Consider the following 57,100-nt stretch of genomic DNA (forward strand, 5'->3'; position numbering starts at 1 on the left):
AACCTCGACGGCCTTGTCGACGTCGCCCTCGGACTCCTCCAGGGCCTTCTTGCAGTCCATCATGCCGGCGCCGGTGAGCTCACGGAGCTTCTTGACGTCGGCGGCGGTGTAGTTCGCCATGCTTGGTTTCCTTCTGTGACCAGGCTCCGCCTCACGTCCGCACTTCGCAGCGCGGGGGCGGAACTCGTGTCCTTCTTGAGGTCTCTTCGCGGCCGGTCCGGGGCGTCGCCGGTCACCGTCGTGCGGTGCGGCGGAGCCGCGCGTGAGTCTGCGTCGCTTCCCGGGCGGCCGTGGCAATCGTCACGGGGCGCGGCGGACGGCGGCGAAAAAGCCGCCCGCCGCACCCAATGGGACGTCAGGCGTTCTCGGCGGTCTTCGGCTCGGAGTCGTCGGCCGGCTTGTCCTCGGCCGGCTTCTCCTCGGCCTTGGCCTCGGCGGCCTTCTCCTCTTCCTTCGCCTCGGTCTTGCCCGCGGCGCCCTCGCTCTTCTCGCCCTCCAGGAGCTCACGCTCCCACTCGGCGAGCGGCTCGGCGGACTTGTCGCCGCTCTTGGCGGCCTCTGCGGCGCCGGAGCGGGCGATGAGGCCCTCGGCCGCGGCGTCGGCGATCACGCGGGTGAGGAGCGTGACGGAGCGGATGGCGTCGTCGTTGCCCGGGATCTTGTAGTCGACCTCGTCGGGGTCGCAGTTAGTGTCCAGGATGGCGACGACGGGGATGTTTAGCTTCCGCGCCTCGCCCACCGCGATGTGCTCCTTCTTGGTGTCCACGATCCAGACGGCACTGGGCACCTTCTGCATCTCGCGGATACCGCCGAGGGTCTTCTCCAGCTTCGCCTTCTCGCGGGAGAGGACCAGCAGCTCCTTCTTGGTGAGGCCGGAGGCGGCCACGTCCTCGAAGTCGATCTGCTCCAGCTCCTTGAGCCGCTGCAGACGCTTGTAGACGGTCGAGAAGTTGGTCAGCATGCCGCCGAGCCAGCGCTGGTTCACGTAGGGCATGCCCACGCGCGTGGCCTGCTCGGCGATGGCCTCCTGGGCCTGCTTCTTCGTGCCGACGAACATGATGGAGCCGCCGTGCGCGACGGTCTCCTTGACGAACTCGTAGGCGCGGTCGATGTACGACAGCGACTGGAGCAGGTCGATGATGTAAATGCCGTTGCGCTCCGTGAAGATGAAGCGCTTCATCTTCGGGTTCCAGCGGCGGGTCTGGTGCCCGAAGTGGACGCCGCTCTCCAGCAGCTCCCGCATCGTGACGACGGCCATGGCCGTATCTCCTTGTATTGCTCGGTTGTCGTCAGCGCTGGCCGGGACGGCCATCGCTTGCCTGACGCCTCTGGCGCGCTGCCCGCGGGGCCTGTGGAGGGGCCCGTCGTGGGACCGAGATGCGCGGCCACCGGGTGAGGGTGGCGAGGCGTGCGAAGTCAGCCCGGTGGCCCGGGCCGCACCAGCAGTGTACGGGACCAGGGAGGGGCACGGCTCCCTGGCAGAGGGAATCCGGATTGCCGGACATGCGCCGCGGCCGTGCGCAGACTGCGGCATGTGCCGGGGCGCGCGACGGACGGTACGCCCAGGGCAGGCACCTGGAGCAGACACCTCCGGCAGGTCCCTCCCGGGAGCACGGCGTGAGCACGCTGTCATGCCCGTGGGCGCACCGGTCACGGAGGCGCCGATGCCCCTCGCACGGGTGATCGCGCTGTCCACCAGGAGCCGGTTGTCCACGGAAGTTCAGCAAGATCCCCGCGCCCGGCCCCGGAACGGGACCGTGCATGTACGGCGACCGATCAGGGGGTGCTGTCCGTGGTCCGGGGTGAGCGGGCCGGCCGGAGTGCGCGAGGTGTCACAGGCGTGCGAGCCGGCCGAGGTTTTGGAGTTTTGCTCCGCGGGGTGGTGCGTGTGCCGGCCCGCGCGGTGCTTTGCACCGCGATCGTGCTGGTGCCGGCCGGCCCCATGAGTGCGCCGGCGCACGCGGAGGAACGGCATGTGCCGCCGTCGGGGACGGCCCGGCGGGATGCGGTCCCGCGGGATCACGGCGGCGGCGACGGGAGGGTGTGGCCAGTGGCGGGGCACGCCGGGCTGCCTCGGGTCGCCCGCGGCTGGAAGCCGCCGCCGAAGCCCTGGGCCGCCGGTCACCGCGGGGTGGATCTCGCAGCTCCCCCGGGCAGCGCGGTGCGTGCGGTCGCATCGGGGCGGGTCTCGTTCGCGGGCAGGGTCGCCGGACGCTGGGTGGTGTCGGTGGAGCTGGCGGGCACGGGACACCCTCCGCTGCGCATGACGTACGAACCGGTCAGGCCGTCCGTCCACAGGGGCGACCGCGTGCGGGCCGGCCAGACCGTCGGCAAGGTGGCAGGCGGGCCCTTCCATTGCGACAGCGGCTGCCTGCACTGGGGCGCATTGCGGGGACGGCGCTATCTCGACCCTCTGTCGCTGCTGCGCGGCGGACCGTCGAGGCTGCTGCCGGTCTTCGGGGTGCCGGTGCCCGGTCACGCTCGCAACGTCGGCCCAGGAGGCACCGCCGGTGCGGGGTCCGGGCCGGGCGCCGGCGCGGGGACCGCTGCCGCCAGGAGGGCGGACGCCGAGCGACACCCGGTGGTGAACCGCGCCGCGGTGACGGACCCGGCCGTGACCGGTCAGACGCTTCCGGATCTGGGCCGGCTGTCACTTGCCGCGGGGCTGGGGTGTGCCGCCTGCTGGGCGCGACGGCGGCTGTCCTGCGCACTCCGTTGTCCTCGAGCCGGACGGCGACGGCGGGGGTGCCGCACCATGACGGGACGTGGCGCCCCGCAGGAGGGCGGGGCGCAGCCCGGGAGCCGGTCGCGTCCGCCGCCCCGTGTCAGCTGCGGACGCCGCTGAGGGCCATGGAAACCGCCGCTTCTGTGATCTCTTCGGGGCTCTCCGCGGCGCCGAGTTCGATGCGCCGTACCGCCGCGTCGACGACACCTTGGAGGAGCATCGCCGCCAGGCGCGGCTGGTCGTGCCCCAGCGCCGCGAGGGCCTCGACGACCATGGCGACGAGCCCTCCGTGGGCCGCGCGGATCTTCTCGCGTGCTCCGGCGTCCAGCTCACCTGCGGAGATCGCCACGACCGCCCGGTGCCGCCCGTCTCCGACGAGCGCCAACTGCCGGCGGACGTAGGCTTCGATCTTCTCTTCCGGTGATTCGGCCTCGGCCATGGCCACCTCGACCTCGGCAGCCCACACGGGGAAGTCGACGGCGCAGAGTTCCTCGACGACCGCGCCGCGGGAACGGAAGTACTCATAGACCGATGAGCGCGCGAGGCCGGTGCGCTGTGCGAGGGCGGGGAAGGTCAGGGCGTCGGTGCCGCCTTCGGACAGCAGTGCACGGGCAGCGTCGAGAAGCGCGGAGCGCTGCATGGTCCGGTGCTCGGCCACAGAGGCCGCTCGAATCCTTGGCACGCCCCCACCATACGGACGGAGGTACCGGTTCAGCGACCGACGTCGGCGAGCTTTGCCCGAAGCTGAAGGACGGACTTGGTGTGGATCTGGCTCACGCGGCTCTCGGTCACTCCGAGGACCTGGCCGATCTCCGCCAGTGTCAGGCCCTCGTAGTAGTAGAGGGTCACCACGGTCTTCTCCCTGTCAGGGAGGGTGTTGATCGCGCGGGCGAGCAGGCGTCTCAGCTCGCGGTCCTCGGCGACCTCGACGGGATTGTCCGCGGCGGTGTCTTCCAAGGTGTCCATGAGGCTGAGGCGGTCTCCGCTCTCGCCGCCCACGTGCAGCAGTTCCTCCAGGGCCACGACGTTGGCGAGGGACAACTGGCTGAAGACACCGTGCAGTTCCTCCAGTGGGATGCCCATCTCCGCCGCGACCTCCGCCTCGGAGGGGCTGCGCCGCAGCGTCGATTCCAGGGTGGCGTAGGCACGTTCGACTGCCCGTGCCTTCTGGCGCACGGACCGGGGGATCCAGTCGAGGGCTCGCAGTTCGTCGATCATGGCTCCGCGGATGCGTGTGATCGCGTACGTCTCGAACTTGATGGAGCGCTCCGGGTCGAACTTCTCGATGGCGTCGATGAGTCCGAATACCCCTGAGGAGACGAAGTCGGCCTGTTCCACGTTGGGGGGCAGCCCGACGCTGACGCGCCCGGCGACGTACTTCACCAGGGGCGAGTAGTGCAGGATCAGCTGTTCCCGCAGCTGCTCGTCGCCCGTGGCCTTGTACGACCGCCACAGCTCGTCCAGCGCACTGTGACCGGCACCGAGTCCGGTGTACTCGGTGCCGGCGGGTGCCTCGGTGGCGGTGCCGGCGCGTTCAGGCCCGGGAGTGTGCTGGGGCATGCGTCGCCTTGAGCCGTTCTGCTGAGTAGTCGTCACGCGGCGGAAGCGTGTGCGTGACCGGGTGCCTCTTCCTTGGGAGGTGTGAGCGTAGCGTGACCTCACGGTCGCAATATGCGATGAGCTCCCGCGTCAGCATGCGCAGATACGTTCCGCTGCCCGCACCCGGGAGTTACTGCCGTGGTAGCGCCCGGAACCGGCCTTCGGGGGTGGGCGGGACGCAACCAGAGCATGCGGATCACCCTTTCATTCGATAGCCGCAGGTCAAGGACCGGCTCATCACTCGATGGGGTGCCCGGCAGCGCTCCGGGACGCCGCGGACCGGTTCAACTGCCAACCGGCGCCCAGGCGTTCGACGAAGCCCAGCGCGCACAGCTCCTGCAGTCTCGCCAGGGCCGCATCAGCAGTGATGCCGACGGCCTGCGCGAGCTGCGCGGACCGGGCGGCCCCGCGCGCGGGCAACGCGTCGAGCACCATTGCGGCCTCGCCAGGCAGCACGTCACGCGGCACTGCCGCGCCTCGTCTCCGCGGGGCCAGCTCACCGATGCTGCCCACCATTTCGATCACTTCGGCTGCGTCCGTGACGAGGCTCCCCTCCTCCCTGAGCAGTTCGTGCACCCCGGCGGAGAGCCCCGAGGTGACCGGCCCGGGCACACCCATGACGAACCGGCCCAGCCGTCGCGCGTGCCGTGCCGTCGACAACGAACCGCTGCGCAGCGCCGCTTCGACGACGACCGTGCCCCGTGTGAGTGCGGCGATCACCCGGTTGCGGAGTACGAAGCGGCTCGGCGTCGGGTGATCCTTCGGAGGCAACTCGGCCAGCACCAGACCCTGTTCGGCGATGCGCGCGATCAACTCGGCGTGGCCCGGCGGATAGGCCACGTCCACCCCGCACGCCAGAACCCCGACGGTGGCGCCGCCCGCCGCGAGGGCGCCCCTGTGCGCGGCCCCGTCGATGCCGTACGCCGCACCGGAGATCACGGTCCAGCCGCGTTCGGCCAGTCCCGCCCCGAGCAACGCCGCCACATGCACGCCGTACTCGGTGCAGGCGCGGGCGCCGACGATCGCGACCGAACGAAGCGCCCACAGCCGAAGACTGGGGGCACCGCGCACCCACAGCCCGATGGGCCTCGTCACGCCCAGGGCGTCGAGCTGACCGGGCCATTCGTGGTCTCCCGGGCAGACGAAGCGCCCACCGAGGGCCTCGACTGCCGCCAAGTCGGCCTCGGGACGGGCTCGTTCCGCGCGGGAGCGCAGTCCGGCCCAGCGGCTCTCGTCGGCCCCCGGCATCGCACCGGAGTCGTCGCGAAGCGCACGCACCACCTCCTGCGCGCCGTAAGTCCTCAGCCAGCGCCCCGCCTTCTCGTCACCGGGCTCCACGATCCTGGTCAGGGCGGCGCGGGCGAGACGCTCCTCCGGGCACGGCTCGCACTGCTCGGGATCCTCGGGAACCTTCCCTGTGGCGGGGCGGCCGTGCGCGTCGGTGGTCATGGCCGCCCCCGGAGCGAGACCCCAGCCGGGGAAGGAGATGTGCCCCGTCGGATCCCTGTGCGGAGCTCGAGGGCCCAGTCGACGTCCTGGGCCGTCGGGCGGTCGTGCCCCGCCAGGTCGGCGACCGTCCAGGCGACACGGAGCACTCTGTCCATCCCGCGGGCGGTGAGCAGCCCGTGCTCCATGTCCTCCTCCGCCCTGCTCAACGCTCCCGGCTCGGCGGGCCAGCGCGTACGCAGCTCGTGTCCGGGGACATCGCTGTTCGCCGACCACGGCGTCCCCATGTAGCGCGCGGCAGCGCGCTCCCGCGCGGCCAGCACGCGCTCCGCCACCGCCGCCGTGCTCTCCGACTTCCCGTGCAGGCCCGCCAGTTCGGAACGGGTGAGCGGCTTGACGTGGACCCTGAGGTCGACCCGGTCCATCAGCGGCCCCGAGAGCCTCGCCCGGTACCGCCTGACCGAGGCGGGGCGGCATTCGCACTCCCCGCCCTTCATGCCGTGACGACCGCACGGACAGGGGTTCGCGGCGAGAGCGAGCAGGAACCGGGCGGGCATCCGCATCATCCCGGAGGCCCGTGCGACCACGACCTGCCCCGACTCCAGCGGCTGCCGCATCGCGTCGAGGACGCGTCCGCTGCACTCGGCCGCCTCGTCCAGGAACAAGACCCCGTGATGCGCCATGGACACCGCTCCCGGACGCGGGAGGCCCGATCCGCCGCCGACCAGGGAGGCCATCGTCGCCGAGTGGTGAGGGGCGCAGTAGGGCGGGCGCGTGACCAGCGGCTGCCCCGGGGGCAGCACACCGGCCACCGAGTGGACGGCGGTCACCTCCAGCGACTGCTGCGACGTCAGCGGCGGCAGCAGCCCCGGGAGGCGCTCGGCCAGCATGGTCTTGCCGGCCCCGGGCGGGCCTTTGAAGAAGATGTGGTGACGGCCGGCCGCCGCCACCTCCAGCGCTCGGCGCGCGGTGTGCTGGCCGGCGACGTCGGCCATGTCGAGGGGGCGCTCCGCTCTGCGGGCGGCCCCGGGTGCCGCCCACCCCTGGCCGGGCAGCGACAGCACTGACAGGCCACGGTCGCCGGCCGGCTCGTCCACGGGCAGCCCTTCGGGCGGCTCTTCCTCCGGAACGGGCTCGTCGTTGAGCAGCGCGATCAGCTGCCGGAGGCTGCGGACGCCCAGGACGCTCACATCCGGCACCAGGGACGCCTCGGGCACCGCCTCCTCCGGGACGACGACCTGCCGGTGTCCCGCGTCGGCCGCGGCCAGAACCGCCGGAAGCACTCCCCGCACGGGACGCACGCGCCCGTCGAGGCCCAGTTCGCCCAGCATCAGCAAGCCGGCGACGCTGCGCGGATCGATCCGCTCGGCCGCTCCCAGCACCGCACAGGCGACGCCCAGGTCGAACCCGCTGCCGCTCTTGGGCACGGAGGCCGGACTCAGCCCGACGGTGAGCTTTTTCTGGGGCCACTCGGCACCCGCGTTGACCACCGCAGCCCGTACACGGTCGCGGCTCTCGGTCAGGCTCTTGTCGGGCAGACCCACCAGCGTGAACGTCGCGACGCCCGGCTCCAGATCGGCCTGGATCTCGACGACGACGCCCTCCACGCCCACCAGCGCCACCGAGCACGTCCGGGCGAACCCCATCAGGCCACCCCGCGTGCGTGCTGGACCAGTGGCGCGCCCCGGTCCGGCAGCAGCACTCCGACGAGGTCGATCCGCACTCCACCGCGGGGCGGCTGCCCGTACCGGCCGAGCCAGCATTCGGTCAGCCAGCGCGAGGCCAGTCTCCGCAGCCGTGCCGACTTCGCGGGTGTGACCGCGGACATCGGATGCTCGAATGTCCCGCCCCGCCCAGCACGCCTGGTCTTGACCTCGCAGATCACCAGCGCGTCCCTGTCCCGCGCGACGATGTCGAGCTCGCCCTCGGCGCAGCGCCAGTTGCGCTCCAGAACCGCCATTCCCGCCTGACGCAGCCTCCGGGCCGCGACATCCTCCCCGTACCGACCGAGGGCTTTACGGGCGCTCATCAGCACCACCTCCGGTCACCGACTGTGACGGAAGGAGGGCGAGCCAGTTGATCAAGGCGGAGATCCGGGGACAACCGGTGGACTGTGGAGAAAGCCGTCACCCTCAGGGAGACGACGACGCCGCTGGAACTTGGCTCGGCGCGTGCGGAAGCGCGGTCCACCGGCAACCAGGGCCGGCAAGGGTGCCGGATGCGCGGGACAGGCGGCGGGAGGCGGTCAGCCCTTGAAGCCGGAGTTCTCGGGCAGATCGAGGTCGCTCTTGTTCAGCTCCTCGATGTTCACGTCCTTGAAGGTCAGGACCCGCACCTGCTTGACGAACCGGGCGGGACGGTACATGTCCCACACCCATGCATCGGCCATGGAGACCTCGAAGAAGACCTCACCCTGAGCCGAGTGCACCTGCATCTCGTAGTCGTTGGTGAGGTAGAACCGCCGGTCCGTCTCGATCACGTACTTGAAAAGACCGACGACGTCCCTGTACTCCCGGTAGAGCTTCAGCTCCATCTCGGTCTCGTACTTCTCGAGGTCCTCGGCGCTCATGGCATGTTCCCCTTCAGCCGTGCGTGCCCCCATTGTGCGTCAGCCGCGAGTGCCCCGTCCGGCCCGCCGCGCGATCGGGCCGTACGCCGCCCCGCCGAGGATCAGCGCCGCACCCGCGACGACGGCGACGATCAGCGGCTGGAGCGGGCCCGGGTCCGAGGTCCCGCCCGGCAGTGCCGAGAAATCGCCGGGCCGCGCGAGCATCCCCAGTCCGCTCGTGGGCCACGCGACGGCGTCCACCCGGGCCTTCACCGCGGATCGCGGAACCGCCCCGTGGTCGCCGTCGTCGAGGTGGACGCGGGAGTCGACCGAATCCATCCGGTGGTCGCCGAGCAGGAAGAGCTTGCCGCCGGGCACCTTCGTCGCCTTGAAGGGTGGCTGGGAATCGGGTCCCTTGCTCTTCAGATACGACTCCTGGAGGGTCTTCCCGTTGACCGAGAGCCGGCCCTGCTTGTCGCAGCACTCGACCTTGTCACCGCCGGTGCCCACAACCCGCTTGACCATCGGGACGGAGCCCCACACCGAGTCCTGGAAGACGATGACGTCGCCGCGGCGGACATCCTCACCGTCTATCCGCTCCGCGAGCACACGGTCACCGGCCTTGACCGTCGGGTCCATGGAATCCGTCGGCACCGTGTAGGGCTGGTACAGGACGGCACCCATCACGAAGGCCCCGAGGAAGAGCACGCAGCCGATCGCCACGGCGATCCCCGAGAGTGCCTGTCCGAAGCGCCCGCGACTTGCTCCAGTACGTCCAGACTTGGTCATCCCTGCACTCCCGGTCAGCTCGCCGCTTCGGTCTGCGCGCACCTTACCCGGGGTAGAGAGGCGTGAGTACGGGGGGAGGTCAGCGGTTGACGGAGCACTCGGCCGTCGCTCGGGCAGCACGCCGCCTGCGCCGCCACAGCACGAGCGGCACCGCACCGGCGAGACCGGCGGCCGCGGGCACCGCATCGGCGGCCTTCGAGGCGAGCCCCTTCTGGTCGAAGGTGTCGGGCACCGGCAGCCCCGACCAGCGCGTGACCGGCCAGGCAACCACGATGGCGCGTCCGACGACCCTGTCCGTGGGGATCATGCCGTTGTCCACCTTCCGGTGGAAGCGCGAGTCCAGGGAGTCCTGACGGTGGTCGCCCATGACCCACATCTTGCCCACGGGCACCTCGACCGGGCCGAACGGCTTGTCGTCGCACGGGGTGTTCCCGGGGAAGAGATAGGACTCCTCGAGCGCCTTGCCGTTGATCTCCACCGGGCCGCCGCGCTTGCACTCGACCCTGTCGCCGCCGACGGCGATGACACGCTTGATCAGGTCCTGCTCGTCGGCGGAAGGCATCAGGCCGATGGCGCTCAGCACGGTCTGCACGGCACCGCCCGCCCCGCTCGGCTGCGGCACCGGCGCCTCGTTCAGCCAGCCGCCCGGGTCGTGGAAGACGACGACCTCTCCCCGTTCCGGTTCCGAACCGAACCAGGGGGTGAGCTTGTCGACCAGCACCCTGTCCCCGACCTGCAGTGTGTTCTGCATGGAGTTCGACGGAATGGAGAACGCCTGGACGAGGAACGTCTTGATCAGCAGCGCAAGGATCAGGGCGATGCCGATGAGGATCGGCAACTCCTTGAAGAACGACCGCTGCTGCCTGTTGTGGCTGTCCGGCGTGTGATCACTTGTGGTGCCGTCTTCCGCACCCGTGCTCACGCTGATGTCACTGCCTCTCTCTGCGGTCGGCGGCGCATCCCGCGCCGCGCTCTGTGCTCCGGGCCCCGAAGCGGACACGGATTCGGATGCCTCAGGGCTTCTGGTCTCCGTGCCGCTCTCGCCCTCGTTCTCTCCGGAACCGGAACGAGCGCCGACCGCCAAGTCCCCCACAATCACTCCTCACAATCCACTGCCGCCTGTTCCACATACGGGACAGGCCCACCACTCCCATAACGAGCGGGAGTTCCGCAGGGATCGGATATTGCGTCAGTCGGTTGTCACCCTCCCCGACCGGCGGAGCAGCAGCTGATCCGCCCGGGGCGCCGGGCACGGCGCTGAACGAGTCCGAGGCCTCCAGCTTGCCCCAGTGGTCGAACGGCCACGCGATCACGACCGCCCGTCCCTGGACCCTTCCCTCCGGGACGGTGCCGCCCTTCTCACGCAGATGGAACCTGGAGTCGGCGGAGTTGGCGCGGTGGTCGCCCATGACGAACACGCGGCCGACCGGCACTTTCACGTCGAACTTGATCTCTGAAGGCTTGTTGCCCGGATTGATGTACGGCTCCTCGATCGGCTTGCCGTTCACGGTCACTTTGCCTTGTGCGTTGCAGCACTTGACCTCGTCGCCGCCGACCGCGATGACACGCTTGATCAGGTCCTGCTCGTCGTCGGAGGGAAGCAGACCGATGAAGGTCAGGAAGTCCTTGCCCTGCTTGATGACGACAGGGTCCTCCTTGCGCTTCTTCTCGCTCGCCGGGAGCCAGCCGCCGGGGTCCTCGAAGACGACGACGTCGCCGCGCTCCGCCTTCGTGCCGAACCACGGCGTCAGCTTGTCGACCAGGACGCGGTCGCCGATGCGGATCGTCTGCTCCATGGAGCCGGAGGGAATCACGAACGCCTGGACCAGGAACGTCTTGAGGACCAGGGCGATGAACAAGGCGACACCGACGAGGATCGGTATCTCCTTCGTGACGGACAGACGTCTGCGCCTCTTGACGCGCTTCGCAGCACGCCGGCGCTCCGCCCTTCCGCCGCTCGGGCCGGGCGGGATGCCGAGTCTCTCGTCCCTGGATTCATGGCCGGGCAGGTCCATCAGCCGCGCCGAGTAGGCGCTGAGCCGCATGGTCTCCCCCGAGCTCACCTGGGGCGGGGGGAGCGGGCCGTTCGGGCCGGGGAACTTCGCCGGTGGCTGCGTGGGGCCGGGCGCCGTACCTGCGGGGACGCCGTAGCGGTTGCCGCCGCCGTTCGAACGGGCCTGCGGGCTGCCGAAGTATTCGAACGGCTCGCTGTAGTCGTAGTTCCCGGAGTAGTAATCGGAGCCGTCGGGGCCGCCGTTGCGGCCGTTGAAACCCGGATCCGGCGCTCCCCCGTAGCCGTTGCCCTGCCCGCCATAGCCGTTGGCGCTGCCATAGCCGTTGGAGCTGCCGTAGCCGTTCTGACCGTTGGAGCCGTTGCGGCCCGCTCCGCCGTACGGATCGTCGTCGTAGTCGTTCGGTACGCCGTAGTCGTAGGGCCCGTTGCGGGAGGGACCCACCCGGTCACTCATGGGCACCTCCCCCTCTCCCGCGGACCGCTCCCCAGCGTTCCATCGGCCATGCGATGCGGTCGGCCCGCCCGATCACCCGCTCCACGGGAACGGTGCCACCGCCGGCGTCACCGAGGTGGTCCCGCGAGTCGCTGGAGTCGGAGCGGTGATCTCCCATCACCCACAACCGCCCTTGCGGCACTTCGATATCGAACGGCACGGCTGACGGGTCGTCACCGTCATGCAGGTAGCCCTCGTCCAGCGGAACACCGTTCACCTCGATCCTTCCGCGCTCATCGCAGCACCGGACCCGATCCCCGCCGACGCCGACCACACGCTTGACGTAGTCCGTTTCGGACGGCCTGACCAGGCCGGCCGCAGCACCGGCCTCTCGCAACAGGCCGGTCACCGGATTCCCGTCCGACTCCTCCTCGTCCCTGAACGAACCCCTGCCGTCAAAGACCACAACGTCTCCGCGCCCCGGAGAGTTGCCGATCCGATAGGCAAGCTTGTTCACCAGTATCCGGTCACCGACCTCCAGCGTGGGGGTCATTGATGCAGAAGGGATCAAAAAAGGCTGCACCACGAACACGCTGACCAGCAAGGGCACGCTGAGCAGCGACGCAGCAACTGCGCACAAGCGAGCGGAGCGTGACCAGCCCCTCCGCGTCTGCCCGTCCGGGCCGGAGGAGCGGTCCCGCTCCGCTTCGTCGCGCTGCGTCTCGCCGTCCATCGGGCCGAAAGCCTAGTCGCCCGCCGGCCCCGGGACAGCTCGATCAGTTCTCGCGCTTCTCCTTGATCTTGGCGGCCTTGCCGCGGAGCTCTCGCAGGTAGTAAAGCTTCGCACGCCGCACGTCACCACGGGTGACGACCTCGATCTTCTCGACGATCGGGGTGTGGACCGGAAAGGTGCGCTCGACACCGACACCGAAGCTGACCTTGCGGACGGTGAAGGTCTCACGCACACCGCCGCCCTGGCGGCGGATGACGACGCCCTTGAACTGCTGGACACGGGAGCGGTTGCCCTCGATGACGCGCACGTGCACGTTGACCGTGTCGCCGGGGCGGAAGGCCGGAACGTTGTCGCGCAGCGAAGCCGCGTCGAGGTTTTCGAGAAGCTGAGACATGACCGTCTGCTTTCCTCGCTGATGCCACAGGTCATCAGCGGAATGATCGTGATGCTGACTGGAGAGCGCCGCTCCCGTGCGGGCGTCGGTCCCCCTGTGGCAGGGTCGCCACGCCGGGTACGGAGCAGCCGCCTATTCTTCCACGTGCTGCCCTGTCGGCCAAAATCGGCCGTCCGGGCCTTCGCTCCAGCCCAGACGCTCCAGCTCCGCACGGTCGTGCTTGTCGAGCGAGGCCGGGTCGCAACGGGCGATGAGATCGGGCCGGTTCGCGGCCGTGCGGGCCAGTGCCTGGTCCCTGCGCCAGCGGGCGATCCGGCCGTGGTGGCCGCTGAGCAGCACGTCCGGAATGCCGCGGTCCCGCCACAGCGGTGGCTTCGTGTAGACGGGGCCCTCCAGCAGATGGGCCATCGTCCCGGCAGCGAACGAGTCGTCCTGGTGGCTCTCGGCGTTGCCGAGCACGCCGGGCAGCAGGCGTGCGACGGCCTCCACCATGACCAGGACGGGCGCTTCGCCGCCGGCCAGGACGTAGTCGCCGACGGAGACCTCGCGCACGTCCAGCCGCGAGGCGTACTCGTCGACGACCCGGCGGTCGATGCCCTCGTAGCGGGCCGGCGTGAAGACGAGCCATGGTGCGGCGGACAGCTCCACGGCCAGCCTCTGGTCGAAGGGGCGGCCGCTCGGAGTGGGAACGACCAGCACGGGTGCCGGGTCGGCGTCGCCGATGATCTCGTCGAGCGCCTCGCCCCACGGTTCCGGCTTCATGACCATGCCCGGGCCGCCGCCGTAGGGGGTGTCGTCGACGGTGTGGTGCCTGTCGTGTGTCCAGCGGCGCAGGTCGTGCACGTGGACGTCGAGCAGGCCACGGGCCCGGGCCTTGCCGACGAGGGAGACGTTCAGCGGCTCCAGGTACTCGGGGAAGATGGTGACGACGTCGATCCTCACCGGCCGCCGCCCTCCCTCTCGCCCTGCTCCTTCCCGCCGGCGCCGCCGCGTTCCTCCAGCAGTCCCGGCGGCGGCTCGACGACGATCCGCTGCGCGTCGAGATCCACCTCGGGGACGATTTCACTGACGAACGGGATCAGCGCCTCGCTGCCGTCCTCCCGCCTGACCACCAGAAGGTCCTGGCCCGGCGGGTGCGCGATCTCCTCGACCCGGCCGACGGGCGCACCGTCGCGGGTGACCACGTCGAGGTCCACCAGCTGGTGGTCGTAGAACTCCTCCGGGTCGTCCGGCTGTTCGTCGGGGTCGACCTCGGCGATGAGGAGGGTGTTGCGCAGAGCCTCCGCCGCACTGCGGTCCTGGACTCCCTCGAACCGCAGCAGCAGGCGCCCGCTGTGCACACGGCCGCGCTCGATGATCAGCGGCCGGGGACGGGGCGGGTCGGTGGCGAGCACGGCGCCGGGAGCAAGCCTCGACTCCGGCTCGTCCGTGCGCACTTCGACGGTGACCTCGCCCTTGATGCCGTGGGCGCGGCCGATGCGTGCGACGACTAGCTGCACTGTGTTTCTCCGTGCTCGACCTGACTCGGCCTGATTCGGCCTGATGCCGGCGCCGCGGTGCGGACCGCCGGCGCCGTACCCGGAAGCGAACACGGGCCGGGGCCGGCGAGTGCCGTCCCCGGCCCGTGCCGGTGCTCTCCTGTGCGGGGGTCAGCGGACCTGGTCCACGTCGACGAGGTCGACGCGGACGCCACGACCGCCCAGGGCGCTCACGACCGTACGCAGAGCACGCGCCGTGCGCCCGCTGCGGCCGATGACCTTGCCGAGGTCGTCGGGATGCACCCGGACCTCGAGCACCCGCCCACGGCGCAAGGTGCGTGATTCGACCTGCACCTCGTCCGGGTTGTCGACGATGCCCTTCACCAAGTGCTCGAGGGCCTCCTCGAGCATGATCAGGCCCCGGTCGACTCGTCGGAGGACTCGGCCTTGGCTGCCTCGTCCGCCTTCTTGTCGGCCTTCTTCGCCTTCTGGGTGATGGCCTCACCCTTGGGCTCGTCCGCGGACTCCTTCGCGGCGGCCTCGAAGAGGGCCTTCTTGTCGGGCTTCGGCTCGGCGACCTTCATCGGCTCCGGAGCCGGCAGACCCTTGAACTTCTGCCAGTCACCGGTGACCTTGAGGATCGCAGCGACGGGCTCGGTCGGCTGCGCGCCGACGCCCAGCCAGTACTGGACGCGCTCGGAGTCGACCTCGATGCGCGAAGGGTTCTGCACCGGGTGGTAGAGGCCGATCTCCTCGATGGCACGGCCGTCACGGCGCGTGCGGGAGTCGGCGACGATGATGCGGTAGTGCGGCGAGCGGATCTTTCCCAGTCGCTTCAGCTTGATCTTGACTGCCACTTCTGTGGTGTCTCCTGGTCTTGACGTGGGTGGACACAAACGGGTGACCACGTGGGGTTGCGGTACCCGGAGGTCCGATGGACGCGTCAGTCGGAGGAGAGAGGGGTCCGTGCGACTGTCGAGTACAGCGCACCATGATGCCACAGACGACGCGCCCGGCCGAACCCGCATCCGCACCCGGCCGGACAGCGCAACTGCCGGGGCCGCGCTGCGAAGCCGCCCCGGCAGTCCTGTGTTCGCCGGGTGTCAGCCGACGGCCGCCACGGCCTCGACCCTCTCCACCCCGGTGTCCGAGGAGGCTGTGCGCTCCGCCCCGGGGTCGGGGATGCTGAACGGCTTCCCGCACGCTCCGCACATGATCGGCGCCTGCGCCAGCACCGACGGGACCACGCGCACGTTCCGCCCGCAGTCGCAGACGGCCTTGACGCGGACACCGCCGCCACTTGAGCCGTGCCGGGCCGCCGGGCCGCGGAAGCTGCCGCCGCCGTCCGCCTCGGTCGCGGCGTCGTACGCCTTGAGCGCCCGCTGGAGGCGCTCGATGGTGGGGCGGTAGCGACTTCTGGTCTCGGGAGTGGGCGTCACGAGCGAGAAGCCGCTGCTCGCATGCGGCTCGTCGGGATGCGACAGCCCCAACTCCTCGGCTACGGCGAGGAATCTGCGGTTGTGGTAGCGACCGGCGCGGGAGGTGTCTCTGATACCGCGCGCGGCGGCGATCCCGTGAACGGCCTCGTGCAGAAGCCTCTCGAAAGAGAGCCCGCCGCCACATGCGGACGAGGACTCTCCGATCAGCGATTCGGGCGCGGCCAGATCCGGCAGCTCGGGGTGGTGCCTCTGAATGTCCGCCCAGGCAGCTGCCAGCTCGGCGGCGAGAACTGGTGGTGTCGTGCTCACGTCGTGCTCAACGAGTCGGACCGCCTCAGTGTTCCGATTCCGGGACAACCTAAGTAATTTGCACGTACCGGTCAGTCGCGACGCTGCCGCTCCAGCCGGGGCGAGCGCACAGAAGTACGGAGAACCCGCGCAGCCCGGCCATCCCGGACGTACCTCCGAGAGAGGCCCGTCGGGAGCGATCGGTACACCTCGGTGACCATACCGACATTCCCCTGAGCCTTGTGCACCGGGGCCCGCCCCGCGACCAGGGAGAGAGCAGAATCACGTACCGGCTCTCGTTGGCAATATCCAGGATTCTGGATATTATCCACCGCATGATCAGTGGCGCCGACGGGCGTTTCCTCACGCGGAACGGCATGGCCGCACGTCAGCTGGCCGCGCTGCTGCTGAACCACGAAGCGGACACGCGTCTTCCACGGCTTCGCGACTTCGCCGGCGACCTGAAGGTGGGTAACGGGACGGTTCAGGCGGGGCTGCAGCTGCTGGAGGAGGCCGGGGCCGTCGAGACCAAGGCCCGCGGCCACCTCGGCACGTTCCTCGTGCACGCCGACCGCGCCATACTGTGGCGGCTCGCGGGCCTGGGCACGCTTCTCGCCGCGATGCCACTGCCGTACTCCCACCGGTACGAGGGTCTGGCCACCGGACTCAGGGCCGCCTTCGAGCAGGCCGGTGCGCCCTTCGCCATCACCTTCATGCGGGGCGCCTCCACCCGGCTCGGCGCCCTTCTGGAGGGCAAGGCCGATCTGGTCGTGCTCTCGCGCTTCGCCGCCGACCGCATCGCCGAGGAGCACCCGGTGGAGCTGGTCGCCGACCTGGGGCCCGGGACGTACGTGGGATCACACGGGCTGCTGCTGCGGCGCGGCACTCCCCTGGAGACCGAGGGGCTGCGCGTCGCCGTCGACTCCTCGTCCGAGGATCTGCGGATGCTGACGGCAAGGGTGTTCGCGGGGCGCGAGGACATCGAGTGGGTGGAGGCCTCGTACATGCAGCTGCGGGGGCTCTTCGCGCAGGGCCGGGCCGACGCCACCGTCTGGAACCTCGACGAGGTGAGCGATCACCTGGGCCCGGACGTAGAAGTCCTGCCGCTGGACGAGGAGATCACTAGTGAGCTCGCGTCGCGGAACTCCAGCGCCGCACTGATCGGACGGACCGGGGAGTCGTCCGCGCTCGACGCGGTACGGGCCGCACTGGACTTCGGAGTGGTGACCGACGTACAGGGAGAGGTCCTGCGGGGCGAACGCGTGCCGTTGTACTGACACTTCGAGCCCGCGCCTGCTCGCGGTCTCCCATCGCTCCGTCCTCCCGCTGCGGCACCTGCTCTGCGTGCCGGTGCCTGCCGTGCCGGGCTCTTCCGTGCCGCTGCTCTCGGTACCGGGCTCTGTGCGTACCGGCTGACCGGCGCGTACCGGTGGAAGAAAGAACGACGCCGGGTCTCCTCAAAAAGCAGAATCCTGATTATTGTCGTGACCGCCGATCGTGCGGCGGAGGGAAGCGTCATGCAGCAGGGGCTGGAGGAGAAGCTGGCTCTGCGGATCCAGTTGTTCCGGGAGACCGGTCAAGTGCGCGCGGAGGTCGCCGACTTCGTCGAGGACGAGCTGAGGGGACTGGACAGCGCGGGACTGCATGTCTCCGAGGAGACCGCCGGGATGCTCACCAGCCATCTGATGATGGCCCTGAACCGGCTGATGAACGGCGAGACCCTCGACGACCCCGCGGCCGGAGAGCACATGGCGGCCGAACTGGCCGACCGGCCCGACGCCGTGCAGCTGGCACGGCAGATCGCCGCACGGGCCGAGCACGACCTCGGCACGGCGGCCCTCCCCGCATCGGAGACGGCCTATCTGGCCATGCACCTGGCCGTGCTGACGGCCCGGAACCCGGCGGCGGCCGTGCGCGGAAGCGTCCCGGACCCCGCGTCCGCAGAACAGAACGGAGGCCGGCCATGACGAAGATCCTCACCGGAGGGGTCGGCAAGGCCCAAGTCGCAGACACCGTGGGAGAGCTGGGCATCGACGGCCTGGAGGTCTCGGTCTCCAGCGACATGGACGCGGCGATGAAGCTGCGCATGGGGCAGGCCGACTACTACCTCGGGACCTGCCACACCGGCGCCGGAGCCTCCCTCGGGGTGCTGCTCGGAGTGCTGGGCAGCGCAACGTGCCACACCTTCGGACGCGGCATCCCCAGCGCCGCAGAGGTGACCGCGCTGCTCGAGGACGGGAAGAGGGTCTTCGGCTTCGGCATGGACCAGATCTCCGAGACCGCACCCGTCATCGCGCAGGCCATCGCCGCGCACGGCCGCTGACCGCCGGACCCGAAGGAGCACCCCGTGAGCACCGTTCTGGCCGGCGCGCTGAGCGCAGGCGGACACAGCCTCGACTTCTCTCTCGCCCAGAAGACGACCGTCATCCTCCTGTGCGCGCTGACAGCGCTCATATCCCACCTGGCGCTGGCCGTCTTCAACGACGGCGTACGTCCGTTCATGCTCGACTTCATCCAGGGACGCAGCACACGCAGCGCCACCACGGCGGTCTCCTTCGGACTCTCCGCCGGCTTCATCTTCGGTCTCGGCGCACCGATGGCGCTGTCCACCGGAGTGCTCAACCCGTGGCTGCTCTTCCTCCCGACCGACGTCCTCGGGCTCCTGTCGCCGAAGAAGTGGCTCGCTCCCCTGCTGGGCGGCGCCTGGGGCGCACTCGTCGTCTTCGGGCTCAACGGCGCCAACGACGTGGCGCACGATCTGCCCGTCGACTTCCTGACGGCGATGCAGCAGATGGCGACGCCCATCCTCTTCCTCTTCACGCTCTTCCCGGTGCTCGCGATCACCAGGCAGTTCGGCAAGCTCCGCGGCGGCATCGCGGGCATCGTGGAACTCGCTCTGGTGATCCTCACGATGAAGCTGTGGCCCGACGTCTTCCCGGGCGCAGCCGCGATGGCGGTGGGCGTGGTCATGCTCATCGGGTTCGCGACCGCCAAGGACCTGCGGCAGCGGCGAGCGGACCGCGAGGAGAAGGCGGCCGAGCAGCGCAGCGGGGCTCCGGCGGGCGGGGGCGGCCCGGCCGGACCGGACGCGGCAGTCACCGAGGCCGAGCTGGACGATCCGATGCGGTCGCTGTTCAGTGCGAGCGCCACCCGGCTGCGCAAACATCTGCCGCTGTTCATGCTGCTGGGCGCGGGAGTATGCCTCCTGGCGCAGATGCACGTCTTCGGCGGCGGTGAGGCGACGAGCTTCCTCATAGCCAAGGAGGACTACTCCGGCGCCGCGCAGGTGGACTTCTACCGCGTCTTCGGCTTCATACCGCTGATCGCCACGACCGCGCTCGCCTCCGGCGCATATGCGATCGCCGGATTCACCTTCGTCTACCCCATCGGATATCTGCTGCCGAGCCCGTGGCTGGCACTGCTCGCCGGCGCGGCCGTCTTCGCGGTCGAGGTGCTCGCCCTCTCATGGATCGGCAGGATGCTGGGCCGGCTGCCGTCCGTGCGCGACTCCTCCGAACACCTGCGGAACGCGATCAGCGAGAGCCTGTGGCTGGCCATCCTGTTCGGCTCGCTGCTCGCGGCCAACACCATGGGCGGCGGGCTCGGCATCCTCATCGTGGGCGGCCTCTACCTGCTCAACGAGGCGACGGGACGGGTCGTGGTACGCATGGCCGCCGCACCGGCCGCCGTCCTGGTGGGCGGTGTGCTGCTCAATCTTCTGTACTGGCTGGACCTGTTCACCCCCGTCAAGGGCTGACGGGGACGGTCGTCCGGGCACCGGCCGGGAAGGCAGCGGCGAGCACCATGTACGAGCAGCGTTCTGTGCGGTCGCTCCGCACCGTCTCCGGGCCGCTCGAAGCGGCGCGGGTGCGCGGGCCGGTCCTGGCGCACGAGCATCTGGCGCTGGACCTCTCGCGCGGAGGGGACCCGACGGCTGTGCTGGACGGGCGCCACCGCCCGGCCGTCACCGCCGAACTCGCGGCGCTGCGCGAGGAGTTCGGCCTCAGCCTCGTCGTCGAGCTGACGTGCCGGGGCATGGGCCGCGACGCGGCGGCGCTCGCCGGGATATCGCGGGGGTCGGGCGTCGCCGTCGTCGCGGGCACGGGCTGGTACTACGAACGCTTCCACCCGGTGGAGGCCGCGGCCGCCGGAGCCGACGAGCTCGCCGGGAAGCTGGTCCGTGAGATCGAGTACGGCATCGGCGGTACGGGGGTGCACCCCGGCGTCATCGGCGAGGCCGGCAGCCACGGTGACGTGCCCGGTGCGCAGGAGGCCCGGACGCTGACCGCCGCCGCGTACGCCGCCAGGTCGACCGGGCTGTCCCTCGCGACGCACGCCCAGCTCGGACGGGGCGGCCCCGCCCAGCTCGAACTGCTCACCGGGGCGGGCCTGGAGCCGCATCGCGTGAGCATCGGCCACCAGGACCTGACGGACGACTCGGGGGTCCACCGCGAACTGGCGGCGGAAGGCGCGTACGTCGCCTTCGACACCGTCGGCAAGGAGAACTACCGCAGCGACGGCGAACGGCTGCGCCTGCTTCTGGCACTGCTGGAGGCCGGGCACGCCGACCGGGTCCTGCTCAGCTGCGACATCTCGCGGTACGGCTATCTCACGAGCGAGGGCGGCACCGGGTACGGCCACCTCTTCCGTTCCTTCCTTCCGCGCCTGCGTGCGGCGGGAGCCGACGACGCCCTGATCGACCTGCTGACCCGGAGGAACCCGCTGCGCTTCCTCACGGGCGGCACGAACGACGACGAGGAGCTGTGAGATGAGCCCGCCACGACTTCCCACGACGTTCCCGCTGCCCACCGTGCCGCTGGAGGAGGCCGTACAGGCGCAGTTCCGTCTGCTGGAGTGCACCGCGCGGCACTTCGAGGGCACGCAGCTGTTCGAGGCGGACGCCGGTGTGGTGCCGGGGCCGGGCAGGCCGCGCACGACCGCCCGCGTGGAGGCGGTGCTGGCGGACTTCTTCGGCGCGGAGGCGGCGGCCCTCGTGCAGGGTGCGGGCACCGGCGCGATCCGCAGCGCCCTCGGCGCGGTGCTCGACCCGGGCGACCCGCTGCTCATTCACCGCGCCCCCGTCTACCGCACCACGGCCGTGACGCTGCGCGGCCTGGGCGTACGCACCCACGAGGCCGACTTCAACGACCGGGCGTCCCTCGAATCCGCCCTGGCGGGCGGGGAGTTCCGCTACGCCTACGTCCAGCACTCCCGGCAGCGCCTCGGTGACTCCTACGAACCGCGTGAGGTGCTGGAGCTGTGCCGGACGGCAGGCGTCCGCACGGTCGTCGACGACAACTACACGGTCTTCCGGGTTCCGGTGAGCGGAGCGGGGATGGGCGCGGAGGCCTCGTGCTTCTCGCTGTTCAAACTGCACGGCCCCGAAGGTGTGGGCGCCGTCGTCGGCTCCCGCCGGCTCGTCGGGCGGGTGCACGCGGACAACTACTCGGGCGGGGGCCAGGTCCAGGGACATCAGGCACTGGACGCGCTGCGCGCGCTCACGCACGTACCGGTGATGTGGGCCCTGCAGTCGCGGACCGGCACCGAGATCGCCGAACGGCTGGAGGCGGGCGAGGTGCCCGGAGTGGCGGAGGTGCGCCTCGCCAACGTGCAGGACCGTGCACTGGTGCTGTGCCTGGACCGGCCGCTGGCCCGCGAACTGCCCGCGTACGCGGCACGGTACGGGGCCGCACCGTACCCGGTCGGCGCCAACTCGCGTTACGAGGTGGCCCCGTTGTTCTACCGCCTGTCCGGCTCCTCCCTCGACGACGAACCCGCCCTGGCCGACTGGACGGTGCGCATCAACCCGATGCGGGCGGGAGCCGGTCTCGTCCTGGACATCCTCCGCCGTGCGCTGGAGGACCTGTACGCCGCGAACGGGACGGGAGGGGGAGGCGGAGCGGGAGGCGGAGGGCGAGTGGCCTGACGCCCGGCAGACACCGATCCGTCCGCGACGGACCGCCCGCGCGGCCTCCGTCCGGACCGCGCGCAGACCAGGGTCACGACCGTCCAGCCGTCCCGAAGGGCCGATCTTGTTCCTCGACACCGTCCTCGCCCGCAACCCCGGTCTCGCGGACACGGCTGCCGCACTGCACCGGGACGGCGCGATACCGCCGGACACCTACGTCGTCGACCGCGACGCCGTGGAACGCAACGCGGCCCTGCTCGCCGAGCGGGCCGGGGATCTGGGTCTGTCCCTGTGGTTCGTCGTGAAGCAGCTGGGCCGCAACCCGGAGCTGATCGCCGCCGTGGCCCGGCACATTCCGAGCTCCGCCGCCATCGACGCGCCGGAGGCCCGCGCCCTGCACGCCGCCGGAGCCCGCCCGGGCAACATCGGTCACCTGGTGCAGATCCCGCGGCGCGCACTCCCCGGGATGCTCGCCTGGCGCCCGGAGGCCGTCACCGTCTTCGACACCGACAACGCCCGCGCCGTGTCCGACGAGGCGAGGAGGCAGGGCTTCGTGCAGGACGTGCTGCTGCGGCTGGCCGGCGCGCCCGGCTCGGTGTACCCGGGTCAGGAGGGCGGTGTTCCGCCCGACGGCGTGGACGCCTTCGCGGAGGAGGCGGAAGCGTTGCCGGGCATCCGGATCGCCGGCGTCACAGGCTTCCCGTGCCTGCTGTGCGATCCGTCGACCGGCGCACCGCGGCCGACGGAGACCTTCACGCTGCTGCTGGAGGCCCGCGCGCGCCTGGAGCGGCGGGGTCACCGGGGCCTCAAGGTCAGCGCACCGGGCGCCACTTCGGCCGCCGCGCTTCCGCTGCTCGCCCGGCTCGGTGCCACGCACGGCGAACCGGGCCACGCCCTGACCGGGACGACTCCGCTGCACGCACTCGACCCCGGCCAGCCGGAACGCCCCGGGTACGTCTACATCACCGAGGTCGCCCACACCCTCGCGGACGGCCGGCCCGCCCTCCTCGGAGGGGGCTTCTATCCCCGCGCCGGCATCAGGGACGCGCTGCTGCCGCGGACCGGGCTGCGGCTGCCCGTGCGGGAGATGCCGGCGGAGAACATCGACTACTACCGGCTCCTGGCCCCTCCCCCGCCCGGCGCGGCACGGGTGAGGGCCGGCGACACGGCGGTTCTCGCCTTCCGTACCCAGATGTTCGTCACCCGCAGCAGCGTCGCCGTCGTCGCAGGTCTCTCCTCGGGCGAACCGCGGCTGACCGGCCTGTACGACTCTCTGGGGCGGGCCCTGTGAGCGCCGCACGGCCCGGTTCGGGCCCGGCACCGAGCACGGGGAGGACCGTCGTCGTGGTCCTGGACGGCCTCGGCATCGGTGCGATGCCCGACGCGGGTGCGCTGCGGCCGGGAGACGTCGACGCCGACACGCTCGGGCACCTCCTCGACCGTTACCGCGCCGAGCACGGCCGGCATCTGCGGCTTCCCGCGCTGGAGGCCCTCGGCCTCGGGCTGCTGCGTGCGCACCCGGCGCTCGCGGCCGGGACGGCGCTGCCCGTCGCAGCCGGGCGGGCCCGCCTCGGCTACGACGGCGCGGACACCTACGCCGGCCACCAGACGATGATGGGCGCCGACTTCAGCCGGGTCGCCGTGGCCCGCCTGGCCCAGCACATCGCGGAAGTGACCGCGGCGCTCGAACAGGCCGGGTACAAGGCCGAGTTGCTCGGCGGGAAACCTCTGCTCACGGTCGACGGCGACATCCTCGTGCACGACAACCTGGAGGCCGATCCCGGCATCAACTGGAACGTCTCCGCCCGCCTCGAGGACCGGCCGTTCGAGCAGATCCTCGCCGTCGCCCGTACGGTACGGGCGGCCGCGCCGGTCGCCCGGGTCATCGCGGTCGGCGGCCGCTCGGGGAGCCCGCTGCCGCAGTTCGTACGGCACGGCGCCGGCGGCACCGTCGGCCTGGACACACCTGCGAGCGGCTTCTACCGGAACGGCGGCCTGCGGGTGCAGCACCTCGGCGCACCGGTCGATCACACCAGGCAGCTGCCGGAGCTGGCGGCGCGCGCCGGGGCGGAGGTCACCCTCGTCGGGAAGGCGGCGGACATCCTCGCCTGCGACAGCGCGGTGCGCCTCCCCGGCGTACGGACCGGGGAAGTGCTGGCCCACACGCTCGCGGCCGCGCGGGCGCACCGCGCCGGTGCCGCGGAGGGGGCACCCGCTCTCGTGGTGGCGAACGTGCAGGAGACCGATCTGGCCGGGCACCAGCAGGACGCCGCGGGCTTCGCCGCGGTGCTGGGGGAGGCGGACGCCGGACTGGGCGCGCTGCTGCGGGAGTTGGACCGTCCCGGCGACCGGCTGATCGTCACCGCCGACCACGGCAACGACCCGTTGATCGGGCACGCCTTCCACACACGTGAGTTCGTGCCGGTCCTCGTCCACCGTCCGGGCTCCGGCGACGCGGGCCCCGTACTGCTTCCGGATGCGGCGTCGCTGGCGGACGTCGGGGCCACGGCGGCCGGTTTCCTGGGCATCGGCCCGCACGGACCGCACGGGGGATCGCCACTGCCGGTCTGACCCGTCCGGCCGGCGCGGCCCGCGAAGGGGCGTGCGCCTGCGAGGGGCGTGCTCACCTGCCGGCGCGGTCACGGTCAGCCGAAGACGTGGTCCTGCCGGTCGGGTCGATGTACGGGATGGTCCCGCCCCTGCTCGCGGATGCCGCCGGGGCCGTGCCGGGAGGACACGGCCCCGGTCGCTTGTGCCGTACGTCTTCCTCCTGGCGGGGCGTCCCATGCGCCCCAGTGGAGGCCCTGTGGAATCCCAGCGAGCCGACCGGGCATGCGGGGGAACTGCGGCCTCCCCGCACGCCGGGTCCCGCCCCGCTCCCGGCGGAGCGTCAGCCCCCGTCAGTGCTCGACGCCATGCCCGCGCCCGGCTCGGGCTCCCGGCCCGTGTTCCGCGGCCGCGATCCGTTGCCGCCGCGTCTTTGTCCGCGCAGCCCCGCAGCGCGCGCCTCCGGCCACTCCTCGGCGGTGATGGCAAAGCGCTCGTGGTCGCGCCAGGCGTCGTTGAGGAAGAGCAACCGGGGCGAGAACCCCTCGTGCCGGAACCCGAGCCGGCGCGCCATGGCGGTGGAACGGTGGTTCTCCGGCTGGACGTTGATCTCCAGGCGGTGCAGTCCGAGCCCCTGCGGGGCGCTCTCGAAACAGGTGTCGACGATGAGCCGCATCCCCTCGGTCATGCGGCCCGTACCCGCGTACGGCACGTAACTGTCGTAGCCGAGCGAGGCGTTGCAGAAGCGGGCGCGGACGATGTTCGCGACGTTGACGCGGCCGACCAGGCCGTCGTCCTCGCTGTCGAAGATCATGAAGCTGCGCAGCGCGGGGCCCTGACGCCGCAGGAGGTCGGGAAGACCTTCCGGCTCCACGGGATTCCACGGGCTGAGGTGGTCCGCCGAGCGGAGCACCGCCTCTCGGTAGGCGGTCTCGTCGCCGGGCTGCGGGGGCCGGATGTATACGCGCATGAACGACATCATCCGCCCCCGCGCCCGATGGTTCACTTCGGGGGCAGCATGTCCTTGAACTCCTGAGGCAGTTCGAAGTCCTCGGGGCTCTGCCCCGCACCCGTACCGCCGAACGCGCTGCCCTGACCTGCGGCCTTGCGCTGGGCCGCGGCCTGCTCCTCCTGCTTGCGCTTCATGGGGTTCCCCGACTGGCGCTTGCCCTTGGCCTTCTTCTGCTGCTTGGGCTTCTTCTTCCCTGCACCACCCATGCCCGGCATGCCGGGCATCCCGGGCATGCCGCCGCCCTGTGCCATGCGGGACATCATCTTGCGGGCCTCGAAGAACCGCTCCACCAGGTTCTTCACAGCACTGACCTCGACGCCGGAGCCCCGCGCGATACGGGCCCGGCGTGAACCGTTGATCAGGGTCGGCTCCGCCCGCTCCGCCGGGGTCATCGACTTGATGATGGCGGCCGTGCGATCGACCTCGCGCTCGTCGAGATCGTTGATCTGCTCCTTCATCTGGCCCATTCCGGGCATCATCCCGAGCAGCTTCGAGAGGGAGCCCATCTTGCGGACCTGCTCCATCTGCGCCAGGAAGTCGTCGAGCGTGAACTCCTTGGGGCCCTTCTGCAGCTTCGCGGCCATCTTCTCGGCCTCTTGCTGGCTGAAGGTCTGCTCGGCCTTCTCGATGAGCGTGAGCACGTCGCCCATGCCGAGGATGCGGGACGCCATGCGGTCCGGGTGGAACGCGTCGAAGTCGTCCAGCTTCTCGCCGTTGGAGGCGAACATGATCTGCTTGCCGGTCACCTGGGCGACCGAGAGAGCGGCACCGCCTCGTGCGTCACCGTCGAGCTTCGAGAGCACCACACCGTCGAAGCCGACACCGTCGCGGAAGGCCTCGGCCGTGGTGACCGCGTCCTGGCCGATCATCGCGTCGACGACGAAGAGGATCTCGTCGGGGCTGACCGCGTCCCGGATGTCCGCGGCCTGCCGCATCAGCTCCTCGTCGATGCCGAGGCGACCCGCCGTGTCGACGACGACGACGTCGTGCTGCTTCTCCCGCGCGTGGGCCACGGAGTCCTCGGCGACCTTCACCGGGTCGCCGACGCCGTTGCCGGGCTCCGGCGCGAAGACGGCCACACCGGCCCGTTCGGCCACGACAGAGAGCTGGTTGACGGCGTTCGGACGCTGAAGGTCACACGCGACGAGCAGCGGCGCGTGCCCCTGCTGCTTGAGCCAGCGGCCCAGCTTGCCCGCCAGCGTCGTCTTGCCGGACCCCTGGAGGCCGGCGAGCATGATGACGGTCGGCGGGGTCTTCGCGTGCCGCAGGCGGCGGGTCTCGCCGCCGAGGATGCCGATCAGCTCCTCGTTGACGATCTTGATGACCTGCTGCGCGGGATTCAGCGCCTGGGAGACCTCGCTCCCGGCGGCACGCTCCTTGACCTGCTTGATGAAGGCACGCACGACGGGGAGCGCGACGTCCGCCTCCAGCAGGGCGATACGGATCTCGCGCGCCGTGGCGTCGATGTCCGCCTCGGACAAGCGGCCCTTGCCCCGGAGGTTCTTGAAGGTCGCTGCGAGGCGATCGGAGAGAGTGTCGAACACGGCGTTCGCGGGTCCTTCGCGTCTGGGTACTGGGTCAGGTCGGCAGTCGGCCTCCCAGGGTATCCGTCCGCGAGGACTGCGGTCAGGTCCGGTGGGCGACCGGCCCCGGCCGGGGATCGCGCGACCGGCCCGCTACCCCGGCTCCTGCGCCGCGCGCCCCAGCTCCCGTTCGAGGTCGCGTGCGAGGGCGGCGGCGTCCGGCGGAGCCAGCGGCGCACCGTCGGCGCCCGTCAGATAGAAGGCGTCGACCGCGTTGGCGCCGAGCGTGCTGACGTGCGCGCTGCGCACCAGAACGCCCGCTCCCTCCAGGGCACGCCCGATGCGGTACAGCAGACCGGGTGCGTCCTGTGCCCGCACCTCCAGGACGGTCGCCAGCTCCGAGCCGCCCGGCGCGACGGTGACCCGCGGCGGCGGAGCCAGTCCCGCGCGGCGCCTCCGCGGCCCGCGGTAGGCGGCCTCGCGCTCGGCGAGGCGGGCCGCGATGTCGAGAGAGCCGTCGAGGGCGCGCGCCAGATCCGCGCGCAGGCGCAGGGCGGGAGGCAGCGACCCGTACTCGGCGGCCACGCGCCACGACAGCAGCAGCACGGCCGCGTCCCCGTCCGGCTCGCCGTCGGCTCCGCCGGTCACCTGGCCGGGGAGCCGCATCATGCGCAGGTCCGCCGCCCGTACGGTCATCCGGTGCAGGGCGAGTACACCCGCTACGGCGGGCAGCACGCCCAGGGCGTACGCGCCCGTGCCGCCCGGAGCGCCCGGGGCCCCCGTGGCGCCGGGTGCCCCGGGGCCCGGGACCGGGTGGCCGGGTGCCGGATGGCCGGGTGCCGGGCGCGGGGCCGGAACGGTGACCAGCAGTTCGACGCCGACTCTCCGGGCGCGGGACGCCTCCGCGTCGCCCTCGTCGTCCCGGCCGCCCCGGCGGTCTCCGCCGGAGGGGTCGCGCGGTGCCGCCCCTCCCGTCCCGCCCGTCCCGCCCGTCGTACTGAGCGCGAGGGCGGGGCCCTGCCGGCGCCACGACTCCAGCGCGAGGCGTTCCGCTTCCGCGGACGGCACGAACGGCTCGGTGTGCTCCTCGACCGCCTCGCCGGCGAGTACGCCGGCGACCCGCGAGACCAGGTCGGCGACGAGGGTGCCGCGCCACGCGGACCACGCGGCGGGGCCGGTCGCGAGCGCGTCGGCCTCCGTCAGCGCGTGCAGCAGTTCGAGGGTTCCGGTGCCGCCCACGACGTCGGCGACGGACCGGATCGTCGCCGGGTCGTCCAGGTCGCGGCGGGTCGCGGTCTCCACCAGCAGCAGATGGTGACGTACGAGCCGGGCGAGCACCTCCGCGTCCGGCGCGTCGAAGCCCATGCGGCCGGCCATGTCGTAGGCGATCGTCTCCCCGACGAGGGAGTGGTCGCCCGGCCAGCCCTTGCCGATGTCGTGCAGCAGGGCCGCGACCAGCAGCAGGTCCGGCCGCTGCACGTGGCGCGTCAGCGCGGAGGCCCGCACCGCGGTCTCCACCAGATGACGGTCGACGGTGAAGCGGTGCACGGGATTGCGCTGCGGACGGCAGCGCACCCGCTCCCAGTCGGGCAGCACACGTCCGATCAGGCCCTCGGCGTCCAGCGCCTCCCAGACGGGCACCGTCGCCTCGCCCGCGCCGAGAAGCGTGACGAACTCCTCGCGCGCCTCCGCGGGCCACGGCACCGGAAGGTCCGGCGCCGCCGCCATCCTCCGCACCGAGGGCAGCGCCAGCGGCAGCTGCGCCTGCGCCGCAGCGGCGGCCGCCCGCAGCGGCAGCACGGGGTCACGGTCGGGCCGTGCCGTACGGGCGAGCGTTGCCTCCCCCTCGTGTTCGACGACGCCTTCGGCGAGCGGTGTGCGTTCCTGCGCGGTGCCACGCCGGGCACCGCCCGACGAGCCGCCCAGCAGTCCGCGCAGCCGGGAGGCGCGCCCGCCGCGGGAGTGGATCACACGGCTCACCTCGCGCCACGTCACGTCCGCCGCGTAGGCGATGGTGCGGGCCGACTCGTAGACCTGACGAAGCAGCGCGTCGGCGTCCGGCAGCCCGAGCTCCGAGGCGACCTGGTCCTGGTCCTGGAGCGCGAGCCGGTCGGTGGAGCGGCCGGTCGAGAGGTGGAGCACGTCGCGCACGTCCAGCAGCGACTCCCGCGCCCGCGCCAGGCCACTGTGCGGCGCGTCCGCCAGCCAGGACGCGGCCACCGCCCGCAGCGCCGTGGCGTCGCGCAGCCCCCCGCGGGCCTCCTTCAGGTCCGGTTCCAGCAGGAAGCGCAGCTCACCGTGAGTACGGGCCCGTTCCTCCGTCAGCTCCCGAAGCTCCGGGAGGCGCGCGGCGGCCTGCGCCCGCCACTGTGCGAGGAGCCCGGTGCGCAGCTCGGAGGTGAGCGTCTCGTCGCCCGCGATGTGCCGCGCGTCGAGCAGGCCGAGCTGGACCTTCAGGTCGTCCTTGGCGGTGGCGCGGGCCTCCGCGGGGGTGCGTACGGAGTGGTCCAGAGCGATGCCGAGGTCCCAGACCGGGTACCAGATGCGGTCCGCGATCCGGGCGATGCCGCCGGGTCCGGCGCCGCCGTCGTGGAGCAGCAGCAGGTCGAGGTCGCTGCGCGGCGACAGCTCGCCCCGCCCGTAGCCGCCGACGGCGACCAGCGCCACGCCCGGACCCGGGTCCCCCAGCAGCCCCGCCAGCCAGTGGTCCGTCACGCGCGCCAGTTCGGCACGGCGGGGCGCCCCCACCGCCGTGCCGTCCTCGCCCCGGAGGAGACGCAGGCGGGCCGCCGCGTAGCCGCCCGGCTCCGTCTCCGGCCCGGCTTCCCGGGCCGTGTCCTCCGCCGTGCCGGGAGGCCCGCTGCGTCCGCCCATGTGAACCGTCACTAGAGGGCGTCGGGGCCGCGCTCGCCGGTGCGGACCCGCACGGCGGTCTCGACGGGCACCGTCCAGACCTTGCCGTCGCCGATCTTTCCGGTGCGGGCGGACTTGACCACGACCTCCAGGAGTTCCTCGGCGTCCCCGTCCTCGGCCAGGACCTCGATGCGCACCTTCGGCACGAGGTCGACGGTGTACTCGGCGCCCCGGTAGACCTCGGTGTGGCCGCGCTGGCGTCCGTAGCCGCTGGACTCGGTGACCGTCAGGCCCTGCACACCGAAGGCACGCAGCGCCTCCTTCACGTCCTCCAGCTGGTGCGGCTTGATGACCGCGGTGATGAGCTTCATGCGTCAACCTTCTTCTCGGAGATCCGGCCTGCCGTCTTCGACTCGTCGTGCTGGTCCGGGCCGGGCGCCGACGCGGCGGGACGGGCCGGGGACGTGACGGAGGACCCGGAGGGGGAGCCGCCGACGGCACTGAAGTCGTACGCGGTCTCGGCGTGGTAGGCGCGGTCCAGGCCGCTCGTCTCCTCCTCCTCGCTCGCGCGCATGCCCACGGTGACGTGGATCAGCTTGGCGATGATCCAGGAGACGACGAAGGAGTAGCCCATCACCGCGAAGGCCCCGGTGGCCTGCTTGCCGAACTGGGCGAGGCCGGCGTCGCCGCCGGTGGCCAGGAAGCCGACCATGAGCGTGCCGATGACGCCGCCCACGAGGTGGACGCCCACGACGTCGAGCGAGTCGTCGAAGCCCAGCTTGAACTTGAGGCTGACCGCCCAGGAGCAGACGAGACCGGCGACCAGACCGATGGCCAGCGCCCCGACGGCGTTGACGTTCGCTCCGGACGGCGTGATGGCGACCAGCCCGGCGATGGCACCCGAGGCGGCACCGAGGGTGGTGAAGGCACCGTGCCGGATGCGTTCGTAGACGAGCCAGCCCAGTACGGCCGCTCCCGTGGCGAGCTGCGTGTTCATGGCCATGATCGCGGCCGTGCCGTCCGCGGCGAGAGCCGAGCCCGCGTTGAAGCCGAACCATCCGAACCACAGCAGAGCCGCACCGAGCACCACCAGCGGCAGGCTGTGCGGACGCATCGGGTCCTTCTTGAAGCCGATGCGCTTCCCGACGACCAGTACGGCCGCGAGCGCACCGACACCGGCGTTGATGTGGACGGCGGTGCCACCGGCGAAGTCGATGACGCCGAGCTCGAAGAGCCAGCCGCCCTCGGCCCAGACCCAGTGCGCGACGGGGAAGTAGACGAGCGTCGCCCACAGCCCGATGAAGGCGGCCCACGCGCCGAACTTCACGCGGTCGGCGAGGGCCCCGCTCATCAGGGCCGGGGTGAGGATCGCGAACATCATCTGGAAGAGCGCGAAGGCGAAGACCGGGATGCCGCCCTTCTCGGTCAGCGATCCGTCGGTGATGCCCCTGAACCCGGCGAAGTCGAAGTTGCCGATGACGCCGCCGGTGTCGGGACCGAAGGCCAGGGAGTATCCGTAGAGCACCCACAGGACGGTGATCACGCCCAGCGAGACGAAGGACATCATCAGCATGTTGAGCGCGCTCTTGACTCGGACCATGCCTCCGTAGAAGAAGGCCAGGCCCGGCGTCATCAGCATGACGAGGCATGCACTGATCAGTACGAATGCGGTATCGGCGCCATTCAATGGACGTCTCCTCGAGGTACCGGCCGCACGGAACGGACGGGACGGGCGGGCAGGCCGGGGGGTGATGCAGCCACGTTCGCCGCGTTCCGTTTCCTTTGATGCCGCGCGTTGTTTCGCCGTGGTGACGATGCGCGCCGTGGTGTTACGTGCCGGTGAACCGCCCACGGGCGGGACGAAGAGATGCTGCGCGCTGCGGACATGCAGAACCGGCCGCGGCGCACCCTGTACGACATGGCGTCGGGGGGAGCCCTGTCTGCTGCCCGGGTGCGGCCGCGGCCGGTTGTCATGGGTCGGACGGATCAACTCGCCCGCAGGTTCCACAAGTTCGCCGATCCGTACATCCGCGCATCAGCGGACCGGACCGGGTCCGGGTCGCGCCGGTCCGGACCGGACCCCTGCGCGGCTGCGGATCACGCCGGGTGTGGCGCCCCGGTGTGCCGCCGGGCGCCACCGGCGGATCATGCGCGCCCGAGGTCATCCCGCCACTGCGCCCGCCTCGGTGTCGGGCAGTTCCTCGGCCAGCCGTTCGCCGAGCCGCACCACCTCCGCGACCCCGCCGAAGTCGCGCGCCGCCCACGCCGCGGTGCGGCGCAGCCTGTTGTTCACCCGCTCCGACCGCAGTCTCCGGGCGACGTCGATCGCCTCACCGGCGCGGAAGGCACAGTGCTCCGGCTCCTTCTGGAGCAGGTGCACACTCGCCATGCCCAGCAGGTTCAGCGCGTAGGAGCGGCGGTGCCCGCCGCCCTCCGTCTCCTCCGCCTCACGTCTGAACAGCTCCACGGCCCGCTCCATCGCCGGCCGCGCCATCGACGCGTAAGTCGGGCTGCGCCCCGAGGAGTAGGCCAGGTCGCGGTAGGAGTGCGCGGTCTCCGCGTTGAGTTCGGCCTCCGAGAAGAAGCGGATCCAGTCCGGGTCGCGGTCGGCGGGCCCGCTGTCCTCGAAGGTGTCCTCGGCCATGCGCACCGCACGCCGGCACTTGCCCGGCTGGCCCATGTTCGCGTACGCACGGGCCTCCATCGCGTGCAGCATCGCCTGCGTACGGGCCGTCGCTCCGTCACGGCTGCCGTACTGGGCGAGGTGGATCAGCTCCAACGCGTCGTCCGGGCGCCCCAGATGGATCATCTGCCGGCCCATCTTGCTCAGCACGTACGAGCCGAGCGGCCGGTCCCCCGCCTCCTTCGCGGCGTGCAGGGCGAGCACGAAGTACTTCTGGGCGGTGGGCTGGAGGCCGACGTCGTAGCTCATCCAGCCCGCCAGGGCGGCGAGTTCCGCCGTGACGCGGAAGAGGCGGCGGCCGACCGGCTCCGCGTGCTTCTCCTGCAGCAGGTCCGTGATCTCGTGCAGCTGCCCGACGACGGCCTTGCGGCGCAGCCCGCCGCCGCACTGCGCGTCCCACTGCCGGAACATGACGGTGGTGTGCTCCAGGAGCTCTATCTCGGGCATCGAGAGCTTCTCGCCCCGCCGCGCCGCGCCGCCCTTCACGGGCAGCGACAGCACCTGCCCGCCGCCGCTTCCGGATGCCGACGACGCCGCCCCGCTGCCGTGCGGGGAGGCCGCGGCAGCGGGGACGGCGCCCTCGGCACCCGCGTCCGGCACCGCCGGACCCGGTACCAGCCAGCGCTGCATGGGCTCTATCAGCGAAGGGCCGGCGGCCACCGACAGCGACGTCCCGAGGAACCCGCGCCGCCCCAGCATCAGGTCGCTGCGTGTGAACTCGTTGATCATCGCCACCGTCTGGGGCCCGGCCCACGGCAGATCCACCCCGGAGGCGGCCGGCGACTGACGGACCGGCCGCAGCCCGAGGTCCTCGACCGCGACGACGCAGCCGAAGCGCTCGGAGAACAGCTCGGAGAGGATGCGCGGGATCGGCTCGCGAGGCTGCTCCCCGTCCAGCCAGCGGCGTACGCGCGAGGTGTCGGTGCTGATGTGGTGCGCACCCAGCTGCCGGGCCCGGCGGTTGACCTGGCGCGCGAGTTCGCCCTTGGACCAGCCGCTGCGCCGGAACCACGAACTCAGCTGACTGTTGGGGAGCTTGTCGCCCTCACCAACCGGTAATGCCCCCATCAGGCCCCTCACCGCCCCCACGACACCATGCCTCCGGCATACCCACGGAGCGAAGCAACGCCGCCGTGTGTACTGAAAGTAACCTCGCGATCACCCGCGGGGCGAGGCCGTTTGCACAATCGCCACCATTCGCCACCCCTTCGAATGAACCCCTCCGCTGCCGCACACGATTCACTTGACACACGACCCGGCCGACAGCTTCCGAGTGGCGTGGGTGTGTCCCGTCACTGTGCGCAGACGGCTCGTAACCATCGGCAGGCAGGACCCGTTGGAGGGAGCATGGGCTTCACGATCGGCGCCATCGGCGGTCTGGGCGGCATCCGCGACTTTCATCAACTGCGCCCCGGCGCGAGGCGACGCCACCGCGAGTGCGCCGCCACGACCGTGGCGGAGTACACCGGCCTGTGCGGATGGTCAATCGTCCCGGGTGCCCGCGCCGCGCGTGCCGCCGGAGGGCGCACCGAGTGTTCGTGCGGTGCCGCGGTCTGCCCGGCTCCCGGGGCGCATCCGCTCGACGCGTCGCTGGAGGTGCCCGCGGGTGCGACGCTCGACGAGGCCGCAGAAACCTGGGCGCACTGCCCGGGGGCCGCGCTGCTGCTGCCCACGGGCCGGCACTTCGACGTGATCGAGGTCGGCGAGGCCGCCGGCCGTCACGCCCTCGTGCGCCTGGAACGGATGGGGCTGCCGCTGGGCCCCGTGGCGCTCGCGCCGCACGGACGCATGTGGTTCTTCGTCGCTCCCGGCGCCGCAGCCGAACTGCCCGAGCTGCTCTACCGCATGGGGTGGGACGACGCCCGGCTCGACCTGCGCGGTCTCGGCGAGGGCGAGCACGTGACCGCACCGCCCTCCGACCTCGGCGGCCTCGGCCCCGTCCGCTGGCTGCGCCGGCCGGCGCCCGAAGGCGCGGACCGTCCGCCGCAGGCCCGGCTCCTGCTGGGCACGCTCGCCTACGTCTGCCACCGCTCGGCGGCCTGAGGGCAGGTCCGGCCCAGGCGGCAGAGGAGCGCCCCGTCCCGTCTGCATCTGCACCGTGGGACGGGGCGCTCCGACGGCCCGGCAACCGGCCGCACTACCGATGCGGCCGGTTCACTCCCCGCCGATCAACGCGTCGACGAAGGCCTCCGGCTCGAAGGGCGCCAGGTCGTCCGCGCCCTCACCGAGGCCGATCAGCTTGACGGGCACGCCCAGTTCACGCTGGACCGCGACGACGATGCCGCCCTTGGCGGTGCCGTCCAGCTTGGTGAGCACGATGCCCGTGATGTCCACGACCTCGGCGAAGACCCTGGCCTGCACGAGCCCGTTCTGCCCGGTGGTGGCGTCGAGCACGAGCAGCACCTCGTCGACGGGGCCCTGCTTCTCCACGACGCGCTTGACCTTGCCCAGCTCGTCCATCAGTCCGGTCTTGGTGTGGAGCCGGCCCGCCGTGTCGACGAGCACCGCCTCGGCGCCCAGCTCCGTGCCCTCCTTGACCGCCTCGAAGGCGACGGATGCCGGGTCGCCGGCCTCCGGACCGCGCACGGTGCGCGCACCGACGCGCTTCCCCCACGTCTCGAGCTGGTCGGCGGCGGCGGCGCGGAAGGTGTCGGCCGCGCCGAGCACCACGGACTTGCCGTCCGCCACGAGCACCCGGGCGAGCTTTCCCGTGGTGGTCGTCTTGCCGGTGCCGTTCACACCGACGACGAGCACGACTCCCGGCCGGTCGACCGCTCCGCGGGTCTCGGTGTGGACGGTGCGGTCCATGTCGGGCCCCACCAGTGCGAGGAGTTCGTCACGGAGCAGGCCGCGAAGCTCCTCGGTCGTGCGCGTGCCGAGGATCCGCACCCGCTCGCGAAGTCGTTCGACCAGCTCCTGTGTGGGCGTGACTCCGACGTCGGCGGTCAGAAGCGTGTCCTCGATCTCCTCCCAGGTCGCATCGTCGAGATGTTCCCGCGAGAGCAGCGTGAGGAGCCCCTTGCCGAGGGCGTTCTGCGAGCGGGAGAGCCGGGAGCGCAGCCGCACGAGGCGTCCCGCCGTGGGCTCCGGGGTCTCGATGGCGGGCTCGGCGGGCGCCGGCGCGGCGGGCGCCTCGGTGCCGGCCGGGAGGCCGACCTCCTCGATCGTTCTGCGCGCCGCTTCGGCCGTTCCCGCGGCCTCGTCGCCGACGTGTGGTTCGGCGGGTGCGGTGGCCGTGGCCCGCGACTCGGCGGGCTTCTCGGCGGCGGCGGTCTTCTTCTTACGTCCGCTGACGACGAGCCCGCTGATCACGGCCAGCAGGACCACGGCGATGACTGCAACAAGGATGACGATTTCCATAGCCCGTCCAGTATCCGCCACCGTCAACCGTGCGCCTGCACGGCCTCGCGCACGCCGCCGCCCCGGTGTCGGACCGGGGCGGCGGCCGTGCAGAGGAGAGGGCGGCGGGGTTAGGTCAGCCCATCTCCTCCAACGCCTTGCCCTTCGGTTCCGGAACCCACTTGAGCAGGAACGGGATCGAGAGCAGGGCGAAGACCGTGTAGATCACGTATGTGCCGGACAGGTTCCACTCCGAGAGGCTCGGAAAGCTGGCGGTGATGACCCAGTTGGCGATCCACTGGGCGGCAGCGGCGACTCCGAGGCCGGCGGCGCGGAGCTTGTTGGGGAAGATCTCCCCGAGCAGCACCCACACCACGACGCCCCAGGAGAGGGCGAAGAAGAGCGTGAAGGTGTGGGCACCCACGAGGGCGACAGTGCCCTGTGTGTCCGGCAGCGAGACGTTCTCCCCCGATCCGCGGACGGCCGAGAAGGCCCAGGCCACGAGGGCCAGCGAGACGCTCATGCCGACCGATCCGATGAGGCCGAGCGGCTTCCGGCCGATCTTGTCGACCAGCAGCATCGCGATGACGGTGCCGACGATGTTCACGATCGAGGTCGTGAAGGAGTAGAAGAACGAGCTCTCCGGATTGATCCCGACGGACTGCCACAGCGTCGCGGAGTAGTAGAAGACCACGTTGATGCCGACCAGCTGCTGGAAGACCGACAGCCCGATGCCGACCCAGACGATGGGCAGGAAGCCGAAGCGCCCGCCGAGCAGATCCTTGAACGTCGACTTGTGCTCGGTACGCATGCCGTGCTCGATCTCGGTGAGCCGCGTGTCGATGCGGTCGTGCTCGCCCTCGACGCTGCTGAGCACCTCGCGGGCCCTGGCGTGCTGTCCGACGGAGATCAGGTAGCGGGGCGACTCGGGGATGGCGTACGAGAGCAGGAAGTAGGCGACCGACGGGATCAACTCGATGCCGAGCATCCACTGCCACGCCTCCAGGCCCGCCAGCTCCCCGCGCTGGTCGCCGTCGGCGAGTGTGAGGATCGCGAAGTTGACCAGCTGGGACGCGGCGATGCCGGTGACGATCGCGGCCTGCTGGAACGAGGCGAGGCGTCCGCGGTACTCCGGCGGGGAGACCTCGGCGATGTAGGCGGGCCCGATCACGGAGGCCATGCCGATGGCGACCCCGCCGAGCACGCGCCACAGGGCGAGGTCCCAGAGCCCGAACGGCAGCGCCGACCCGACGGCGCTCATCGCGAAGATCACGGCGGCTATCTGCATCACCCTGATCCGGCCTATGCGGTCGGCCATGCGCCCGGCGAGTGCCGCGCCCACCGCGCAGCCGATGAGAGCGGCGGCGATGACCTGGGCCAGCATGGCCGAGCCGGCCTCGAACCTGCCGCGTACCGCCTCCACGGCTCCGTTGATCACGGAGCTGTCGTAGCCGAAGAGGAAGCCGCCCATGGCGGCGGCTGCTGCGATGAAGACGACACGTCCGAGCGGGGCGGTCTGGCCGCCTGCCGCCGGTGGCGCCGACTGTGGTGTGCTCGTCAAGGTCTCTCCTGCGTGCCCGGCGCTCAGACCGGGTTCGGGACTTTGTCGCCTCCGAGGCGGGCACGCACACTGCACGCAACACCGCTTGAAGGTAAAAGTGACGCTGCAGAGACTATGGCTTTAAGTTTCGAAGTCAATAGGTCGAGTCTGATGGAATCGACGTTACGCCCGTCACTTAGACATTCAAGATGTGAAGAGAAGGTGCACCAGGACGCGTTACGGCACCTGACGGACCTGACCGGGGCTCAACTCAGTCGCTGGCTGATGACCTTGGTCACGCCGTCGCCCTGCATCGAGACGCCGTACAGCGCGTCGGCGACCTCCATCGTGCGCTTCTGGTGCGTGATCACGATGAGCTGGGAGCTGTCCTTGAGCTCCTCGATGAGGCCGATCAGCCGCTGAAGGTTGGTGTCGTCCAGCGCCGCCTCCACCTCGTCCATGACGTAGAAGGGGCTGGGCCGCGCCTTGAAGATCGACACCAGCAGCGCCACCGCCGTCAGCGACCGCTCGCCGCCGGAGAGCAGTGAGAGCCGCTTGACCTTCTTGCCGGGGGGCCGTGCCTCGACGTCGACGCCGGTGCTGAGCATGTTGTCCGGATCCGTCAGCACCAGACGGCCCTCGCCGCCCGGGAAGAGCCTCGAGAAGACGCCCTCGAACTCCCGCGCCGTGTCGTAGTACGCCTCCGTGAAGACCTGTTCGACGCGCTCGTCGACCTCCTTCACCACCTGGAGCAGGTCCGCCCGGGTCTTCTTCAGGTCCTCGAGCTGCTCGCTCAGGAACTGATGCCGCTCCTCCAGCGCCGCGTACTCCTCCAGCGCCAGCGGATTGATCTTTCCCAGCTTCTGGTACGCGCGCTCCGCCGCCTTCAGCCGCTTCTCCTGCGCGGCCCGCACAAAGGGCACCGGCTTGTTGCGGGGATGCTCCGGGTCCTCGGGGAGTTCCTCGCCTTCCGCGGGCGGGGACGGCGGCACGAGCTGGTCCGGGCCGTAGTCGCTGATCAGGCCGGCAGGCTCGACGCCGAGCTCCTCCAGCGCCTTCGTCTCCAACTGTTCGACCCGCATGCGCTTCTCGGCGCCCAGCACCTCGCCGCGGTGCATGGAGTCGGTCAGCTTGTCCAGTTCGTCCTTCAGTTCGCGGCCCGCGTTGCGCTCCGCGGCCAGGGCCCGCTCCCGCTCGCTCTTCGCCTGGCCGGCCGCCTCGCGCTCCTCGGCCGCCCGGCTCAGGGACGCCTCGACGTGTGCCAGCAGCTGCCGCGCCCCGGAGGCCACCGCCCCGGCGACCTCGGCCTCGTGCCGCATCCGCGCCCGCCGCCGCTCGGCACGTACGCGGGCCTCACGTTCCGCGCGGGCCGCGCGGTCGAGTGAATCCGCCCGCCCCGCGAGCGACTTGACGCGCTCCTCGTGCGTGCGCACCTGGAGCCGCGCCTCCATCTCCGTCTGGCGCGCGTTGGCCCCGTCGGCAGAGAGCCGGTCACGCAGGGAGGTGTCCGGCTCGACGTCCTCGCCCTGTTCGGCCTCCTCGGCGACGGCCAGCCGCTCCGCCAGCTCCTCGGCCTCCTCGTTCGCCTTGACGAGGGCCGCCTCGGCCTTCGCGACGGCCGAAGCGGTGCGCTCGGCCTCACCCGCGGCGCCGCGGGCCTGACCGCCCAGCGTTCCGAGCCGTCCGGCGATCTGCGACTTCTCCTTGTCGGCCGCGCTCCGCCGCGACCCCAGCTCCTCGACGAGTGCCGCGCACTCCCGGCGCCGCGCCTTCGCCCGCTCCTGCTCCTCGCTCAGCCCGGAGTGGCGGGCCGCCAGCTCCTCCAGCTCCGCCGCGGCCTCGTCCACGGCCGCCTGTGCCTCCAGGAGGCTGGGGGCACCGGCGGAGCCGCCCTGGGCGAAGTGGGCGCCCAGCACGTCGCCTTCGGCCGTCACCGCCACCGTGCCGGGCTGTTCCGCCACTGTCTGCTCGGCGTCCTCCAGCGTCCCCACGACCACCATGTCCCGCAGCAGCCTGTGCACGGACGGCATCAGCTCGGCGGGGGCCCGTACCAGTTGCGCGACCGGTGTCGGCCCGCCCTCGCCCCGCACGGCCGGCTCCGGCGCCGCCGCACCCATGGCGGAGGCGGGCGCGGAGCCGGACGTCGAGCCGGACGTCGAGCCGGACGAGGCGGGCGTGGAGGCGGGCGTGGAGGCGGGCGTGGGCGGCGCTGCGGAGCCCAGCAGCAGCGCCGCCCGGCCCGCGTCGTGCTTGCGCAGCAGCCGCAGCGCGTCCGCGGCGGTGGAGGTGTCGGCGACGGCGACCGCGTCGGCCGCGGCTCCCAGAGCCGCGGCGACCGGCACCTCGAACCCCGGTGTGACGCTCAGCAGTTCGGCCGCCGGGCCCAGCAGCCCGGTCAGCGCGTCCGTGGCGGACAGCAGCGCACCGGTGCCGTCCTTGCGGCGCAGGCCCAGCGCGAGAGCGTCGTGGCGTGCGGAGGTGGCAGCACGTTCCCGCTCGACGGTGGTGACGGCGTCACGGGCCGCGGAGAGCGCCGCCTCCGCGTCGGCGAGCTCACGCTTGGCGGCCTCGTGCTGCTCGGCCAGCTCGGTGTCACCCGCGTCGAGCCCCTCGACCTCCGCCTGGAGGGTCTCGTACTCCTCCTGCGCGGCGGCGGCGCGCTCCTGCGCCTCGTCCCGCGCGGACGTCAGCCTGTCGATCTCGGACTGCGCCGAAGCCGCCCGGCTGCGGGCCGCGTTCACCTGACCGTGCAGCCTCGCAAGGCCCTCGCGGCGGTCGGCGATGGCACGGGCCGCGTCCTTGAGGCGGCGCTCCTCCTCGTGCAGCTGCCTCTCCAGCTCGGCCCGGTGCGAGACGGTGTCGTCCAGTGCCCGTTCGGCCGCCTCCAGAGCGGCCTCCAGCTCCGCCTCCTGCTCGCGGATGCGGACCGCTTCCCGCTCCATGTCCTCCGGGTCGCGGCCTCGACGCTCCTCGACGGGCTCGGCCCCGGCATGCTGGACGCGCTGGTCCGCGAGCCCGATGGTGCCCCGCACCCGCTCGGCGAGCTGTGAGAGTTCGTACCAGGTCTGCTGGGCGCGCTCCAGACGCGGCGTCAGCATCCGCACCTGCGCTTCGAGCTCGGCCTCGCGCCGCAGCGCTTCCTTCAGCCGTGCCTCGACGGCGTCCTTGCGCTCCTTGAGCGCGGCCTCGTCGGCGATCTCCGATCTGAGCGCTTCCTTGAGGGTCACCAGGTCGTCCGCCAGCAACCGCAGCCTGGCGTCCCGCAGATCGGCCTGGATGACCTGCGCCTTTCGCGCCACGGCGGCCTGACGGCCGAGCGGCTTGAGCTGGCGCCGCAGTTCGTCGGTCAGGTCCTGTACGCGCGCGAGGTTCGCCTGCATAGCGTCCAGCTTCCGCAGCGCCTTCTCCTTGCGCTTGCGGTGCTTGAGGACTCCCGCGGCCTCCTCGATGAAGGCGCGCCGCCCGTTCGGGTCGGCGTGCAGTACGCCGTCGAGCTGGCCCTGGCCGACGATGACGTGCATCTCCCGGCCGATGCCGGAGTCCGACAGCAGCTCCTGGACGTCCAGCAGCCGGCAGGTGTCCCCGTTGATCTGGTATTCGCTGCCGCCGTTGCGGAACATGATCCGCGTGATGGTGACCTCGGCGTAGTCGATGGGCAGCGCGCCGTCGGCGTTGTTGATGGTGAGGGAGACCTCGGCGCGGCCGAGCGGCGGCCGCCCGGTCGTACCGGCGAAGATGACGTCCTCCATCTTGCCGCCGCGCAACGACTTGGCGCCCTGCTCCCCCATCACCCACGACAGGGCGTCCACGACATTGGACTTGCCGGAGCCGTTGGGACCTACGACGCAGGTGATGCCGGGCTCGAAGCGCAGCGTCGTGGCGGAGGCGAAGGACTTGAATCCCCGCAGTGTCAGGCTCTTGAGGTGCACGCCGTCGGACTCTAGTCCACTCGGCGACCCCGCCCGTCCGGGACTGCCACGGAGCGCGGCGAACTCCCGGCGTTCCTTTCGGTTTCACCATGTGAGGCGTGGGGCACATCAGTCGGTAAGCGCAGCGCCCAACAGCCCACGCCACACGATGAGGTGGAGGAAGCACCACCCGGAAACAACGAAGGGACGCCGAAGCGTCCCTCGCGGATTTCATGAGCGGCAGGCTGCACGCCGGCCCGGCCCGGAGCAGTCAGGTCAGGTCAGCGCAGGCTCTGCCTGGTGTACGTCGATGTCGATGCCTTCGAGCATCGAGTCCTGATGCCGTGCGGCAGCCGACAGAGCGTCGTTCTCGGCCTGCATCCGTACAAGTTCGGATTCCAGGTCCTGGACACGCTGCTGCAGCCGTCGCATCTCGGCGAGGACTCGGGGGTCGGAGCCGCCGACGTAACCGAGAAGCGCCTTTGCCATGATCGATGGTCCTCCACACTGAGTGACCAACCCGAGTGGTGGCTGGTCGTGAGGGAAATTTCGCGCCCGCTGTACCACTTCTGAACTTGTTTTTCCGGATCAAACAGTCCGGTTGCGGGGGACTTCAAGCTTCTCACCAAATGGTTTGACGGTCAACACGATCACGCCCCGCGGCCCTGGGCGGCCCTTGCTCGACGGCGTACATGCGCCGGAGGCGGCGGCCCGCGGGGGGCGTAATGATCACTCTCCACCACTCGTTGCGGCAGCTTTGCATGGTCAGACGCGAATGGCAACCGGTTTGGATCATCGAATGACGAAGCCGGTGTAGCCTCCGCGCGGCCGGCCCCAGATCTCGGTGACGCCGTCGACCTTCCCGGGCGTGTCGTCGGAGCGCAGCCACTCCAGCAGCGCTTCGCCCTGGAGCCGCCCTCCCTCGGCGACGACCTGGACCCGTCCGTCACCGAGGTTGACCACGAAGCCCTCGAGACCCCCTATGCGCAGAGCGGCCGCACGCGTGAACCAGCGGAAGCCGACGCCCTGGACCCGGCCGCGCACCCAGGCCGTCATGCGCACCGTTGTTACTGACGAGTCATTGTCATCCGGCTTCGTATTACCCGAAGTCATGGCCGCACGCTATCCGGACATTTCCTCGGTCGGCACATGCGCCCCGTCTGTCATGGCGTAAAGTCCCGCCCACCAAGCTTCACTCGATCGGATGAGGCTTTGAAAGCCGAACACGTGAGGACTTTCTGAGATGGGCCGTCACAGACGTGTCTCCCACGCTCCCGGTCCGGTCGTCACTTACGACATGGGACCTCGGCAGCGCTCCTCGCACCGTAGGCCGGCACCCCCGGTTGTACAGCGGGGCGGGCTCTCGGCACGGGCCGGGATTCTGGGAGCGTCAGCGGCGATGGCAATGGGCGCGGTGGCCGTCGCTTCCACAGTGCTTCCCAGCCCGGGAGGCGCTGCTGGTACGCAGTACAGCGATGTCCAGGCGGGTGGTGGTCCTCCCGACCAGTCGTCCAAGCCCAACGTGCCCGCCCCCGAAGGCGGTTCGGACCCGATCGGCGACGGCGGCCCCGAGGGCGGAAACGTGCCCCCGGACCCCTCGCAGCCCGGCGGCGGGAACCAGGACCCGGGTCAGACGCAGCCTGCCGAGCCGGGTGGCGGGAACGGCCAGGGCAGCGGCGAGACGGGCAACGGCGACGGCAACGGCGGCTCCAGCGGGAACGGCCAGGGCAACGGCAACGGCGGCTCCGGCGGGAACGGCCAGGGCAACGGGAACGGCCAGGGCAACGGCAGCGGCGGTGGCTCCGGCAACTCCGGCGGGTCGTCGGGCGGCCTGAGCCAGACCGAGCAGGACGAGGCCCAGGTCCTGGCGCTGGTCAACGAAGAGCGCGAGGACGCGGGCTGCAAGCCGGTCAAGGCCAGCAGCAAACTCGCGGAGCTGGCCGGGGACTTCAGCCGCAGCATGGCGATCGAGGGCTTCTTCAGCCACCTCGGCCCCGACGGATCGAGCCCCTGGGACCGCGCCGAGGACCTCGGCATCCTGGACCTGGGCGGCGAGAACATCGCCCGCGGCCAGGAGAGCCCCGAGGAAGTGGTGGAGGACTGGATGCGCAGCCCCTCGCACCGCGCGAACATCCTCAACTGCGAATACCGCACGATGGGCGTCGGCGAATACGTCGACGAAGACGGACCCTGGTGGACGCAGGACTTCGGTTACTGAGCACCGCAGCACACTTGGGAGCCCCGACAGGTCATGGCCTGCCGGGGCTCCGCCCTTGCCGGTCCGGTCACCGGGGACCGATCCGCTTCCCCGCACGTCCCGGCGGCACGGGCACTGTGGGGCGCGGGCGAGGCGGGGGCTGGCACCTCGGGCAGTAGTAGCTGGAGCGGTTCATCCAGGGGCGGCGGCGCACAGAGGCGCCACAGCGCCGGCAGGGCTCGCCCTCACGCCCGTAGGCGTCGAGAGAGCGCTCGAAGTAGCCGGACTCCCCGTTGACGTTGACGTAGAGACTGTCGAAGCTCGTACCGCCGGCGGCGAGCGCGGCGTTCATGACGTCGCGGACGTGGCCCAGCAGCTCGGTGGTGCGGGGCCGCGTCAGCGACGCCGTGGGCCGTTCGTAGTGGAGCCTGGCCCGCCACAGTGCCTCGTCGGCGTAGATGTTGCCCACCCCGCTGATCAGCGACTGATCGAGCAGGGCCCGCTTGATGGTCGTACGGCGGCGGCGCAGGGCGCCGTGGAAGGCCCGCTCGTCGAAGAGCGGGTCGAGCGGATCACGGGCGATGTGCGCGATCACGTCGGGCAGCGCACCGGATTCCGGGACGACGGACTCGGGATGCAGGGACAGACCGCCGAAGGTGCGCTGGTCGACGAAGCGCAGCTCGCCCGCCTCCGGGTTCTCGAAGGTGATGCGGATGCGCAGGTGCTTCTCGTCCGGAGCGTCGGCGGGCTGGATGAGGAGCTGCCCGCTCATGCCGAGGTGGGCGAGCACACAGACGCCGGGGTCCAGGGGCAGCCACAGATACTTGCCGCGGCGCCGGGCGGGCCCGAAGCGGTGTCCGCGCAGCCGGGCCGCGAAATCCTCCGCGCCCGCCACGTGCCGCCGCACGGCACGGGGGTGAAGCACCTCGACGCCCGTGATCGTCCGGCCGCTCGCCCAGCGCTCCAGGCCGCGGCGCACCACTTCGACCTCGGGCAGCTCGGGCACGCTTCTCCTCACATGGAACAGTGACGCGACGGCCCGGCCGGGACCCGCGCGAGGCGGGGCGGCCGGGCCGGTCTCGTCAGACGCCCTGGGACGGGGCCCTGGTGCCGGACGGGGTCTCCGGTCCGGAGGACGACGAGTCGTCGCCGGCCGTGGCCTCGCGGATGGCCCGCCAGGCCGTCTCCGCCGCCTGCTGTTCCGCTTCCTTCTTGCTGCGGCCGGTGCCGGTGCCGTACGCGACACCACCGACGCGGGCAGCAGCCGTGAAGATCTTCTCGTGGTCGGGGCCGGTCTCCGTGACCAGGTACTCCGGAACACCCAGCCCCTCGGCCGCGGTGAGCTCCTGGAGGCTGGTCTTCCAGTCCAGGCCGGCGCCGAGGTTCGAGGACTGCTCGATCAGCGGGTCGAAGAGCCGGTGGATGAGCTCACCCGCCGCCTCCAGGCCCTTGTCCAGGTAGACCGCGCCGATCACGGCCTCCAGGGTGTCGGCCAGGATGGAGGCCTTGTCACGGCCTCCCGTGCCCTCCTCGCCCCGGCCGAGGCGGATGAAGGCCCCCAGTTCCAGCTCCCGGGCCACCTTGGCCAGGGCGCGGGAGTTGACCACGGCGGCGCGCAGCTTGGCGAGCTGGCCCTCCGCGAGGTCGGGGTGGAGGCGGTAGAGCGTGTCGGTGACGACCAGGCCGAGGACGGAGTCGCCGAGGAATTCGAGGCGTTCGTTGGTCGGCAGTCCGCCGTTCTCGTACGCGTAGGAGCGGTGGGTCAGCGCACGCACCAGAAGGGCGGGCTCGAGCCGGTACTCGAGCCGCCCTTCCAGAATCGCGTGGGACGAGGCCTCATCCACCAGATCCGCCGCTGCCGCCCGGTGCGTTCCTCCGCGGCGGTCAGCGCTTCCATGTGCCGGAGCGTCTGACATGGAGCCTGTCACCAGCCGATCAGACCTCGAGGACCTGTCGCTTGTTGTAGGTGCCGCAGTTCGGGCACGCGATGTGCTGCTGCTTGGGCTCCTGGCAGCGCTCGCACTTCACCAGGGTGGGGACCGCAGCCTTCCACTGCGACCGGCGGTGGCGCGTGTTGCTGCGCGACATCTTCCGCTTCGGAACAGCCACGGCTACTTCTCCTGTGTGTCATCCCCGGCTTCGCGGGGCGCGTCCTTCTCGCCGTCCTTCATGGTTTCGGCGAGTCCCTGCAGTGCCGCCCAACGGATGTCGACGGCGTCTTCGTGATCGTGTTCCGGGTCGTCCGCCAGACGTGCGCCGCACGTGGCACACAGCCCGGGGCAGTCTTCCCGGCACACCGGCTGCAGCGGCAGTGACAGCACCACCGCGTCCCGCAGCACGGGCTCGAGGTCGAAATAGTCGCCCTCGATGGAGAACGTCTCCTCCTCCTCGGCGTCGTCGCCGGTGTCCGCGCCTGGGCGGCTCCGGTCGTCGGCGTCGGGGTAGGAGAACAACTCCTGGAAATCCGCCTCGCATTCCTGCTCGAGCGGCTCCAGACACCTTACGCACTCCCCCTTGAGCGGTGCACGGGCGGTGCCCGTGACGAGCACCCCCTCCATGACCGACTCCAGACGGAGGTCAAGCTCGATCGTCGCGTCGTCAGGCACCCCGAGGACCTCTACGCCGAGGTCTCCGGGAGACTTCACCGTGCGGGACAGCTGCTTCATCGCGCCGGGCCGGCGCCCCAGCTCCCGTGTGTCGAACACGAGGGGGGCTCGGGGGTCGAGGCGGGCGTTCAGGGCTTCCTGCTTTCTACGGTGTGGCACCGCCCGGCCGTTGGCTCCGGGCAGCAGTCATCGCCATGTGCGCGTGACCGAAGAGCCAGGATACTGGACCGTCCCGCCTCCGCCCAATCGAGTCCCGGCCGGTATCAGCCACCCTGCCCGTAGCCCGGGCCGTGGCCGTGACCCTGGCCGTGGCGGGCCTCGTACTCGCGGACCTGGTCCAGGTCGATCATGCTCGTGTCGAAGAAGCTGGTCTCCTCGAGCTGGGGCTGCCCGCCCTGCATCTCCTGGTGGGCCTGCGGGTGGCCGGGGTAGTGCTGGTTCTGGCTCTGGTCCTGGGGGAAGTGGGCCTGCTGCGCGTAGTACGGGTCCTGCTGCTGTCCGTAGTACGCGTACTGCTGCTGGTAGGCGTAGGCGTCCTGGCCCCCGTAGTACGCATCCTGCTGCGCGTGCGCCGCGTACGGGTCGGCGGCGGCGACGGGCTGGTAGGCGGGCTGTGCGGGGGCGGCCGGAGCCGGGACGGCGGGCGTCGTCGCGGACCGGGGCTCACCGGCGGAGGCCAGGCCGGCCATGTAGTCGGCGTCGCTGGTGTGGATGTCCTGCCCGGCCGCGTCCTGCGCGGCCATGTGGGCACCGAGTTCGTCGGACGGACGGTGTCCCAGGAGCTTGGAGCGGCCCCTGCCCACCGCCTCCAGCGTCTTCGCGAGCACCGCCGAGACCGAACCCAGCCTGGCGTCGACGTAGTTGTCCGCGCGCTCCCGCAACTCCTGCGGGTCGGAGGAGCGTTCCGGGGCGTCCTCGGCGTACTCCTCGTTCCACTCCTCCGAACCCGGCCCGCTGCCCAGCAGCTTCTCGCGGCCCCGCTCGACGGAGCCGATGGTCTTGCTGAGCACGACCTCGAAGTTGGCGAGTTTGCTGTCGACGTAGTCGTCCGCCTCGGCCCGGATCTCCGCGGCCTCCTGCCGGGCCTGGGTCAGGACCTGTTCGGCCTCGGCCTGCGCCTGGCGGACGATCTCCGTGCCGGAGACCAGTGAGCCGCGCTCGGCGTGCCCCGACTCGATGATCCGCTGCGCCTCGGCTTGGGCCTCGGCGACCATCTGCTCGCGCCCTCCGAGCAGTTCCTCGGCCTGTGCGAGCGATCCGGGCAGCGCCTGGCGCACTTCTTCCAGCATGGCGAGCAGTTCGGCCCGGTTCACCACGCAGGAGGCCGACATGGGCATCGCGCGAGCGCTGTCCACCGCCGTCACGATCTCGTCGAGTTTCTGCTGAACGTCCACGGAAGCGACTGTACGGCCAGTCGCACTCAACTCGACAGCCGATGCCCCGACTCGGCCCCTTCCGGCAGGCTCACGGCTTGGTGAGACGCGCCGCCAGAGCGCGCTGCACCGGCTCGGGCACCAGGTTGGAGACGTCGCCGCCCCAGGTGGCAACCTCCTTGACCAGGCTGGAGGAGAGGAAGCTGTAGGTGGGGTTGGTCGGCACGAAGAGCGTCTCGACGCCGGAGAGGCCGTTGTTCATCTGCGCCATCTGCAGCTCGTAGTCGAAGTCCGAAACCGCACGGAGCCCCTTGACGATGGCGGGGATGTCGCGGTCCTTGCAGAAGTCGACGAGCAGTCCGTGGAAGGCCTCCACGCGCACGTTGCCGAAGGCGGCGGTCACTTCGTGGATGAGGTCGATGCGCTCGTCCACGGAGAACAGGCCCTGCTTCGACTTGTTGATCATCACGGCCACGTAGACCGAGTCGTAGAGCTTGGAGGCGCGGGCGATGATGTCGAGGTGTCCGTTGGTGATGGGGTCGAAGGATCCCGGACAGACTGCGCGACGCACTGGTGGTTCCTCGCTCTCCGGACGATGGGGGGTCTGTGGGGTGTCCGCGGAGTTCATGGTGTGGGGGTCTCTCCGCTCGCGGCGGCGCGACCGTACCAGAGCGTCCCTTCGCCGTAGCGCCTGGCCCGCAGGCCCACAAAGCCCCCGGGCCAGCGGAATTCGCCGCCACGCGTACTCCGCTCCACGGTGACGAGCGCGTCGTCGGTCAGCCAGGGCCCGGAGCGGAGTGTGAGCAGAATCTCGCGGACCTGCTCGTCCGTGACGGCGTACGGGGGGTCCAGGAAGATCACGTCGTAGGGGTCGCCGGGCGGTGAACCGGCGATGGCCGCCTCGGCCTTGGCGTGGCGCACCTCGGCACCGGGCAGCCCCAGCGCACGCACGTTCTGCCGGATGGTGCGGGCCGCGCGGGCGTCCGACTCGACGAGGAGCACGTGAGCAGCGCCGCGCGAGAGCGCTTCGAGGCCGACCGCGCCGGAACCGCCGTACAGGTCGAGTACGCGTCTGCCGTGCCAGGCAGCCGTGCCCGAGCCGCCCAACTGAGCCTCCCAGCTGGAGAACATGCCCTCGCGCGCGCGGTCGGAGGTGGGCCGCGTGCCCTGGCCCGGCGGCACGGTCAGGCGGCGGCCGCCGACGGCTCCTGCGATCACGCGGGTCATGGTGCGGGTGCCCTTCGTTCTCTCGTGCGGCCGGTACCGGCCCGGACTCCGGCCGTCGCAACCGAGGATCCCACGGCGGCGGCTCGCCCGCCCGCCCCGGGGCGGCGGCCGGCCGTCCCCGTCATCCCTTGTCGAGGAAGTCCTCGCGCTCCTCGTCGAGCAGGGCCGCCAGCGCGGTGCGCAGCTCCGGCAGCCGCTCCAGACCGGGGTCCTCCGCCACGACGGCGGTCGCCGCCCGCCGCGCCGCCTCGATGATCTCCTCGTCCTCGATCACGGCGAGCATCCGCAGCGAGGTGCGGACGCCCGACTGCGCCTGCCCCAGCACGTCGCCCTCCCGGCGCTGTTCCAGGTCGACGCGGGAGAGCTCGAAGCCGTCCAGCGTGGCGGCGACCGCGTCCAGCCGGGCACGGGCGGGGCCCGCCTCCGGCGCCTCGGTGACCAGCAGGCACAGGCCGGCTGCGGAACCACGGCCGACGCGTCCGCGCAGCTGGTGGAGCTGGGAGACGCCGAACCGGTCCGCGTCCATGATCACCATGACGGTGGCGTTCGGTACGTCCACGCCGACCTCGATGACGGTCGTCGCGACGAGGACGTCGACCTCTCCCTCGGCGAAGCGGCGCATGACGTCGTCCTTGACGTCCGGCTGCATCCGCCCGTGCAGCGCCTCCACTCGAAGCCCGGCCAGCGGCCCCTCGCGCAGCTGCGCCACGGTGTCGAGCACGGACAGCGGCGGGCGCCTGCTCTCGTCCTCGCCGTCGGCGGCCCCTTCCCCCTCCCCCTGCGCCGCTTCCTCCGCCGCTCTGTCGCGTCCTGCGGTCTTCCGCCTGCCGGAGCTGCCCGCCGGCTTGCCGGCCCCTTCCTGCTCCTCCTCGTCGCCGATGCGCGGACAGACCACGTACGTCTGGTGCCCGGCCTCCGTCTCCTCCCGTACGCGCTCCCACGTACGGGCCAGGAAGTGCGGCTTGTCCCTCGCGGGCACGACATGGCTGGCGATGGGAGAGCGGCCTGCCGGGAGCTGGTCCAGCACGGAGGTCTCCAGATCGCCGAAGACGGTCATGGCGACGGTGCGCGGGATGGGCGTAGCCGTCATCACCAGCAGGTGCGGCGGGTGAACTCCCTTGGAGCGCAGGGCGTCCCGCTGCTCCACGCCGAAGCGGTGCTGCTCGTCGACGACGACGAGACCCAGGTCGTGGAAGCGGACCTTGTCCTCGATCAGCGCGTGCGTGCCGATGACGATCCCGGCTTCCCCCGTGGCCAGGTCCAGCAGGGCCTGGCGGCGGGCGGCGGCGCCCATGGAGCCGGTGAGCAGCACGACCTTCGTGGCGTTCTCCGCGCCGCCGAGCATGCCGCCCTCGGCGAGCTCGCCCATCAGGCCCGTCACGGAGCGGTGATGCTGCTGCGCGAGGACCTCGGTGGGGGCGAGCAGCGCGGCCTGGCCGCCGCTGTCGACGACGGTCAGCATCGCGCGCGTGGCCACCATCGTGTTGTGCGTGACCGTGAAGTTGTCGGTGACGTAGGCGCTGTCGGGGTGGCGCACGCTGATGCACTGGACCTGCTTGCGGCCCACGGGGTCGGCCGCACGTACGGACCGGCGCAGCGAACGGGGTGCGCTCCCCCTTGCGGTGCCGCGGACCTCCCCGGCCTCCGGGCGGAACGGGCCGTGTTCCGGCGGCAGCAGCACCGTGACGGCCGACTCCGCCGGCGTCGGCCCGTCGTGCGGGGGCCTCTCCGGTGTGAGGCGTGCGTGTCCGCCGAGGGAGCGCGCCAGCCACGCGACGTCCTCGGCGAGCGCCCGGCAGCGGGAGCGGAGGACGACGGCGTCCCCTCCCCCGGCTCCTTCACCTGCCGGTTCGGGCCCGTCCTCCCGGCCGTCGGCTCCCGCGTCGAGGATGCCCCGGAGCAGGGCCAGCCTGTTCTTGACCGAGTCCTCCATGAACGCGCGCGGAACGCGGTCGGCGCCGCCGGGACGCCCCAGCTCGGCACCCGTCGCATACGGGTCCGCCGGGCCCTCGGCGGGGGCGCCCAGATCCACCGGGACCGCCTGCGGCAGATACCACTTCGGCGAACCGGCGGGCGACGTCAGGTCGTTCCTGATCTCCCGCGTGGTCAGCACCTGCGGACGCTCGCCCCGTTCCCACGCCTCGGCCGTGGCCACGAGCCACAGGTGTTCGTCGTCGCACTCGACGGTGCTTCCGTCGGAGAGCGTCAACCGCCATACCTCGCGCTCTCCTTGGGGAAAGATCCCCTCCACCGGCGCCGGTTCGCCGGAGGGCGTGATCACCTCGTCGCCGACGCCGATCTCCCGCATCTCGCGGAACCCGCCCGGCGTGAGGACGAGGGCGTCCAGCGGCTGCGCCTTGCCGGACCCCACTTCGCCCTGGAGGAGCCGGTGCATCGGGTGTTCGGTGGCCAGGTCGTCGAAGACTTCACGGCTGACACTGCGCTGCCCGTCGGTGAGGGTGAAGGGCAGCTTGGCGTCGAAGGCGTCCAGCAGGCCGCCCTCGACGGGCACGCGTGCCACGGCGGGCAGTTGGGCATCGGCAGCCCTCCGGCGGGCGAGGGCGACCTGGAGGATGAAGGCCTCGTCCCACTTCAGCCTGTCGCGGGCCGCCGCCACGTCGGCCTTCGTCCGCGGCCGGTGCACCTTCTCGAACGCGTCGGGCAGCGGGATGAGGCGCCGCTCCTCGCGGATGGCGGACGGCAGCGGGTCGACGAGGCCGTCCCAGCCGGTGGCCTGCATCGAGGCGAGCACCGTGCCGAGAGACTTGGCGATCTTCCAGGACGCCATCTGCGCCACGGCCGGATAGATCGGCATCAGCCTGTTGGCGAACGCGTCGACTTCCTCGCTGCCGCTTCCGGCGCCGAGCTTCTCGTACTGCGGATGCGCGAGCTGGAGACGGCCGTTGAAGACGCCGACCTTGCCGGCGAACATCGCCCGCGTGCCCGGCTGCAGGTCCTTCTGCGGCTGGTAGATGCCCCGCCCGAAGAAGACCAGCTGCAACTGGCCGCTGCCGTCGGTGAGAACGACCTCGAGCCGCTGCCCCCGGCCGCGGTTGAAGGTGTGCACCTTGGACTTGGCGACCTGTGCGACGACGGTCACGTGCTCGTCCAGCGGCAGGTCCGACAGCCGCGTCAGCTGACCGCGCTCCTCGTACCGCCGCGGGTAGTGGTGGAGGAGGTCGCCGACCGTGTTCAGGCCGAGATGTTCGGACAGGACCTTGGCGGTGCTGCCGCCCAGGTGCTTCTTCAGGGATTCGTCGAGCGCGGACACGCCTCCATTGCACACCATCACGCTGACAGGACCGGGGCAATGGACGAGGCCGGGGCCCGGCCGGTGTGCCGCGCGGCGGAGGGCCGGGACTGTGGTCCCCGCCGGTCCGGCTCGTGGCGCGCGGTGCCGCCTGTGCCGGCGAGGAGACCGGGGGAGGCAAGCGGGGAGGGCCGGCGGGGAGCCGGCCCGGTCCTCACTCGACGCCGATCAGCAGCAGCGAGGAGTGCTGCCGCCCTTCGTGCACCACCGTGTCCACGGCGAGATGACCGGCGCGCACCTGCTCCTCCAGCCGGTCCGCCAGCCCCCGCGGAGCGTGTTCGCCGACGATCAGCGTGACCAGCTCCCCGCCCGCGGCGAGCATCCGCTCCAGCACCTCCGCGGCCACCTCGGCGGCGTCGCGGCCGATGACGACGACATCGTCCTCCACGAGACCGAGCACGTCACCGGCCTCGCAGACCCCGGCCATCGTCCAGAACGGGCGGTCTGCGACGGTCACTCGGCCGTAGCGGGTCGCTCCGGCCGCATTGGTCATGGCGACGACGTCGTCGTCGAAGCGGCGCTCCGGATCGTGCACCGCCAGCGCGGCGATGCCCTGCACCTCGGCCCGGGTGGGAACGACCGAGACGCGCAGCCGCGGTGCGGCCGACCGCGCCCCGTCCGCGGCACGCGCGGCGGCCGCGTGGAGGTCGATGTCGTTCGGCAGCAGCACGACCTCGGCCGCGCCGGTCTCGCGTATGGCGGCCGCCAGGGGCTCCCCGTCCGGGCCTCCGAGGGCTTCCTTCGCCCGCACGACCCTCGCGCCTGCCTCCTCGCAGAGCCCGGCCAGGCCGTCCCCCCGGACGACGGCGACGACGGCGCGGCCCCGCGGGGCCGAACTGCCGGTGACAGCGCCGGATTCGGACTCGGCACCGGAACCGGCACGGGCACCGGAACCGGCTCCGGCACGGGCACCTGCGCCCGCACCGGAGTCGGTTTCGCCGGCCCCCGGGGCGCAGGGCCCGCCGCCCTCGCCCGCGGTGAGGCGGGTGATGCGGATGCGATGCGGGCGTCCCGCGCCGACACCCGCCTCCACAGCGGCACCGGCGTCGTCGACGTGCACGTGCACGCTCCACAGCCCGTCCCCGCCGCCGACCACGAGCGAGTCGCCGAGCCCGTCGAGGCGTTCGCGCAGGGCGGCCACCGCGGCCGCATCGGCGTCCAGGAGGTACATCACCTCGTACGCGCCGCCGCCTCCACCGGGTTGTGCGGGCCCCGCGGCCGAAGTGCCGCCGTCCACGGGGGCGTTGAACGCGGTGTACGCCCGGCGCCTGCGCGAGGCGGCCTCCGGCTCCGGATCCCCGAGGGCGTCGGCCAGCGCACCGAGCACCGCGACAAGGCCGCTGCCGCCGGCGTCCACGACTCCGGCGCGGCGCAGCACGTCGAGCTGCCCGGTGGTCTGCGCCAGCGCCTCGCGGGAGCCTTCGTACGCGGCGCGGGCCACCTCCGCGGCACCCGTGCCGTGCCGGCCGGCCGCGTGCGCCGCGGCGTCGGCCGCCGCCCGCGCGACGCTGAGCATCGTGCCCTCCACGGGGTGTGCGACGGCCTCGTACGCCGAGTCCGCCGCCCGTGCCAGTGCCTCGGCCAACAACCGTGCCTCTCCCGGGACTTCGGCCGCCCCCTCCGTCGCGGCTCCTGCCGGGGCGTCGGCCGGAGCGTCGGCCGGGTCGGAGGCACCGGTGCCTGCCGAAGCTCCGGCGGCCCCGTACGCCTCCGCCATGCCGCGCAGCAACTGCGCCAGGATCGTGCCGGAGTTGCCGCACGCGCCGAGCAGCGCGCCCCGGGACAGCACGCGGAGGGCGGGCGCGGCCTGGTCGCCGCCGTCCCATTCGGCATCCAGGGCCTGCGCCGCGGCCTGGAGGGTCCGCCGCAGGTTGGTGCCGGTGTCGCCGTCCGCCACGGGGAAGACGTTGATCGCGTCGATCTCCTCGCACGCCTCACCGACCGCCTCCAGCGCGAAGGCCGTCCATGCCCGTATCACCGTGGAGTCGAACGGCTGCGGCACGTGAGGACCTCCTCTGGGGACCGGAGACCGGGGCGGTCTCCGTGCGGTCGGTTTCCGGTCTGCTTCCCGTATGCCCATACTCCGCGGCGAGCTGCCGCACAGGGCCGGATCCGGCAAGGACGACGGGGTTCCGAAGGCTAGATCAGAGCACCGGCGGCGCGCGCAACAGAACCGGCCTGCGGGCGGAGGAGGGGGCGCCCGGCGGAGAGGCCCCCCGATCCGACAGCCGATCCGATGGCCGGCGAGGGCCGGCGCGAGGGTCAGGCGTGCGCCCTCGCAGGCCTCACGGGCTGGTTTCGCCGTTCATGAGCAGGCGTTGTATGCTGCTCCGGTTGCCTGATGAGTATCGGGCGTCATGACCTCCCTGGCAGTGCCGGTCGATCACTGTGCCTGCGTCGCCGGGATTTTCCGTACATGCATCTGAAGTCTTTGGAGTGACCCGTGGCTGCCAACTGCGACGTCTGCGGCAAGGGGCCGGGCTTCGGCAACAGCATCTCCCACTCGCACCGCCGCACCCCGCGCCGCTGGAACCCGAACATCCAGCGCGTGCGTGCAGTGGTCAACGGGACGCCGAAGCGCCTCAACGCCTGCACCTCGTGCATCAAGGCCGGCAAGGTCTCGCGCTGACTCTCCCCCTGGGCCTGTAGGTATCCTCCCGCGCCGCCCGGCGCAGGGAAGGGCCCGGGTGGTGCTTCAGCAGTGCGGCCACCAGCCGGTTGCTTTCCGGAGCCGGTCCGTCGTCACGACGGGCCGGCTTCTCGCATGCCGAGGGCCGCTCCGAATGCTCCGCCGGCACCGCGACGATCCCTCGGCGCGCGACGAAAGCCTGAGCGGCAGCGGCACCCGCGCCGCGTGAACGGGGCGGGCCGGGCAGCCGGTTCCGGCAGCTCCCCACCGTCACAGTCAGCTCCCGCGCAGCCGCCAGCCGTGGTCCACGGGCCCCAGCCCCGCACCGAGCGCGAACCCCGCCGCGATCGCGCCCGTGACGTACTCCTTCGCCTCCCTCGCCGCATCCGGCACGGTCAGACCGCGTGCCAGTCCCGCCGCGAGTGCGCTGGCGAGGGTGCACCCGGTGCCGTGGGTGTGGCGGTTGTCGTGGCGCGGAGCCCGCAGCCAGTGCTCCTCGTGGCCGTCGGTGAGCAGGTCGACGGCTTCCCCGCCGCCGGTGCCCGCCCCGTCACGAGCCAGGTGCCCGCCCTTGACCAGTGCCCAGCGCGGCCCGTACGACAGCACGGCTGCGGCTGCCTCGCGCAGCCCCGCTTCGTCCGTGACGCGCACGCCCGTCAGCTGTGCGACCTCGTCGAGGTTGGGGGTGGCCACGGTCGCCGTCGGCAGGAGCTTGGTGCGTACGGAATCCAGCGCCTCCTGCGCGAGCAGCGGGTCGCCGTGCTTGGAGACGCCGACAGGGTCGACGACGACCGGTTCGCTCAGCCCGGACAGCAGCCCGGCCACGGTCTCGACCAGTTCCGCCGAGGCGAGCATTCCGGTCTTCGCCGCCTGGACGCCGATGTCGTCCACGACGCTGCGGAACTGCGCACGCACCGACTCGGCCGGCAGTTCCCAGTAGCCCTGCACACCCACGGAGTTCTGCGCCGTGACGGCGGCGACGACGCTCATTCCGTGAGTCCCGAGAGCCAGCATCGTCTTGAGGTCGGCCTGGATGCCCGCGCCGCCTCCCGAGTCGGAACCGGCGATCGTCAGCACTCGGGGCGGCGCGGAGTGGGCGGGTGTCGTCTCCATGTGCACAAACGTAGCCGGGCGTCCCGGACGGGCACGAGGGGCCGCGGCCACGGGCATCCCGGCCGGCCCCGGTCCGCCCGTGCCGGTCTCAGCTCCCGTCGCTGTCGCTCCCCGCGGCGAAGTGGTCCCAGCCGCCCGACCGCTCCCACGGTCTGCCGTCCACGGTCACACGGGGCGGCGTGCCGGGCGCGAGCACCCGGCCGATCTTGCGCCAGCGCGCCGGAAGTTTCGCGGTGGAGGGGAACGTCGCCACGAGAGCGTGATCCTCGCCGCCGGTGAGCACCCAGTGCAGCGGATCGACGCCCACCGCCTGACCGATGTCGGACATCTGCGCGGGCACGTCGAGGTCCGCCGAGCGCAGATCGATGCGTACGTTGCTGGACTCGGCGATGTGCCCGAGGTCGGCCACGAGTCCGTCGCTGACGTCCGTCATCGCCGTGGCGCCGAGCTCCGCCGCGGCCGGTCCCGCGTGGTACGGCGGTTCGGGCCGCCGGTGCGCCTCGACGAAGGCGCGGGGCGAGCGGAAGCCGCGCGAGAGCACGGCGTGGCCCGCCGCCGACCAGCCCAGCCAGCCCGTGACGGCCACGGTGTCGCCGGGACGCGCCCCGGACCTGGTGACCGGCTTCCTGTTGCGCAGGTCGCCGAGGGCGGTGATTGAGACGGTGATCGTCGCGCCGCGCACGACGTCACCGCCCACAACGGCCGCCGATGCGACCTGTGCCTCGTCACGGATGCCGTCCATGAGCTCCATGGGCCAGTTCGCGGGGAGTTCGGCGGGGACGACGAGACCGAGGAGCAGCGACGTCGGCACGGCCCCCATCGCGGCGATGTCGGCCAGGTTCTCGGCGACGGCCTTGCGTCCCACGTCGTACGCCGTGGACCAGTCACGCCGGAAGTGCCGCCCCTCGAGGAGGATGTCGGTCGTGGCGACGACTCTGCGGTCGGGCGCGGAGACCACCGCCGCGTCGTCGCCCGGACCGATCTGCACGGCCGGCGTGGTGTTCAGCCGGGACGTCAACTCCCGGATCAGGCCGAACTCTCCGAGCTCCCCGACGGTGCCGGGCGTCCGCGGCCGGCCCCCGCGGTACTCCCCGCTCAGATGCATCGCTGCGCCCTTTCGCCTGTCTCCCGCTGCCCGGCCCACGTCCGGCCGGTCTCCGGCTGCAGGAGCGTCAATCCGCTGTCACCGGCTGTGCTGCAGGTCTCCCGCGCGGTTGTGGCGACGCGGTACCGTGGCGATCCCGCTCCACCCATGATCCTCGTAGCCGCCCTGGAGGTTCCGTGGTACAGGCGTACATCCTGATCCAGACCGAGGTCGGCAAGGCATCGACCGTCGCCGAGGTCATCACGAAGCTTCCCGGGATTCTTCAGGCGGAGGACGTGACCGGCCCGTACGACGTCATCGTGCGCGCGCAGTCCGACTCCGTCGACGAGCTCGGACGCATG

52 protein-coding genes and 1 pseudogene (2 of these 53 cut by a window edge) are annotated in these 57,100 nt (G+C 71.6%); 13 read left to right on the plus strand and 40 right to left on the minus strand.

The features are described 5' to 3' along the window. Together tsf and rpsB are read right to left on the minus strand one after the other, a co-directional pair. Positions 1-120 carry the start of a translation elongation factor Ts gene (tsf, locus tag H180DRAFT_RS13685; protein WP_055486334.1) on the minus strand. Its footprint begins 717 nt before the window's first position, so the window shows 120 of its 837 coding nt (coding positions 1-120); it begins with the start codon at positions 118-120; its stop codon lies beyond the left edge, outside the window. A 235-nt stretch (positions 121-355) separates the two neighbouring features. Further along, positions 356-1,258 (minus strand): 30S ribosomal protein S2, encoded by a 903-nt coding sequence (rpsB, locus tag H180DRAFT_RS13690; protein WP_055486335.1) that lies wholly within the window; start codon positions 1,256-1,258, stop codon positions 356-358. Between the two features lie 684 nt (positions 1,259-1,942). Between rpsB and H180DRAFT_RS13695 the strand changes: the two genes are divergently transcribed. Continuing rightward, the gene (locus H180DRAFT_RS13695; protein WP_079100108.1) at positions 1,943-2,845 is read left to right on the plus strand and encodes a murein hydrolase activator EnvC family protein; all 903 of its coding nucleotides are present in this window, start codon (positions 1,943-1,945) and stop codon (positions 2,843-2,845) included. Here the strand turns inward: H180DRAFT_RS13695 and H180DRAFT_RS13700 are convergent. The 16 genes from H180DRAFT_RS13700 to H180DRAFT_RS13775 all read right to left on the minus strand — a co-directional run bounded on the left by H180DRAFT_RS13700 (position 2,826) and on the right by H180DRAFT_RS13775 (position 15,907). Then, positions 2,826-3,365, minus strand: coding sequence for a TetR/AcrR family transcriptional regulator (locus tag H180DRAFT_RS13700; RefSeq protein WP_055486474.1), 540 nt, complete (start codon positions 3,363-3,365; stop codon positions 2,826-2,828). The two genes, H180DRAFT_RS13695 and H180DRAFT_RS13700, sit on opposite strands and share 20 nt — an antisense overlap. 71 nt (positions 3,366-3,436) lie before the next feature. Further along, complete coding sequence (gene whiG, locus H180DRAFT_RS13705) at positions 3,437-4,285, minus strand: RNA polymerase sigma factor WhiG (protein ID WP_055486337.1); 849 nt, start codon at positions 4,283-4,285, stop codon at positions 3,437-3,439. A gap of 276 nt (positions 4,286-4,561) precedes the next feature. Then, the gene (dprA, locus tag H180DRAFT_RS13710; RefSeq protein WP_079100094.1) at positions 4,562-5,773 is read right to left on the minus strand and encodes a DNA-processing protein DprA; all 1,212 of its coding nucleotides are present in this window, start codon (positions 5,771-5,773) and stop codon (positions 4,562-4,564) included. Further along, on the minus strand, positions 5,770-7,416 hold the full coding sequence (locus H180DRAFT_RS13715) for a YifB family Mg chelatase-like AAA ATPase (protein ID WP_055486338.1): 1,647 nt from the start codon (positions 7,414-7,416) through the stop codon (positions 5,770-5,772). The genes dprA and H180DRAFT_RS13715 overlap by 4 nt, the downstream gene beginning before the upstream one ends. Further along, entirely contained in the window at positions 7,416-7,799 is a 384-nt protein-coding gene (locus tag H180DRAFT_RS13720; RefSeq protein ID WP_055486476.1) for a YraN family protein, read from the minus strand. The genes H180DRAFT_RS13715 and H180DRAFT_RS13720 overlap by 1 nt, the downstream gene beginning before the upstream one ends. Before the next feature lie 216 nt (positions 7,800-8,015). After that, positions 8,016-8,339 (minus strand): DUF2469 domain-containing protein, encoded by a 324-nt coding sequence (locus H180DRAFT_RS13725; protein WP_055486339.1) that lies wholly within the window; start codon positions 8,337-8,339, stop codon positions 8,016-8,018. Positions 8,340-8,378: 39 nt separating this feature from the next. Next, positions 8,379-9,107, minus strand: coding sequence for a signal peptidase I (lepB, locus tag H180DRAFT_RS13730; RefSeq protein ID WP_055486340.1), 729 nt, complete (start codon positions 9,105-9,107; stop codon positions 8,379-8,381). Positions 9,108-9,186: 79 nt separating this feature from the next. After that, positions 9,187-10,200 (minus strand): signal peptidase I, encoded by a 1,014-nt coding sequence (gene lepB / locus H180DRAFT_RS13735; protein WP_074466798.1) that lies wholly within the window; start codon positions 10,198-10,200, stop codon positions 9,187-9,189. Beyond that, on the minus strand, positions 10,121-11,575 hold the full coding sequence (gene lepB / locus H180DRAFT_RS30950) for a signal peptidase I (protein ID WP_107097651.1): 1,455 nt from the start codon (positions 11,573-11,575) through the stop codon (positions 10,121-10,123). Before lepB (H180DRAFT_RS30950) ends, lepB (H180DRAFT_RS13735) begins: the two co-directional genes overlap by 80 nt. After that, positions 11,568-12,287, minus strand: a complete 720-nt coding sequence (gene lepB / locus H180DRAFT_RS13745) for a signal peptidase I (protein ID WP_074466800.1) — start codon at positions 12,285-12,287, stop codon at positions 11,568-11,570. The genes lepB (H180DRAFT_RS30950) and lepB (H180DRAFT_RS13745) overlap by 8 nt, the downstream gene beginning before the upstream one ends. A gap of 43 nt (positions 12,288-12,330) precedes the next feature. Then, on the minus strand, positions 12,331-12,681 hold the full coding sequence (gene rplS, locus H180DRAFT_RS13750) for a 50S ribosomal protein L19 (protein WP_055486343.1): 351 nt from the start codon (positions 12,679-12,681) through the stop codon (positions 12,331-12,333). A gap of 132 nt (positions 12,682-12,813) precedes the next feature. Further along, complete coding sequence (trmD, locus tag H180DRAFT_RS13755) at positions 12,814-13,623, minus strand: tRNA (guanosine(37)-N1)-methyltransferase TrmD (protein WP_055486344.1); 810 nt, start codon at positions 13,621-13,623, stop codon at positions 12,814-12,816. After that, positions 13,620-14,180, minus strand: a complete 561-nt coding sequence (rimM, locus tag H180DRAFT_RS13760) for a ribosome maturation factor RimM (RefSeq protein WP_055486345.1) — start codon at positions 14,178-14,180, stop codon at positions 13,620-13,622. Before rimM ends, trmD begins: the two co-directional genes overlap by 4 nt. Positions 14,181-14,330: 150 nt before the next feature. After that, on the minus strand, positions 14,331-14,570 hold the full coding sequence (locus tag H180DRAFT_RS13765) for an RNA-binding protein (RefSeq protein WP_028435408.1): 240 nt from the start codon (positions 14,568-14,570) through the stop codon (positions 14,331-14,333). A gap of 2 nt (positions 14,571-14,572) precedes the next feature. Further along, positions 14,573-15,016, minus strand: coding sequence for a 30S ribosomal protein S16 (rpsP, locus tag H180DRAFT_RS13770; protein WP_055486346.1), 444 nt, complete (start codon positions 15,014-15,016; stop codon positions 14,573-14,575). A gap of 246 nt (positions 15,017-15,262) precedes the next feature. Further along, positions 15,263-15,907 (minus strand): hypothetical protein, encoded by a 645-nt coding sequence (locus H180DRAFT_RS13775; protein ID WP_055486347.1) that lies wholly within the window; start codon positions 15,905-15,907, stop codon positions 15,263-15,265. 317 nt (positions 15,908-16,224) lie between these two features. Here H180DRAFT_RS13775 and yhfZ point away from each other — a divergent pair, with 317 nt between their 5' ends. The 8 genes from yhfZ to H180DRAFT_RS13815 all read left to right on the plus strand — a co-directional run bounded on the left by yhfZ (position 16,225) and on the right by H180DRAFT_RS13815 (position 24,365). Then, positions 16,225-17,163, plus strand: coding sequence for a GntR family transcriptional regulator YhfZ (yhfZ, locus tag H180DRAFT_RS13780; protein ID WP_055486477.1), 939 nt, complete (start codon positions 16,225-16,227; stop codon positions 17,161-17,163). Positions 17,164-17,415: 252 nt separating this feature from the next. Beyond that, positions 17,416-17,853: a PRD domain-containing protein gene (locus H180DRAFT_RS13785; protein ID WP_055486478.1), complete on the plus strand. Its 438-nt coding sequence runs from the start codon at positions 17,416-17,418 to the stop codon at positions 17,851-17,853. Then, a complete protein-coding gene (locus H180DRAFT_RS13790; protein WP_055486348.1) occupies positions 17,850-18,209 on the plus strand; it encodes a DUF2620 domain-containing protein in 360 nt (119 codons plus the stop codon). Before H180DRAFT_RS13785 ends, H180DRAFT_RS13790 begins: the two co-directional genes overlap by 4 nt. Positions 18,210-18,257: 48 nt before the next feature. Next, positions 18,258-19,643, plus strand: coding sequence for a YhfT family protein (locus H180DRAFT_RS13795; protein WP_107097656.1), 1,386 nt, complete (start codon positions 18,258-18,260; stop codon positions 19,641-19,643). A 47-nt stretch (positions 19,644-19,690) separates the two neighbouring features. After that, positions 19,691-20,653, plus strand: coding sequence for a phosphotriesterase family protein (locus H180DRAFT_RS13800; RefSeq protein ID WP_055486350.1), 963 nt, complete (start codon positions 19,691-19,693; stop codon positions 20,651-20,653). Position 20,654: 1 nt separating this feature from the next. Continuing rightward, on the plus strand, positions 20,655-21,812 hold the full coding sequence (locus H180DRAFT_RS13805; RefSeq protein WP_055486351.1) for an aminotransferase class V-fold PLP-dependent enzyme: 1,158 nt from the start codon (positions 20,655-20,657) through the stop codon (positions 21,810-21,812). Positions 21,813-21,918: 106 nt separating this feature from the next. Beyond that, positions 21,919-23,085: an alanine racemase gene (locus H180DRAFT_RS13810; protein ID WP_055486352.1), complete on the plus strand. Its 1,167-nt coding sequence runs from the start codon at positions 21,919-21,921 to the stop codon at positions 23,083-23,085. Beyond that, positions 23,082-24,365, plus strand: a complete 1,284-nt coding sequence (locus tag H180DRAFT_RS13815) for a phosphopentomutase (protein WP_074466801.1) — start codon at positions 23,082-23,084, stop codon at positions 24,363-24,365. The genes H180DRAFT_RS13810 and H180DRAFT_RS13815 overlap by 4 nt, the downstream gene beginning before the upstream one ends. Positions 24,366-24,804: 439 nt before the next feature. Here the strand turns inward: H180DRAFT_RS13815 and H180DRAFT_RS13820 are convergent. The 6 genes and pseudogenes from H180DRAFT_RS13820 to H180DRAFT_RS13845 form a co-directional block, all read right to left on the minus strand. Continuing rightward, positions 24,805-25,323: pseudogene (locus H180DRAFT_RS13820) on the minus strand (GNAT family N-acetyltransferase); the annotation flags it as partial. Between the two features lie 20 nt (positions 25,324-25,343). Beyond that, positions 25,344-26,897 (minus strand): signal recognition particle protein, encoded by a 1,554-nt coding sequence (ffh, locus tag H180DRAFT_RS13825; RefSeq protein WP_055486353.1) that lies wholly within the window; start codon positions 26,895-26,897, stop codon positions 25,344-25,346. Positions 26,898-27,029: 132 nt separating this feature from the next. Further along, positions 27,030-29,750 (minus strand): [protein-PII] uridylyltransferase, encoded by a 2,721-nt coding sequence (locus H180DRAFT_RS13830; RefSeq protein WP_055486354.1) that lies wholly within the window; start codon positions 29,748-29,750, stop codon positions 27,030-27,032. An 11-nt stretch (positions 29,751-29,761) separates the two neighbouring features. After that, positions 29,762-30,100: a P-II family nitrogen regulator gene (locus tag H180DRAFT_RS13835; RefSeq protein ID WP_028435395.1), complete on the minus strand. Its 339-nt coding sequence runs from the start codon at positions 30,098-30,100 to the stop codon at positions 29,762-29,764. Continuing rightward, on the minus strand, positions 30,097-31,416 hold the full coding sequence (locus tag H180DRAFT_RS13840; protein ID WP_079100096.1) for an ammonium transporter: 1,320 nt from the start codon (positions 31,414-31,416) through the stop codon (positions 30,097-30,099). Before H180DRAFT_RS13840 ends, H180DRAFT_RS13835 begins: the two co-directional genes overlap by 4 nt. 474 nt (positions 31,417-31,890) lie before the next feature. Further along, a complete protein-coding gene (locus H180DRAFT_RS13845; protein ID WP_055486355.1) occupies positions 31,891-33,480 on the minus strand; it encodes an NsdA family TPR-like regulatory protein in 1,590 nt (529 codons plus the stop codon). Positions 33,481-33,759: 279 nt separating this feature from the next. Here H180DRAFT_RS13845 and H180DRAFT_RS13850 point away from each other — a divergent pair, with 279 nt between their 5' ends. Next, positions 33,760-34,455 carry a bifunctional DNA primase/polymerase gene (locus H180DRAFT_RS13850; RefSeq protein ID WP_055486356.1) on the plus strand — a complete coding sequence of 232 codons (696 nt, stop codon included), beginning with the start codon at positions 33,760-33,762 and terminating at the stop codon, positions 34,453-34,455. 111 nt (positions 34,456-34,566) lie between these two features. Here the strand turns inward: H180DRAFT_RS13850 and ftsY are convergent, their stop codons facing one another. The 5 genes from ftsY to H180DRAFT_RS13875 all read right to left on the minus strand — a co-directional run bounded on the left by ftsY (position 34,567) and on the right by H180DRAFT_RS13875 (position 42,255). Continuing rightward, a complete protein-coding gene (gene ftsY, locus H180DRAFT_RS13855) occupies positions 34,567-35,772 on the minus strand; it encodes a signal recognition particle-docking protein FtsY (RefSeq protein WP_055486357.1) in 1,206 nt (401 codons plus the stop codon). A 115-nt stretch (positions 35,773-35,887) separates the two neighbouring features. Continuing rightward, on the minus strand, positions 35,888-37,312 hold the full coding sequence (locus H180DRAFT_RS13860; protein WP_055486358.1) for a sugar porter family MFS transporter: 1,425 nt from the start codon (positions 37,310-37,312) through the stop codon (positions 35,888-35,890). Positions 37,313-37,557: 245 nt separating this feature from the next. Next, positions 37,558-41,220: a chromosome segregation SMC family protein gene (locus H180DRAFT_RS13865; protein ID WP_055486359.1), complete on the minus strand. Its 3,663-nt coding sequence runs from the start codon at positions 41,218-41,220 to the stop codon at positions 37,558-37,560. A gap of 255 nt (positions 41,221-41,475) precedes the next feature. Further along, positions 41,476-41,688, minus strand: coding sequence for a hypothetical protein (locus tag H180DRAFT_RS13870; protein ID WP_028435389.1), 213 nt, complete (start codon positions 41,686-41,688; stop codon positions 41,476-41,478). A 303-nt stretch (positions 41,689-41,991) separates the two neighbouring features. Next, positions 41,992-42,255 carry an acylphosphatase gene (locus tag H180DRAFT_RS13875; RefSeq protein WP_055486360.1) on the minus strand — a complete coding sequence of 88 codons (264 nt, stop codon included), beginning with the start codon at positions 42,253-42,255 and terminating at the stop codon, positions 41,992-41,994. A 343-nt stretch (positions 42,256-42,598) separates the two neighbouring features. On the opposite strand from H180DRAFT_RS13875, the gene H180DRAFT_RS13880 reads away from it, so the two are divergent. After that, entirely contained in the window at positions 42,599-43,417 is an 819-nt protein-coding gene (locus H180DRAFT_RS13880) for a CAP domain-containing protein (RefSeq protein ID WP_074466803.1), read from the plus strand. Positions 43,418-43,484: 67 nt separating this feature from the next. Here the strand turns inward: H180DRAFT_RS13880 and mutM are convergent, their stop codons facing one another. The 9 genes from mutM to H180DRAFT_RS13925 all read right to left on the minus strand — a co-directional run bounded on the left by mutM (position 43,485) and on the right by H180DRAFT_RS13925 (position 53,992). Continuing rightward, positions 43,485-44,402, minus strand: a complete 918-nt coding sequence (gene mutM, locus H180DRAFT_RS13885; protein WP_055486362.1) for a bifunctional DNA-formamidopyrimidine glycosylase/DNA-(apurinic or apyrimidinic site) lyase — start codon at positions 44,400-44,402, stop codon at positions 43,485-43,487. A 76-nt stretch (positions 44,403-44,478) separates the two neighbouring features. After that, complete coding sequence (gene rnc, locus H180DRAFT_RS13890; RefSeq protein ID WP_055486363.1) at positions 44,479-45,312, minus strand: ribonuclease III; 834 nt, start codon at positions 45,310-45,312, stop codon at positions 44,479-44,481. A 19-nt stretch (positions 45,313-45,331) separates the two neighbouring features. Continuing rightward, complete coding sequence (gene rpmF, locus H180DRAFT_RS13895; protein ID WP_028433405.1) at positions 45,332-45,505, minus strand: 50S ribosomal protein L32; 174 nt, start codon at positions 45,503-45,505, stop codon at positions 45,332-45,334. Positions 45,506-45,507: 2 nt separating this feature from the next. Beyond that, positions 45,508-46,101 (minus strand): YceD family protein, encoded by a 594-nt coding sequence (locus H180DRAFT_RS13900; RefSeq protein WP_175437770.1) that lies wholly within the window; start codon positions 46,099-46,101, stop codon positions 45,508-45,510. 164 nt (positions 46,102-46,265) lie between these two features. Then, positions 46,266-47,396, minus strand: a complete 1,131-nt coding sequence (locus H180DRAFT_RS13905) for an ATP synthase F0 subunit B (RefSeq protein ID WP_055486364.1) — start codon at positions 47,394-47,396, stop codon at positions 46,266-46,268. A gap of 70 nt (positions 47,397-47,466) precedes the next feature. Then, complete coding sequence (gene coaD / locus H180DRAFT_RS13910; protein ID WP_055486365.1) at positions 47,467-47,946, minus strand: pantetheine-phosphate adenylyltransferase; 480 nt, start codon at positions 47,944-47,946, stop codon at positions 47,467-47,469. Between the two features lie 53 nt (positions 47,947-47,999). Next, the gene (gene rsmD / locus H180DRAFT_RS13915) at positions 48,000-48,602 is read right to left on the minus strand and encodes a 16S rRNA (guanine(966)-N(2))-methyltransferase RsmD (RefSeq protein ID WP_055486366.1); all 603 of its coding nucleotides are present in this window, start codon (positions 48,600-48,602) and stop codon (positions 48,000-48,002) included. Positions 48,603-48,723: 121 nt separating this feature from the next. After that, positions 48,724-51,873, minus strand: a complete 3,150-nt coding sequence (locus H180DRAFT_RS13920) for a helicase-related protein (RefSeq protein ID WP_254666021.1) — start codon at positions 51,871-51,873, stop codon at positions 48,724-48,726. 193 nt (positions 51,874-52,066) lie between these two features. After that, the gene (locus H180DRAFT_RS13925) at positions 52,067-53,992 is read right to left on the minus strand and encodes a DAK2 domain-containing protein (RefSeq protein ID WP_107097652.1); all 1,926 of its coding nucleotides are present in this window, start codon (positions 53,990-53,992) and stop codon (positions 52,067-52,069) included. 363 nt (positions 53,993-54,355) lie between these two features. On the opposite strand from H180DRAFT_RS13925, the gene rpmB reads away from it, so the two are divergent. Continuing rightward, the gene (gene rpmB / locus H180DRAFT_RS13930) at positions 54,356-54,541 is read left to right on the plus strand and encodes a 50S ribosomal protein L28 (RefSeq protein WP_028435377.1); all 186 of its coding nucleotides are present in this window, start codon (positions 54,356-54,358) and stop codon (positions 54,539-54,541) included. A 276-nt stretch (positions 54,542-54,817) separates the two neighbouring features. Here rpmB and thiD read toward each other — a convergent pair whose 3' ends face one another. Then, positions 54,818-55,654, minus strand: a complete 837-nt coding sequence (thiD, locus tag H180DRAFT_RS13935) for a bifunctional hydroxymethylpyrimidine kinase/phosphomethylpyrimidine kinase (RefSeq protein ID WP_055486369.1) — start codon at positions 55,652-55,654, stop codon at positions 54,818-54,820. Positions 55,655-55,742: 88 nt separating this feature from the next. Beyond that, complete coding sequence (locus tag H180DRAFT_RS13940) at positions 55,743-56,759, minus strand: thiamine-phosphate kinase (protein ID WP_055486370.1); 1,017 nt, start codon at positions 56,757-56,759, stop codon at positions 55,743-55,745. Positions 56,760-56,935: 176 nt separating this feature from the next. On the opposite strand from H180DRAFT_RS13940, the gene H180DRAFT_RS13945 reads away from it, so the two are divergent. Continuing rightward, positions 56,936-57,100: the 5' portion of an Lrp/AsnC family transcriptional regulator gene (locus H180DRAFT_RS13945; protein ID WP_055486371.1), read on the plus strand. It continues 69 nt past the right edge of the window; only the first 165 of its 234 coding nucleotides appear in the window; its start codon is at positions 56,936-56,938; the stop codon falls past the right edge of the window.

The organism is Streptomyces sp. WMMB 322 (assembly GCF_900090145.1).
Lineage (GTDB): Bacteria > Actinomycetota > Actinomycetes > Streptomycetales > Streptomycetaceae > Streptomyces.

Coding starts and splice junctions, on each gene's coding strand:
- H180DRAFT_RS13875 (WP_055486360.1), bottom strand. CDS start 42,255: ATGACGGCCTGGGTGCGCGGCCGGGTCCAGGGCGTCGGCTTCCGCTGG.
- dprA (WP_079100094.1), bottom strand. CDS start 5,773: ATGACCACCGACGCGCACGGCCGCCCCGCCACAGGGAAGGTTCCCGAG.
- whiG (WP_055486337.1), bottom strand. CDS start 4,285: ATGCCCCAGCACACTCCCGGGCCTGAACGCGCCGGCACCGCCACCGAG.
- H180DRAFT_RS13695 (WP_079100108.1), top strand. CDS start 1,943: ATGAGTGCGCCGGCGCACGCGGAGGAACGGCATGTGCCGCCGTCGGGG.
- H180DRAFT_RS13790 (WP_055486348.1), top strand. CDS start 17,850: ATGACGAAGATCCTCACCGGAGGGGTCGGCAAGGCCCAAGTCGCAGAC.
- lepB (WP_107097651.1), bottom strand. CDS start 11,575: ATGAGTGACCGGGTGGGTCCCTCCCGCAACGGGCCCTACGACTACGGC.
- H180DRAFT_RS13700 (WP_055486474.1), bottom strand. CDS start 3,365: ATGCAGCGCTCCGCGCTTCTCGACGCTGCCCGTGCACTGCTGTCCGAA.
- ftsY (WP_055486357.1), bottom strand. CDS start 35,772: ATGGAAATCGTCATCCTTGTTGCAGTCATCGCCGTGGTCCTGCTGGCC.
- H180DRAFT_RS13940 (WP_055486370.1), bottom strand. CDS start 56,759: ATGCATCTGAGCGGGGAGTACCGCGGGGGCCGGCCGCGGACGCCCGGC.
- lepB (WP_055486340.1), bottom strand. CDS start 9,107: ATGACCAAGTCTGGACGTACTGGAGCAAGTCGCGGGCGCTTCGGACAG.
- rnc (WP_055486363.1), bottom strand. CDS start 45,312: ATGTCAGACGCTCCGGCACATGGAAGCGCTGACCGCCGCGGAGGAACG.
- H180DRAFT_RS13925 (WP_107097652.1), bottom strand. CDS start 53,992: ATGGGCATACGGGAAGCAGACCGGAAACCGACCGCACGGAGACCGCCC.
- H180DRAFT_RS13715 (WP_055486338.1), bottom strand. CDS start 7,416: ATGGGGTTCGCCCGGACGTGCTCGGTGGCGCTGGTGGGCGTGGAGGGC.
- rsmD (WP_055486366.1), bottom strand. CDS start 48,602: ATGACCCGCGTGATCGCAGGAGCCGTCGGCGGCCGCCGCCTGACCGTG.
- H180DRAFT_RS13835 (WP_028435395.1), bottom strand. CDS start 30,100: ATGAAGCTCATCACCGCGGTCATCAAGCCGCACCAGCTGGAGGACGTG.
- H180DRAFT_RS13765 (WP_028435408.1), bottom strand. CDS start 14,570: ATGCTCGAGGAGGCCCTCGAGCACTTGGTGAAGGGCATCGTCGACAAC.
- H180DRAFT_RS13850 (WP_055486356.1), top strand. CDS start 33,760: ATGGGCTTCACGATCGGCGCCATCGGCGGTCTGGGCGGCATCCGCGAC.
- H180DRAFT_RS13830 (WP_055486354.1), bottom strand. CDS start 29,750: ATGGGCGGACGCAGCGGGCCTCCCGGCACGGCGGAGGACACGGCCCGG.
- H180DRAFT_RS13725 (WP_055486339.1), bottom strand. CDS start 8,339: ATGAGCGCCGAGGACCTCGAGAAGTACGAGACCGAGATGGAGCTGAAG.
- H180DRAFT_RS13870 (WP_028435389.1), bottom strand. CDS start 41,688: ATGGCAAAGGCGCTTCTCGGTTACGTCGGCGGCTCCGACCCCCGAGTC.
- rpsB (WP_055486335.1), bottom strand. CDS start 1,258: ATGGCCGTCGTCACGATGCGGGAGCTGCTGGAGAGCGGCGTCCACTTC.
- H180DRAFT_RS13845 (WP_055486355.1), bottom strand. CDS start 33,480: ATGGGGGCATTACCGGTTGGTGAGGGCGACAAGCTCCCCAACAGTCAG.
- H180DRAFT_RS13800 (WP_055486350.1), top strand. CDS start 19,691: ATGTACGAGCAGCGTTCTGTGCGGTCGCTCCGCACCGTCTCCGGGCCG.
- thiD (WP_055486369.1), bottom strand. CDS start 55,654: ATGGAGACGACACCCGCCCACTCCGCGCCGCCCCGAGTGCTGACGATC.
- rplS (WP_055486343.1), bottom strand. CDS start 12,681: ATGTCTCAGCTTCTCGAAAACCTCGACGCGGCTTCGCTGCGCGACAAC.
- H180DRAFT_RS13720 (WP_055486476.1), bottom strand. CDS start 7,799: ATGAGCGCCCGTAAAGCCCTCGGTCGGTACGGGGAGGATGTCGCGGCC.
- H180DRAFT_RS13805 (WP_055486351.1), top strand. CDS start 20,655: ATGAGCCCGCCACGACTTCCCACGACGTTCCCGCTGCCCACCGTGCCG.
- lepB (WP_074466800.1), bottom strand. CDS start 12,287: ATGGACGGCGAGACGCAGCGCGACGAAGCGGAGCGGGACCGCTCCTCC.
- H180DRAFT_RS13880 (WP_074466803.1), top strand. CDS start 42,599: ATGGCAATGGGCGCGGTGGCCGTCGCTTCCACAGTGCTTCCCAGCCCG.